The sequence below is a fragment of the Rhizobium sp. 01T417 genome, assembly GCF_056398905.1.
In genome coordinates this window covers 1-53446 of sequence record NZ_JBFTQH010000007.1, presented here as the reverse complement: position 1 = coordinate 53446, position 53446 = coordinate 1, and the positions used below count along the sequence as shown (strand labels likewise).

Genomic DNA, 53446 nt, shown 5'->3' with positions numbered 1-53446 from the left:
ATTTCTTCCTTGATCTCGCCCTTCGGGTTTACGTGGTACAGCGCGTGCGGCAAAAGCTTCTCGCTGTTGCCTTCCGAGGCCAGCCAGAACCAGCCCTTCTCGTCGACGGCGATACCCTCGATATCGAGCTTTTGGGCCGGCTGGCCATCGCGCTTGACGGTCAGCGATTCGGTGATGACGGCCGGTTTCTTGGTGGCGTCGATAGTGTAGATCGTCGGCTGCATGCCGAGAACGCTGTCGCTGACGGCAAACAGCTGGCCCGGCTTTTCCGGAACGGCGGCAAGACCCGAAAGTGCTGCAAAGCCGAGCGGATTGCCCTCCTTCTCCGCCGCAACGATCTGCGGATAGGCCATTTCGCCTTCCGCAAGTTGATAGATCATTACGTGGGATCGCGGTCCGCCATCCTTGCCGAGATCGACTTCGTTGGCGGTGGCAAACAGATTGCGCGACGGGACGGCCACGCCACCCTCGGGCGAGACGCCGGACGGAAGGATCTGGACGAGTTGCGGTTCCGCGCCGGTATCCTTGTAGACGCCGACGACCGAAGCGCGCTCCGAAAGCAGGAAGATGTATTTCTGGCCGCCGAAGGTCGCGACCTCCAAGCCTTCCGGCTCAACACCCTTGGCGGAAGAGCGCTTGTCCGGATAGTGGCCGATATTGGCGACAGCGCGTTCGAACGAGGCACCGGATTCGTAAAGTACCTTTCCGGTCTTGTCGAAAATCGTGAAGCCGCGCGAGCCGCCTTGATAGTCGCCTTCGTTCGCAACGACCAGACGGTCGTTGTCCAGCCACTTCACGGCGTCGGGCTCGCGCAACACGCCCTTGAGTTCGCCGGTGAACCTCAGCGCGCCGTCGCGCTTGGTATCGATACCCGCGAGATCGACGCTGCCCGCAGGGAAGTGCGCCTTTACCGTTGCGGTCGCCGCGTCGATAATGACGATCTCGTTGTTTTCCTGCAGGGTCAGGGCGATCTCGTTCTGGTCGTTGAAGGAGACGAATTCCGGCTCCGGATCTTCGGGTGCGATGCCCGCCAGTCCAGTCAGCATCACGTGCTTGATCGAACCGCAATCGACCGCGCCGTTCTTGACCTGGAACACGACAAGGTCGCCTGCCGGCATCTGCGGAATCTTGCCGTCGTTCACCTCTTCGTCACGCTCGTTTTCGATCGCGATCGCGCCGAGCGTCTTGTCCTTGTTGAGTGCGATCGAATCCGGCTGCCCCCCAAGGTCGCATGCGTTCTCGATCTTCTTGGTGGCAACGTCGACGATCGCGAGACGCCCAGAAGGCTTTGCCTTGCTCTTCGACGTATTGACGGCAACGAGCGCCTTTCCGGCGGTTGATGTCACGGATGTCGGCTCGCCGTCCATCATCAGCGCGCCCCCGGCCTTCGGAGCCTTGGCGTCTGAGATATCGACAAAACCAATCGCTCCGAGTGGGCTGTCGCTAAAGATCAGCGTCATGCCGTCGTCGGTAGCCGTGATGATTTCCGCCGAAGTGGCCGAGAGCTTGTCTTTCTCCTGTGGCAGGTTGGATGCCACCGGAAAGGTTGCGATACGATTGAAAACGGGCTCTGCGGCGGCCGGAAACGCGGCCGTCGCCAGGAGCGCCGCAACGAGCACTGTCTTGCGCGATACAGTTGTCATGAAATCCCCCATGAGTTCACACAAGGTTTTTCTGGGGGATGGGCATGACACCGGGATGACACCGATGTCATATTTTGAACGCGCTAGCGGGTCTCCCGCTCCTTCTTCATTTCGTTCCGCATGATGAAGAGCGATGCCCCAAGGATCAGCACCGCGCCCAACCACAGATAGCCGGTCGGCGCATAGCCGAAGACCAGCCAGCCGGCGAACACGTTGAGCGGCAGCTTGAGATCGTCGAATGGCTGAATGTAAGCGGCATCGGCTGCCGAATAGGCTAACGTCAGGAAAATACTGCGCCATCACGGTCAGGAGGCCCGCCGCAACGAAAAGCAGGAGCGTCAAGCCGGTCGGAATGTCGAAGCCAGCCGCTAGCGCCAATCCGCCGTTGATCGGCGTGAGGAGCGCGAGCAGCCAAACGGTGATGGTCTCCGGTCGCTCGACTCCGGTAAGGCTCTTGGTGATCAACGAAGAGGCGCCCCAGAGAAGGGCCGAGAGGATCGGCAGGAGCGCCGCCCAACTGAAGCTGTCCGACCAGGGCTGCAGGATGATCATCGCTCCCAGGAAACCGGTTGCGGTCGCGGCCCATCGCGCAGGGCCGATATACTCACCAAGGTAGATGCGTGCGCCCATGATGATGAAGAACGGAGACGTCATTACCAGCGCAATCGCCTGCCAGATGGGTACTTGCGCAAGCCCCGCGACCCAGGTCGTTACCCCCAAAGGCAGCCAAGGCGACTCGTACAACATGACGCCAGTGATAACGCGTTCTCATTGCCCCAAGACCGGCGCGCCAGAGAAAGGGCAGCGAGAACACCAGGGCAAAGGCATATTGCCAGAAGGCTGCCGAGGCCGAGAGGAAAGCGAGCTTCATCGTCAGCCATTGCGTGACGATATTGAGGATAGAGAAGGCGATGCCCGCGGCAATCATCCAGGCAGCACCGACCATTGCTCGCGAAGCGGAAAACGTAGGGGAAGTCTGATTCATGTCTTTCTTTCCGAAACCAACACAAATCAGGACGCATGAGCGCGATACCGCAGCGAGGGCAGAATCCACCCTCGCCCGCTCCGCTCATTCTCTTTCATCCGGACTGTAACCGTCGGCTCCGGAATTGCACCGGATCTGCTGACCCTCTCGGCACACGACCAAAAGGCGCTCGCGGGCGGGCCAAGGCCTTTACCGCCGGTAGGTACTTTCACCCCGCCCTGAGAACGGTCATTTCGTATGACATGCCGCGCGTGCCGACAAGGCCGCGAAAAGCAAAAAGGGTTCGGCCGTGGCCGAACCCTTCGAAACTTGTGCCGCCGGTCTCGTTGCCCGGCCGCCAAGTAAATTCATATCAGCCGTTGACGGCGTCCTTCAGGCCCTTGCCGGGCGTGAACTTCGGCACGTTGCGAGCCGGAATATCGACTTCTGCGCCGGTGGACGGGTTGCGGCCCTTCGTGGCTGCGCGATGGGAGACGGTGAAGCTACCAAAACCAGCGAGGCGAACGTCGCCCTTGCCCTTCAGTTCAGCCTGGACGACTTCGAAAACAGCATCAACCGCGGAAGCAGCGTCGGTCTTCGAGAGTCCTGCCTTTTCGGCAACTGCGGACACGAGTTCATTCTTGTTCATGTTTCCACCCCTTTCTAAATGGTTCGAAACGACTCAAATCTATAAGCCAGGCGCAGAATAGAGTTCATCAGGCCCGCCGCACCCCAAAGAGCCTGCAAATCAAGGAAATGCAAGCACCCGTGTGCCAATTTCACAAAAAAAGGCTGGCGAAAACGCCAGCCTTTTCAGGGTTTTTAAGCAATTGGGCACGAATGTGGCAAACAAAGCTCAGTGAGCTATGGTTGCACCCGTTTCGTCGAGCCCTTCGACCGTTGCGATGACGGGCGTTTCCACCGTGCCATCCCACTCGATTGCTTCCGGTCTGCGGACCAGCGCATGCTTGATCACCTCGCCCATGCGGGACACCGGGATGATCTCCATGTTGTTCTTCACGTTATCCGGAATCTCCGCCAGATCCTTGGCGTTTTCTTCCGGAATCAGCACCTTCTTGATGCCACCGCGAAGCGCTGCGAGCAGCTTTTCCTTGAGGCCGCCGATCGGCAGAACACGACCGCGAAGGGTGATTTCACCCGTCATCGCCACGTTCTTGTCGACCGGGATGCCGGTCATGATCGAGACGATCGCGGTTGCCATGGCAACACCGGCCGACGGACCATCCTTCGGCGTCGCACCTTCCGGTACGTGCACGTGGATGTCGCTCTTGTCGAAGCGCGGAGGCTCGATGCCGAAATCGACGGCGCGCGAGCGGACATAGGATGCCGCTGCGGAAATCGATTCCTTCATGACTTCCTTCAGGTTGCCGGTCACGGTCATGCGACCCTTGCCCGGCATCATGACGCCTTCGATCGTCAGCAGTTCGCCGCCGACTTCCGTCCAGGCCAGGCCCGTTACCACGCCGACCTGATCTTCGCGCTCTGCTTCGCCGTGGCGGAAGCGCGGAACGCCCAGGTAGTCGTCGATGTTTTCGGCCGTCACATGAACGGACTTCGTCTTGCCCTTGATGATCTCGGTGACCGCCTTGCGGGCGAGCTTCATCAATTCGCGTTCGAAGTTACGAACACCAGCTTCGCGGGTGTACTGCTGGCTGATCGCCATCAGGGCATCGTCGCTGACCGAGAATTCATTCGGCTGCAGCGCATGTTCCTTGATGGCCTTCGGCAGCAGGTGCCGCTTGGCGATTTCGCGCTTTTCGTCTTCGGTGTAACCGGCAATACGGATGACTTCCATGCGGTCCATCAAAGGTGCCGGAATGTTCAGCGTATTCGCCGTCGTGATGAACATCACGTCCGACAGGTCGTATTCGACTTCCAGGTAGTGATCCATGAAGGTCGAGTTCTGAGCCGGATCCAGCACCTCGAGCAGAGCCGACGACGGATCGCCACGGAAATCCTGGCCCATCTTGTCGATTTCATCGAGCAGGAAGAGCGGGTTGGACTTCTTCGCCTTCTTCATCGACTGGATGACCTTGCCGGGCATCGAACCGATGTAGGTGCGGCGGTGACCGCGAATTTCAGCTTCGTCACGAACGCCACCGAGAGCCATGCGGACATACTCACGGCCGGTCGCCTTGGCGATCGACTGGGCGAGCGAGGTCTTGCCCACGCCCGGAGGACCAACGAGGCACAGGATCGGACCCTTGATCTTGGTCGCGCGGGCCTGGACAGCCAGATACTCGACGATACGCTCCTTGACCTTATCGAGACCGAAGTGATCGGCTTCGAGGATCTTCTCGGCGTTGTTGAGATCCGACTTGATCTTCGACTTCTTGCCCCACGGAATTCCGAGCAGCCAGTCGAGATAGTTGCGGACAACAGTCGCCTCAGCCGACATCGGGCTCATCTGCCGCAGCTTCTTCAGCTCGGCGTCAGCCTTTTCCTTGGCTTCCTTCGAAAGCTTGGTCTTGGCGATGCGCTCTTCCAGTTCGGCCATCTCGTCGCGGCCTTCCTCGCCGTCGCCAAGCTCCTTCTGGATCGCCTTCATCTGTTCGTTCAGGTAGTACTCGCGCTGGGTCTTCTCCATCTGGCGCTTGACGCGCGAGCGGATGCGTTTTTCGACCTGAAGGACCGAGATCTCGCCTTCCATGAAGCCGAGCGCCTTTTCGAGGCGTGCCTTGACACTGGTGGTTTCCAGCATCTCCTGCTTCTCGGTGATCTTGATCGACAGGTGCGAGGCAACCGTATCGGCGAGCTTCGAATAGTCGTCGATCTGGCTGGCAGCGCCAACGACCTCGGGCGAGATCTTCTTGTTGAGCTTTACGTAGCTCTCGAACTCGGAAACGACCGAGCGGCTAAGCGCTTCAAGCTCGACCGGATCGTCATGCGGTTCTTCGAGAACGTGACCAAGGGCTTCGTAAAAGTCCTCACGATCCGTGTAAGCGTCGATCTCGGCGCGGGCGCGACCTTCGACCAGAACCTTGACGGTGCCATCAGGCAGCTTCAGCAGCTGCAATACGTTGGCGACAGTACCGACATTGTGAATGGCAGACGGTTCCGGATCGTCATCGCTCGCATTGATCTGCGTGACGAGCATGATCTGCTTGTCCGATCCCATGACCTCCTCAAGCGCACGGATCGATTTCTCTCGGCCGACAAACAAGGGCACGATCATATGCGGGAAGACGACGATGTCGCGCAGGGGCAAAACCGGATATGCTGTGCTCGCAACTGACGTTTTCTTCGTCATTTTATTTCCTTTCCATCGTCCCGTTTCCGGGCTCTTCTGGCGCGGCCACTAGAACCGGGCCGCACTCCACTTGAGACAACAAGTGGAGGTTCTGATTATGCTTTTCAAGCTGTGCCATGGCCGGTGTCCCCCTGGACATGACAGCTATGCTACAACGGAATACCTTCATTCTGGAGCGCCGTGCCAAGTCAGCGGCTACCACTTCCGAAGCGGCTAAAACACAAGACCGAAACACACCAACGGAATCATTCCATAATTGCCAAGGGCGGGGGAATCCGCAACGGCAACAGAAGTGGTTTCAGACCTCTTTAGCAAGATTTATCAGGGTCGTGCACTGATTTTGAAATAGAAAGGGGCCCGCCAACGGCAAGCCCCTCAAATTCACAGTTCGTATCGTAAAGATATCTCTAAGGTCACGCGGAAGCGTTGGCCTTCTCATCTTGACGATCGGCGTAGATGTAAAGCGGACGGGCGGAGCCGCGTGCCACTTCCTCGGAGATGACGACTTCGCGTACGCCTTCCAGCGCCGGCAGTTCGAACATCGTGTCGAGGAGGATCTTTTCCATAATCGAACGAAGGCCGCGGGCACCGGTCTTGCGAATGATCGCCTTGCGGGCGATCTCGCGGAGAGCGTCCTCGTGGAAGGTGAGTTCCACGTCTTCCATCTCGAACAGGCGCTGGTACTGCTTGATCAGTGCGTTCTTCGGCTCCGACAGGATCTGGATCAGTGCATCCTCATCGAGATCCTCGAGCGTCGCCAGGACAGGCAGACGGCCGATGAATTCCGGGATGAGGCCGAACTTGACCAGATCTTCCGGCTCCAGTTCGCGCAGGACTTCGCCGACACGACGGTCGTCCGGGGCCTTAACCGTTGCACCGAAGCCGATCGAGGTCTTCTCGCCGCGAGCCGAGATGATCTTGTCGAGACCGGCGAATGCGCCACCGCAGATGAACAGGATGTTCGTGGTGTCGACCTGCAGGAATTCCTGCTGCGGATGCTTGCGGCCGCCCTGCGGGGGCACCGAGGCAACCGTGCCTTCCATGATCTTCAGAAGCGCCTGCTGCACGCCCTCGCCCGATACGTCGCGGGTGATCGACGGGTTGTCGGACTTGCGGGAGATCTTGTCGACTTCGTCGATGTAGACGATGCCGCGCTGGGCGCGCTCGACATTGTAGTCGGCAGCCTGCAGCAGCTTCAGGATGATGTTTTCGACGTCTTCACCGACATAACCGGCTTCCGTCAGCGTCGTCGCATCGGCCATCGTGAACGGAACGTCGATGATGCGGGCGAGCGTCTGGGCAAGATAGGTCTTGCCGCAACCGGTCGGTCCGACCAGCATGATGTTCGACTTCGCCAACTCGACTTCGCCGTTCTTGGAGGCGTGTGCGAGGCGCTTGTAGTGGTTGTGAACGGCAACCGACAGGATCTTCTTCGCCTGGCGCTGGCCGATGACATATTCATCGAGGACCTTGATGATGTCCTGAGGCGTGGGAACGCCGTCACGGGACTTGACCATCGAGGATTTGTTTTCCTCGCGGATGATGTCCATGCACAATTCGACGCATTCATCGCAGATGAAAACGGTCGGTCCGGCGATAAGCTTCCGGACTTCGTGCTGGCTCTTTCCGCAGAACGAACAATAGAGGGTGTTTTTGGAGTCGCCGCCGTTGCTGCCGCTGACCTTGCTCATATCACTTTCCTTCCAGCACGCCGCATTTCAAGGTGAAATAACGGTCCACTCATTGGCCTGCTCCACGCTTGGAGCCCCAGCCGGCCAAGGCCGTTTAAGGGGTACGAACCGGTCCAAACTAAGCTGTCCTGGCGCCGGCGGCAACGAACTCCCCTTCGACTGCCGATGCTATGTCATAAAAATTCAACATAGCATTAATACTTGAGATTGCCGCACCCGCCACCGGGTTTCTTCCCTTGTTCGATCACAAATGAGATAGAACTGTGGCGGATACAACACCATTCCTACTTCTCACTAGGCGGCATCACCTTCCATCTCGACGCGAGATGTCAGGACCTTGTCGATGACACCCCAGGTCTGAGCCTCGTCCGCATCCATGAAGTGGTCGCGGTCAAGGGTCTTTTCAACTTCCTCGTAGGTGCGGCCTGTATGCTTGACGTAAACTTCGTTCAGGCGGCGCTTCATCTTGAGAATATCGCGGGCGTGACGCTCGATGTCAGATGCCTGACCCTGGAAGCCGCCTGATGGCTGATGCACCATGATGCGGGAATTCGGGGTGGCAAAGCGCATGTCCTTGTGGCCGGCAGCAAGCAGCAGCGAGCCCATGGACGCAGCCTGGCCGATGCAGAGCGTCGAGACGGCTGGCTTGATGAACTGCATCGTGTCGTAGATCGCCATGCCGGCAGTCACAACGCCGCCTGGAGAATTGATGTAGAGCGCAATTTCCTTCTTCGGGTTTTCGGCCTCGAGGAAGAGGAGCTGGGCGCAGACGAGCGTCGCCATGTGATCCTCGACAGGCCCGGTCAGGAAGATGATGCGTTCCTTGAGCAGGCGCGAATAGATGTCGTAGGAGCGTTCACCGCGATTGGTCTGTTCCACGACCATCGGCACGAGGGCCATAGCGGTATCGACTGGGTTTCTCATGTGCGTCCTTTGTCAACGTCTGCCGGCTATGGCCGGGAATCAAAGAAAATGCCTATCCCTACATAGAGCTTCCCTGCCCTCCTCTTCAAGACGCGCCGATGGATAACGTGAAGAGGGACCGGAGCAAGGCGAACAACTTTTCGCCCGATGTACGCTGATTCCGACGAAATAGATTCGAGGAACGGGCGACGATCGCGCTGTCGCACAGCTTTTGTCGGCATCAGGATAAACGAATTCTGAATCCGCCCGCAACTGCCCTTCATTCACAGAAAGGAAAGCCTAAAGACAACTCCGCACAAAAATGCAGTGGCGCGCAAGCACAATTAATGAAGTTGCCAGTTTTTTCCGAAAGGATACGCGCAATACAAGGGGTACTGCCGTGTTCAATGTTACGACTGGATTAGCCATTTGGTGCTCCGAAGCCATGACGCTCGCGCTGGTAGCGTTCATGGCCTGGCGCCACAATGTCCGAAACAAGGCCTATTTCTATTGGGGAACGGGCTTTCTCCTTAGCGGCGTGGGTTTCGCAATGGCGGCCCTGCGCGGGCAGATACCCGCCATCCTTTCCATCGAGATCGCCAACACGATCGCACTATCTGGGCAGAGCGCGTGGGTTGCCGGGTACCTCGCGCTTGATCGTCGCAAGCTCGAATGGTGGGCATTGCTGCCACCGCTCGTCTGGCTGGGCGGCGTCTTCCTGCCGTGGGTCAACGACGACTACACCAATCGCGTCATTCTCTACAATCTAGCCTCAGCCACCGGCGCGACGGCACTCGCGATGGCAGTCTGCATGGCAGGCAAGCGCAACGAGGGCTCGAGAGGCAAACTCGGCGCCATCTTCGTGGTCCAGGGCGTCCTGTGCTTCGGTACTGCGCTGGCAATGGCAATCCTCGGCCCCACTGATACGGAAGCTGTCAACTTCGCGGGCAGCGCCGCGATGGCAACGGGCTTCCTGCTCATCCTGGCGTGCGCTCTCACCTGCCTCGTCATCATGGAGCGCTCGGAGAAGCATCTTCGCATGCTCAGCCTCACCGATTCTCTGACTGGCGTCTTGAACCGACGCGGCCTCTTCGGACGCTTCGATGCCATCCGGGAACGTGCATTCAACAGTAACCGTCAGGTCGCCGTGTTGCTTTTCGACCTCGACCACTTCAAGCGCGTCAACGACCGGTTCGGCCATCAGGCCGGCGACGTCGTGCTGACAGTGTTTGCCCGATTGGCCAATCAATTCGTGCCGGATGGAGCTTTCGGCCGCATGGGGGGCGAGGAGTTTGCAGCCTTCACGACCGTCGCCGACCAGACAGAAGCTGAAGCGCTGGCAGAGACGATCCGGGCGGAGTTTTGCCGTGTGCCCGTGAGCACCGGCGACGCGATCGTCCCGGCAACATTCAGCACCGGCGTTGCCCTTGCCTCAGCCATCGAGGCAAACATGGACAAGCTCGTATCGGCAGCCGATCGGGCGCTCTATGCCGCAAAGGCAGCCGGCCGCAACTGCACCGTCATCTTCGGTGAAGCCGAAGCCGCGGCACCACTGCCTCCGCAGCCGGATCAAACAAGTGGCGAACTGGTTCCAACACTCGACGACCAAATCCACGCGCTCCGCCGCGTTGGATCGCTGTCGAGAGGCTGACCCTATCTTTTCGAGGCTTGGCAAATCCGCTAAGCCTCGAAGCATGATGATCCCACCATTTCTTTCCATCGATCCCGCCACACGCCACGTCTCGCTGGACGCAAGCAATCCTGCCTTTTACAGCGATCCGAACAGCGTCTACGCGGCTCTGCACGCGCATTGCCCCACATTCTATTGGGAGCAGCAGAAGCAGTGGTTCTTCACAGGCTATGACCATGTGAACGGCCTGCTGCGCGATCGCCGCTTCGGCCGCCAGATCCAGCACATCGCAAGCCGTGAAGAACTCGGCCTTCCCGAACCGGAACAGCACGTGGCGAATTTCGATCTCGCGGAACGATACTCGCTGCTTGAACTGGAGCCGCCTGAGCACACGCGTCTGCGAACGCTCGTCAACCGCGCCTTCGTGTCTCGTCACGTTGAGAAGATGAAGTCGGAAATCGCCGAGCTTGCCAACAAGCTCATCGACGGCTTCGGGAAAAACAACGAAGTCGAGCTGCTTTCGGCGTTTGCCGACATCATTCCGGTGACGATGATTGCCCGCATGATCGGCATTCCGGAGGAAATGGGACCGCAACTCCTGGAGTGGTCGCATGCCTACATCCGCATGTATCTCTTCGGCCGAACCCGCGAGGACGAGGATGGCGCCGAACGGGCCGCGAAGGCGTTCTCGGACTATGTAAAGACGGTCATTGCCGAGCGTCGCGCCAACCCGCGGGACGACCTTCTGACGCACATGATCCACACCGAACACAAGGGCCAGTATCTCACAGAGGACGAGCTCGTTTCGACGACGATCGTATTGCTCAATGCCGGTCACGAGGCGACGGTGCACCAGATCGGCAACTCGGTGCGCATCATTCTGGACAGCGGACGCGATCCGGCCGACCTTTTTAAGGACGAAGCCACCACCGAGCGAACCGTCGAAGAGTCCCTGCGTATTTGCGCACCGGTCCACATCTTCCAGCGCTGGGCGCTGGAGCCCGTCGAGATCGACGGCATTTCGTTCAAGCGCGGCGACAAGGTGAGCCTCATTCTGGCGGCAGCCAATCTCGACCCGACAAGATTCAGTGATCCGCTGACGTTCAAGCCTGACCGCAATGAGGCCGCCAACGTGTCCTTTGGCGCGGGTATCCACTTCTGCATCGGGGCGCCGTTGGCTCGGCTCGAACTGAACGTCGTCCTGCCAATTCTCTTCGAGAGACTACCTGGGCTCAGGCTTGCCCGTACACCTGTTGTGAAGGACGTCTATCACTTCCACGGATTGGATCGGCTGGATCTCGCCTGGTAGGCACCAATGGAAAGGGTCCGCGTTCCGGAGAACGCGGACCTCTCTGTCATGCTTCCAACACCTTACGGTTTGGCGTTATTCCGCGGCCTGCAGAGCCGGCACACCGTCGACCGGTTCCGGAGGCAACCTGCCGGCCATGGCCGCAGCAAACCTCGTCTGATCAAGTTCATTTTCCCAGCGGGCGACGACGACCGTCGCGACCGCGTTGCCGACAAAGTTGGTCAGCGCGCGGCATTCCGACATGAAGCGGTCGATACCGAGGATTAGCGCCATACCTGCCACTGGAACCGAGGGCACTACCGAGAGCGTTGCGGCAAGCGTAATGAAGCCGGCACCGGTGATGCCGGCAGCGCCCTTGGAGCTCAGCATCGCGACCAGCAGAAGCAGGATCTGGTCTGCCAGCGTCAGCGGGGTATCCGTCGCCTGAGCGATGAAGAGGGCTGCGAGCGTCATATAGATGTTCGTGCCGTCGAGGTTGAAGGAATAGCCGGTCGGAATGACGAGACCGACGACAGAGCGCTTGCAGCCTGCCTGTTCCATCTTGGCCATGAGGCCCGGAAGCGCGGCTTCCGAAGAAGACGTACCGAGCACCAGCAGCAGCTCCTCCTTGATGTAACGGATCAGCGCAAGGATCGAAAACCCGTTGTAGCGGGCAACCGCACCGAGAACGACCAGAACGAAGAGCAGCGATGTCAGATAGAAGGTACCGATCAGCATTGCCAGGTTTGCAATGGAGCCGATGCCGTATTTGCCGATGGTGAACGCCATGGCGCCGAAAGCGCCGATCGGAGCTGCCTTCATCAGGACCGCCACCAGCTTGAAGACCGGCACCGTCAGTGACTGCAGGAAGTCAGCGACCGGCCGACCGCGATCGCCGACCATGGCAAGCGCGATACCGAACAGGACGGAGAAGAACAGCACCTGAAGAATGTCGCCGTCGGCAAAAGCACCAACGATCGTGTTCGGGATAATGTTCATCAGGAAGCCCGTGACGGTCGAGTCATGAGCCTTTTCCGCGTAGCTTGCGACGGCCTTGGTATCCAGCGTCGCCGGATCGATATGCATGCCGGCGCCCGGCTGTATCACGTTGGCCACCAGCAGGCCGACAGCCAATGCCAGCGTCGAAAAGACGAGGAAGTACAGCATCGCCTTGCCGGCAACGCGTCCAACCTTCTGCAGGTCCGACATGCCGGCGATGCCGGTTGCAACGGTCAAGAAGATGACGGGGGCGATGATCATTTTGACGAGCTTGATGAAAGCGTCGCCGAGCGGCTTCAGAGCCGTGCCGATATCGGGATAGAAATGACCGAGCAGGATGCCAGCACAGATGGCGGCAAGAACCTGCACGTAGAGAAGCCGATAGAAGGGAACCTTGCCGCGCGGCTGCGCGACTGGAAGTGCTGCACCCATGATGTCCTCCATGTGCCCCAAAACCAACGGTGGCCTCCCGGGGCGATTGCGTTACCAATTCAACAGCCACGCGGCTGTTTGCGGAGGTTTTGCAACATGCGTGCCAAGTTGCGACGCCGCTATTAAGATATTGATTTCGCAACAGTCTATTGTTCGTCCGCGCCGTAAAGCAAAAGAGATGAGCGCATTTTCGCACAAATTGATTTGACGTGAGTGCGGAATTACGCACAGAGTGAACAATGCTTCAATCCTCTTCGAGATCGGATTTCGGTTCCTTCCACCGTGCCAGCCGGCGGGTACGGCGAACGTGGATCCTCTTTGCTTCGGTTTCGGCAGCGCTGATCCTTGCCACGCTGTTCGGCGCGACCGTCTATGGGCGTCGCGCCGCCATCGATACGATTGTGAGCCAGAGCCGGACCGATGCGAGCCTGAAGGTGGCGCTGCTCAACGCCGTTCTGGAGAGGCCACGCGCCCTGCCCCTGCTTCTTGCCGAGGACCAGCAGGTTCTCGATGGCCTCTCGTCCAAAAGCAGCGATGCAATCGACATCTTGAACCGGAAGCTGGAGCGACTTGTCACGGGAACGCAGGCCGCGGTGCTCTACGTCATTGGTCCCAACGGTATCGCTGTCTCCTCGAGCAACTGGCGGGAGCCCATCAGCTTCGTCGGCAACGACTACGCCTTCCGCGATTACTTCCGAAAGGCGATGGATGAAGGAACCGCCGAGCATTTTGCCCTAGGCAGTGTCAGCAAGCGCCCTGGCCTCTACATTTCGCGCCGCGTCGGCAGTGCGGCGGCGCCCCTTGGCGTCGTGGTCGTCAAGCTCGAGTTCGACCAGCTTGAGAGCGATTGGCGCGATACGCATCGTCCTGTTTATGTCACCGACAATCGCGGCGTTGTTCTGATCACCAGTATCCCCTCCTGGCGTTTTATGATCAACGGTCCGGTGCCTGAGGCTGAGCTTGCCGCCATCCGCAACAGCCAACAGTTCGGCGATGCGCCGTTAGCGAAATTGCCTATCATGCGGCCCCGGCCAATCGATGCCGAGGCCTCGCTTGTTTCCGCCGTTCTTCCCGGCAGTGGCGAAGGCGAATATTTGCGCCTAGCAACGCCAGTTCCCACCACCCCATGGCATCTCGAGTATCTGGTACCGACCGATGCCCCGGTCGCCGCGTCCGTTCGAGAAATGCGCCTACTGTCGCTTGCCGTCCTTCTGCCCATTCTCGCCATCGCAGCGTTTCTCCTATGGAGGCGCCAGGCGGCCGCGACCAAGATCGCGGAAGAACAAGCCATGCGCGAGGAGCTGGAGCGAAGGGTCGTCGAGCGAACCGACGATCTCAGCAGGGCGCGCGACCGTCTGCAGGCCGAAATCTCCGATCACAGGGAAACCGAAGCAAGGCTGCAGGTCGTGCAGCAGGAACTGGTGCAGGCGAACCGGCTCGCGATCCTCGGCCAGGTGGCGGCGGGCGTGGCCCACGAGATCAACCAGCCGGTCGCGACCATACGCGCCTATGCAGACAACGCCCGCGTCTTTCTGGAACGCCGGCAGACGAATCAGGTGGACGAAAACCTGGAGGCGATTGCCGGGCTCACCGAACGGATCGGAGCGATTACCGACGAGTTGAAGGCATTTGCGCGCAAGGGCCGCGTGGCGCCGGAGCCCGTGGAATTGCTGAGTGTTATTGATGGAGCGGTTGTTCTGCTGAAAAGCCGCTTTGCCGGACAACTGGAAGCACTCGATATTCGGCCGCCTCCAGCGAGGCTATGCGTACTCGGCAACCGGATCCGGCTTGAACAGATCCTGATCAACCTGTTCCAGAATGCTTTGGAGGCCCTTGACGGGCGAGCCGACGCGAAGGTCGACGTCTCGGTGACAGAGACAGGCGACGAAGTTGCAATCAAGGTCGCCGACAACGGCCCGGGGATTTCGCCTGACATCCTGAAGTCGCTCTTCACGCCGTTCAATACGTCCAAGGAAAGAGGTTTGGGTCTCGGCCTCGTCATTTCCAAGGACATCGTGGCCGACTATGGCGGCCGCATCGACGTGACGAGCGATGCGAACGGAACCTGCTTTACGGTGCACCTGCGGAAGGCCATGGCATGACCGATGTAACGCCGATTTTTCTCATCGATGACGACAAGGACCTGCTGCGGGCAACGAAGCAGACGCTTGAGCTCGCCGGCTTTTCCGTTTCGGCTTTTTCCGACGCGGGGGAAGCACTGGCGGCATTGAGCCCGGAATTCGCAGGCGTCGTAGTTTCCGATATCCGGATGCCTGGGATCGATGGCCTGCAGCTCTTCGGTCGCGTGCGACAACGGGACGAGGATCTGCCGGTCATCCTGGTTACAGGACATGGCGATATTCCGATGGCGGTGAAAGCCATGCAGGACGGAGTCTATGATTTCATCACCAAGCCGTTCGCGACAGACCGGCTCATCCAGAGCGTGCGGCGCGCCGCCGAAAAGCGTCGTCTCGTGATGGAAAACAGGTCTCTGCGCAAGGCGACCGAAGAGGCACGCGACGACCTTCCGCTGATCGGCCAGACGCCGGCGATGGAGCGGCTGCGCCACACCCTGCGACAGATTGCCGACACCGATGTCGACGTTCTCCTGATGGGAGAAACCGGCAGCGGCAAGGAGGTCGTGGCAAGCCTGCTCCACCGCTGGAGTCGACGCGCATCCGGCAATTTCGTCGCACTCAACTGCGGTGCGCTGCCGGAAAGCGTGGTTGAAAGCGAGCTGTTCGGTCATGAGCCCGGCGCCTTCACCGGCGCGCAGAAAAAGCGCATCGGTCGCATCGAGCATGCGAGCGGCGGAACGCTTTTTCTCGACGAGATCGAGAGCATGCCGCCGGCAACCCAGGTGCAGATGCTGCGTGTGCTCGAGATGCGCGAGGTTACGCCGCTTGGCACCAACGAGGTCCGACCGGTCGACCTGCGTGTTGTCGCCGCCTCCAAGATCGATCTCAGTGATCCCCGCCAGCGTGGCGACTTTCGTGAGGATCTTTATTATCGGCTCAATGTCGTGACGATCTCGATCCCGCCACTCAAGGAGCGAGGGGATGACGTTCCGCTGCTTTTCGGCTACTTCGCCGAGCGCGCCGCGAGCCGCTTCAAGCGAGACGTGCCCACGATCCCCTCGTCGATCCATCGCCACCTGCGGGAATACGACTGGCCGGGCAACGTGCGCGAACTGTCACATTTTGCCGAACGGTTCGTGCTCGGCGTCGGGCAGGTCTCGGATCGTGCTCCGGCAGCAGAACCGGAGACGGATGGAGCCTTGTCGCTTCCGGACCGGCTCGAACGCTACGAGGCCCACATCATTCGCGAAGCTCTGAACGCCAATGACGGCGACGTCCGCCGCACGATCGCGGACCTCGGCATTCCCAGGAAGACATTCTACGACAAGCTCCAGCGCCACGGCATCGTCCGCAGCGATTTCGCCTCTTCCGACAGAAGCTAGCCCCTGTGACCGCCGTGCCGATCGGTGACCAGACCTTCGCCTTCCGCCACGCAGTCAAAGGCGGACGACATAATCCTTGCGAGTCGTTTCAACCACTTCCCAGGTTCCCCTAAAGCCGGGCCTGAGGATCATCCGATCGCCTGCGCGAAGATGCACAGCGTCACCACCGTCCTCCGTGACAACAGAGTGGCCCGAAAGCACGTTGAAATATTCCCACTCGTCATAGGCGATCCGCCACTTGCCGGGCGTCGCCTCCCATATGCCGGAATAGAGGCCGCCATCGGCCTCCTCCAAGTTCCAGGTTTTGAACTGCGGGTCGCCGGCCAGTATGCGGTCGGCATCCGGGGCGCCGAACTCCGGTTCGACGCCGTTGATGTCAAAAGTCAGGTAGTTTGCCATTGCCTCAAATCTTCGCCAGCGATTGCTCGAGATCGGCGATGATATCCTTCACGTCCTCGATGCCAACCGAAAGGCGAACGACGTCGGGCCCGGCGCCGGCGGCGATCCTTTGCTCGTCCGTCAATTGCCGGTGCGTGGTCGATGCCGGATGGATCACGAGCGAGCGTGTGTCGCCAATGTTGGCGAGATGCGAGAACAGTTCCAACCCCTCGACCAGCGTCTTGCCGGCCTCGTAGCCGCCCTTGACACCAAAGGTGAAGACGGAGCCGGCGCCCTTCGGCGAATAGCGCTGCTGCAGCGTGTGGTTCGGGTCGTCCTCGAGGCCGGCATAATTCACCCAGGCGACCTTGCTGTGCGCCTTCAACCACCTTGCGACGGCTATCGCGTTATCGCTGTGGCGCTGCATGCGCAGCGGCAACGTCTCGATGCCGGTCAGGATCAGGAATGCATTGAAGGGAGAAATCGCCGGACCGAGATCGCGCAGGCCAAGCACGCGGCAGGCGATGGCAAATGCGAAATTGCCGAATGTCGAATGCAGGACCACGCCGTTATATTCCGGCCGCGGGCTAGACAGCATCGGATAGTTGCCGGACTTCGACCAATCGAAGGTCCCGCCATCGACGATCATGCCGCCCATGGAGTTGCCGTGACCGCCCAGGAACTTCGTCAGTGAATGCACGACGATATCGGCACCGTGTTCGATCGGCCGGATGAGATAGGGGCTCGCCATGGTGTTGTCGACAATCAGAGGCAGGCCATGCTTGTGCGCCACTGCCGCGATCGCAGCGATGTCGACGAAGGTACCGCCGGGGTTTGCGAGGCTCTCGATGAAGATTGCCCGCGTCTTGCCATCGATCTGGCTTTCGAAGCTCGCGGGATCCGCGGGATCCGCCCAGCGAACCTGCCAGCCGTAATTATCGAAGGCATGACCGAACTGGTTGATAGAGCCTCCGTACAGGCGCTTCGCGGCCACGAAATTCTCGCCGGGGCGCATCAGCGTGTGAAAGACAATCACTTGGGCCGCATGGCCGGACGCAACGGCAAGCGCGGCGGTGCCACCTTCGAGTGCCGCGACGCGCTCTTCGAGCACGGCCTGGGTCGGGTTCATGATCCGGGTGTAGATGTTGCCGAACTGCTGCAGACCGAAGAGGGCCGCCGCGTGATCCGAATCGTTAAAGACAAAAGCCGTCGTCTGGTAGATCGGTGTCGCGCGTGCGCCGGTCGTGGGGTCGGGCTGTGCCCCCGCATGAACTGCCAACGTATTGAAACCCGGACCGCTCTTGGCCATGAAATCCTCCCATTCAGCTTGATCGAATGGCGGCGAGCATAGCGAACAACCGCGAAAAGTTAATCGCGTTCTTTTTCAACCCAGGCACGTTATTTGGAAAATCCAACCACTCAGCCGATGAGGCGGGGATACTCAATTGCCGGGCAGCGATCCATGGCGACCTTGATGCCGGCAGCCTCGGCTCTTGCCGCTGCCGCATCGTCACGTACACCAAGCTGAGACCATATCACCTTCGGCCGCGGGCTCATTGCCAATGCCTCGTCGACAACACCCGACAGAAATTCCGAAGCCCGGAAGACCTCGACCATATCGACCAATACCGGGACATCGGCAAGCCGAGCGTAGACCGTCTGGCCATGGATCTGCTTACCTGCCTGACCGGGATTCACGGGGATAACGTTGTACCCCCGAGACAGCAGATAGCCCATCACGCCATTGCTCGGTCGCGCGGGGTTCGGTGACGCGCCCGTCAGGGCAATCGTCTTCACGGAACGCAGAATACCGAGGATGTAGTCATCCTCATACCTATCGTGATTCAAGGACTTCGCCTCCAATAACAATCGCGTTTACTTCGGGGTTGGTTGAAACCAGGCTGATCGTTTCAGCGTATATAGGAATTAGGACGCAGCAGGAGGATTTTCCCATGAAAAAATTGGTTGTCGCGATCGCCTTCGTCATGGCCGCCTCCCCGGCACTGGCCATTTCGAGATACAATGCGCTCAACATGAGCTGCCAGGCAGCGCGCGCGGCGATCCATAACGAGGGCGCCGTGATCCTTCGGTATCCGTCGAAACGAGTGAGCGGCATGACATTGTTCGACCGCTACATTCGCAACAGCAACTATTGCGACCCCAATCAATATGCTGAATGGACGACCATTCCTACGAAGGACAATCCGAGGTGTCGCGTGCTGAACTGCCAGAATATAGACAACTTAGACGGGATGTTTATCATTCCCGATTATTCGCTGTAAAAGCTTGTTTCTGCTGTCCCAAATCGCGACGCTATAGCCTCGCGGGCTCAAGCGCGCGCGTCACAAAATTTCGGCTAAGCGATGGATTCCGTGATGGCTTTTGTCACAGTTTTGTGAGAATCTGGGGTGGCAAATCCGTAGCCTCCGTCACCGTTCTATGTATATCCTGTATATGTTCACATATGTTCTTGCATATGTTAGCAACGCCTCATGGTTGAACAGGCGACCATCGAGCAAATACCTCTGGTGTACGTTCCTCTTTTATCGATTTGAGGGCCAGCATCCTCAGGTTGCTTGACGGGCGACCGGGAGCCAGTGTGGTCCGTCCTGTCATCGAACGGGATTGATTTTTACCAAGAGCGGCGTAACAACAATTCCACAATCGCTGTTTTCACACCGCCCGGTGGTCTTTTTGCCAATCCACGTCATTTTGCTCGTTCTATTTGGTGCCCTGTTGCACGCGACATGGAACGCCATGATCAAGGCGGGCACGGACAAATCGCTCGATGCCAGCCTCATTTCGGCAGGCGGTGCCGTGTGCGCTCTTCCCTTCCTGATGTTCCTGCCATTGCCGAACTCGGCCGCATGGCCATTCATCGGCGCTTCCGCTGTTCTCCAGTTCGCGTATTTTCAGCTCGTCGCAGGCGCATATCGCGCAGGCGACATCGGCCTTGTCTATCCGCTGATGCGCGGGTGCGCTCCGCTGCTGATTGCAGCCACCAGCGGTTTCATCCTGAACGAGACACTGTCGACCGGCTCGCTCCTCGGCACGATGACGATCTGCGCCGGTACCCTGACGCTGGCCTTCGAGGCGCGAAAAGGCAGCGGCCACGCGATCAGGCTGGCCCTCGCCAATGCCTGCGTGATTGCGACCTACACCTATGTCGACGGTGTCGGCGCCCGCGTCTCGGGCAATGCCGTCTCCTATACGCTATGGATGTCGCTGCTGCCGCCGGTATTGCTATTCACCTGGGCGATCTCTAAGCGCGGCGCCGTCGCAGTCGCCATGCATGTCCGCTACAACTGGTGGCGCGGCCTGATCGGTGGCGGCGGATCGATCGCGTCCTACGGCCTCGCCCTTTGGGCGATGACCAAGGCCCCGGTGGCAACTGTTGCGGCGCTGCGCGAGACGTCGATCCTCTTCGCCCTGCTGATCTCAGTCATCGTTTTGAAGGAAAAGGCCAGTCCCTGGCGCTATCTCGCCGGCGCAATCATCGCCGCAGGCGGGCTGATCCTGAAACTCGGCTAGCTATTCGCCGGTCCACTGCGGCATGCGCTTGGACAGGAAGGCCCCAATCCCCTCCTCGGCATCGGCGGTCAGCATATTGTCGACCATGACCTGAGCAGCATAGCCGTAGGCTTCCTCGACGGGCATTTCGAGCTGGCGGTAGAATGCCTCCTTGCCGATCTTCAGCGTCAACGGCGATTTGCTTGCAATGACGGACGCGTATTTGGTGACGACCTGCGTCAGATATTGCTTCGGCACGATGCGGTTCACCAGGCCGAAATGCTTCGCGGTCGAGGCGTCGATCGTCTCACCGGTGAGCAACATCTCCATCGCCTGCTTGCGATGCGCCGCGCGGGACACGGCCACCATGGGGGTCGAGCAGAACAGGCCGATATTGACGCCGGGCGTACAGAAGGTTGCCGTATCGGTGCAGATCGCAAGATCGCAGGAGGCGACAAGCTGGCAACCGGCAGCCGTTGCGAGGCCGTCGATCTCGGCGATGACAGGCTTTGGCAAGCGGGTGATTTCGAGCATGAGATCAGCGGCCAGCGCAAAGGTTTCTTCGAAGAATGCCTCGCCGCCGTCCTCATCGGCCCGATGCGCGGTCAATTCCTTGAGGTCGTGGCCGGCAGAGAAGACATTGCCGGTCGATGCGATGATGACCACGCGAACGGCAGCGTCCTCGGCGGCGCTCTGGAGCTCACCGATCAGGGTCTCCATGACGGCGATCGAGAGCGCATTTGCAGGCGGATTGCTGAGCGTCAGCCGCAGGATGCCATCGCTCAATTGCGGGATGACGAGCGCGCCCTCGCCCGCTTTGCTCGGGTCCTTCCGAAAGGATACGACTTCGGCCATGGTCTAACTCCCTGCATTGCTATTTCGTGCTAATTGTTCTGCCACAGGCGACAAGCAATTTCGAGGCAAACTCATGCAGCCGGTCATGACGATCGACGAGCTCCACCGTTTTCTGGATACGGACTTTCCGCAGATCCACACGGGTGGGCGCGTATTTGCGATCACCGAGATCACACCCGGCAGCGTCTCGATGCGGCTGGACCCGAGCGAGAGGCACTTGCGCCCCGGCGGCACCGTCTCCGGACCAGCCCTTTTCACCTTGGCGGATGTGACGGCCTATGCAGCAGTATTGGCGCATATCGGGCCGGTGGCGCTGGCGGTTACCGCCAATCTCAACATCAATTTCCTGCGCCTGCCGAAGCCTAGACCGACGACTTGCACCTGTCGGATTCTCAAGCTTGGCAAGCGGCTCGCCGTCATCGAGGCCTCGATTTTCCAGGAAAGTGCGGACGAGTTGATCGCTCATGCGACGGCGACTTACTCCATTCCGCCGCGCGAAATATGAGGTAACACAATACCACATATATAACATATTGATTTTACTGATACATTTTTGCTGCACGCCAATTCGTAAATATTGACCCCAGGCTGCTTTGCCTCTATAAACACCACCAGAAATGCAGCCTTTCCGGGCTGCTTTCTTTTTGGTGCGTCTTCGGACAGCCAAACCAAGCAACAAGAAACGCCCTCTCGCCTTCGGGCCGAGGGATCCAAAAGAGAGTAACAACTATGGCAACCTTCTCCCAGAAGCCTGCAGAGGTGGAGAAGAAGTGGGTCATCATCGACGCCGAAGGGCTCGTCGTTGGTCGTCTCGCTTCCATCATCGCTATGCGTCTGCGCGGCAAGCACAAGGCAACTTTCACGCCTCACGTTGACGACGGCGACAACGTTATCGTCATCAACGCCGACAAGGTCGTTTTCACCGGCAAGAAGTACTCCGACAAGGTTTACTACTGGCACACCGGTTATGCCGGCGGCATCAAGGAGCGTACCGCTCGCCAGCTCATCGAAGGCCGCTTCCCGGAGCGCGTTCTCGAGAAGGCTGTTGAGCGCATGGTTCCGCGCGGCCCGCTCGGCCGTCGTCAGATGAAGAACCTCCGCGTTTACGCTGGTTCCAATCATCCTCATGAAGCACAGCAGCCTGTCGTTCTCGACGTCGCCAAGCTGAACAAGAAGAACGTAAGGAGCGCCTAAGAATGGCTGACCTCTCCTCCCTGAAGGATCTCGGCACGTCCGAAGCAGCTGCTGCTCCGGCTCACGTCCGTAAGGTCGACTCGCTTGGCCGTTCCTACGCGACCGGCAAGCGCAAGAACGCTGTTGCCCGCGTTTGGGTCAAGCCGGGTTCCGGCAAGATCATCGTCAACGGCAAGGAATTCGCGGAATACTTCGCACGCCCGGTTCTGCAGATGATTCTGCGTCAGCCGATCGTCGCTGCTGCCCGTGACGGCCAGTTCGACATCGTTGCAACGGTTGCAGGCGGCGGTCTTTCCGGCCAGGCCGGCGCCGTTCGTCACGGTCTTTCCAAGGCCCTCACCTACTTCGAGCCGGGCCTGCGCTCGGTCCTGAAGAAGGGCGGCTTCCTGACCCGCGACAGCCGCGTTGTTGAACGTAAGAAGTACGGTAAGGCCAAGGCCCGCCGTTCGTTCCAGTTCTCCAAGCGTTAATCGCTGCGGAATATCGACTACGAAAGGCCGGGCGCTTCGCCCGGCCTTTTTGTTTGGTGGCTGCTTGAAGCGGCCCGTTCCCTTGCCAGTTCTACTGCATTCCAGGCGCTTCACGCGCATCCCAAGGGAGGCAGGAATGACCAAGCAAGCAATCTATGTCGAACTGAAAGCAAAATCCGGCAAGGAAGAAGAAGTGGCGACGTTCTTGAAGAGCGCGCAGGCGCTTGTCGAACAGGAGCCCGGTACCGTGACGTGGTTTGCCATTCGCTACGACCAGAGCACATTCGCCATCTTCGATACCTTTGACGATGAGGCAGGCCGGCAGGCGCATTTGAACGGCAAGGTGGCCGCGACGCTGATGGCACGAGCAGCTGAACTGCTTGCCGAAGCGCCGCAACTGAAGACACCCGAGGTGTTGGCCGACAAGCTGCCGGGGTAAAACCAGTTTGGCCGAGCGACCAGAACCGTTTTGGCCTTTCGGTTTGAGATTCGTTTCTGGTAGGCATAGCGACCAACACCCTCGAGGAGCATCTCTTGGCCAACAAGTCGATCGACCACGCATTCACGGCAACGAGCCTCACATCGGCCGCCAGCGACCCCACCTTCGCCGGGGCGCTGTCGTTCATGCGTCGCCGCTTCACCAAGGAACTGGCCGACGCGGATGCGGTCGTCTGGGGCATCCCTTTCGATGCCGCGACATCCAATCGGCCGGGCACGCGGTTCGGACCGCAAGCGATACGGCGTGCGTCGGCGATCTTCGACAACGACCCGCAATATCCATTCAACCGCGATCTCTTTGCCGAGATGGCCGTGATCGACTATGGCGACTGCTTGCTCGACTACGGCAACCACCACGAGACGCCCGCAGCAATCGAACGGCAGTCGAAGGCGATTGTCGACAGCGGTGCATTCATGCTGACCCTTGGCGGCGATCATTTTGTCACCTGGCCGATCCTCAAGGCGCATGCCGCCAAGCACGGACCGCTAGCACTCGTCCAATTCGATGCGCATCAGGACACCTGGTTCGACGACAACAGGCGGATCGATCATGGCTCGTTCGTGGCGCGGGCCGCGCGGGACGGCATCATCGATCCCGATCGGTCGATCCAGATCGGCATCCGCACCCACGCACCCGAGGATTTCGGCATTCATATTCTCTACGGCCATCAGCTTGAGGAGATGACTCCGAGCGATATCGCCTCGACGATCATCTCGCATACCCGCGGCGCGCCGGCCTACCTGACCTTCGATATCGATTGCCTCGATCCCGCCTATGCGCCCGGCACCGGTACGCCTGTGGCAGGTGGTCCCTCGAGCGCCAAGATTCTCTCGGTGCTGCAGCGTCTGCACCAGCTGGATATCCGCGGCGCCGACGTCGTCGAGGTCTCGCCGCCCTACGATCATGCGGACATCACCGCCATTGCGGGGGCGACGGTCGCGATGTATATGCTTGGCCTACATGCCGAGCGCCGCGCAAGCGCGTCACACGGCTGACTCATCCCTCTTACAAAATGATTCCGGACTTCTTTCTAACCTGTTGAAAGTGTGAGCGAGACAATGGCACCGAAGATCTTCATCGATGGCGAACATGGCACGACGGGCTTGCAGATCCGCACGCGCATGGCCGGCCGCCGCGATGTCGAGCTTCTGTCGATCCCGGAAGCGGAGCGTCGCAACGCCGCGATGCGCGAGGACATGCTGAACAGCGCCGATATCGCGATCCTCTGCCTGCCCGACGACGCTTCGAAGGAAGCGGTGCAGATGGTCTCGGGCAACAACAACGTGCGTGTCATCGACACCTCCACGGCGTTCCGTGTCAATCCTTCCTGGGCCTATGGCTTCGCGGAGATGGACAAGGAGCAGGCAGAGACGATCAAGGCGGCGCGTTTCGTCGCCAATCCGGGCTGCTACCCCACCGGCGCGATCGGCCTCATCCGGCCGATGCGCGCTGCCGGCATTCTGCCCGACGGCTATCCGGTCACGGTCAATGCGGTCTCCGGCTACACCGGCGGCGGCAAGCAGATGATCGCGCAGATCGAGGATCAGAGCCGGGAGGATGCGATCACCGCGCCGCACTTCCTCTACGGGTTGACGCTGGCACACAAGCACGTGCCCGAGATGAAGATCCACGGCCTGCTGGATCGCGCACCGATCTTCTCGCCGTCTGTCGGCAAGTTCCCGCAGGGCATGATCGTTCAGGTACCGCTGCATCTCGACGATCTTGCCGAGGGCACGACGCTCGAAAGCATCCACGCTGCTCTTGTCGCTCACTATGCGGGCCAGGACATCGTGACGGTGGTGCCGCTGGACGAGAGCCGCAAGCTCCCCCGTATCGATGCCGTCGAGCTTGCCGGCAAGGACACGATGAAGCTCTTCGTGTTCGGCACGCCGGGTGCGTCTCAGGTCAACCTCGTTGCGCTGCTCGACAACCTTGGCAAGGGTGCCTCGGGCGCCGCGGTTCAGAACATGGACCTGATGCTCGCCTCCTAATCCCGGAACCGATCATGTCGCTTGAGACGCTGCTGGCGAACACGAGCGCGTGGTTTGTTGCCGCCCTACCAGACCGCGGCATTTCATCGCTCGTCGCCATAGCCTTGATTGCGGGACTGGCACGCGGCTTCTCCGGATTCGGCGCGGCGCTGATCTTCGTTCCGCTTGGCGGCGCAATCATAGGTCCGAAGCTGATATCGCCCGTCCTGCTCGTCATCGATGGCCTGGCGACGCTTGGTATGATTCCCCCGGCTTGGCGCAGCGCAAACCGGCGTGAAGTCTTCACCATGGCAGCGGGCGCGGTGCTTGGCGTGCCTGCCGGGACGGCAGCGCTGGCGCTGGTGGATCCGCTGACGTTGCGCTGGGCGATCACCGCGATCGCCATTTGCCTGCTTGCGTTGCTGGTTTCCGGGTGGCGATACCATGGCGAGCCACTGGTATCGCTGACCTCCACGACAGGTCTCGTTGCCGGCCTCTTCAGCGGCGCTGCCCAGCTCGGTGGACCGCCGGTCGTTGCCTATTGGCTCGGCGGCAAGACCGATTTTGCCCGGGTGCGGGCAAACGTCATTCTCTATTTCGCGATCTCCACCTGCTTCAGCGTCGTCAGCTACTATTTTGGCGGGCTGTTCGTTGAGGCCGTGTTTGCCCTGACGATCGTTATCCTGCCGAGTTACACCATCGGTCTCTATGCCGGCTCGAAACTGTTCGGGCTCGCCAAGGAGAGCACGTTCCGAATGATCTGTTATCTGCTGATCGCAGCCTCCGCCATCATGGGAATGCCGCTGCTCGATGGGGTCCTCCGGTAGGGTCCAACACACCGCCGAATGGCGGAGCGCGAAGCCGCGCAACCGTCGTTGATCAATGGTCCACTGCCGCATAAAGTCGTGCCCGACCTTGGGGGAGCGCGCATGAGTGCAGTCGTCCTGTTCGGTGTTGCCTTTATCGGCGGTACGGTTCTCGTAACGCTGGTCTTCTATTTTGTGATGCGTCTGATCATGGGCGGCGATCCGACTGGCAAGGACAGAGAGCTAGCCGGCGCCATCGTCATGCGAATATCGTCGCTGCATGCGCTGATCCTGGCGCTCGTCTTCGCCCAGGAGATGATCGAGTACCAGCAACTGAAGTTCGAAAGCGTTACGGAAGCGAACGCAATCGCAGACGTGTATTTCGACGCTGATCGCTACGGCGTCAACGAGAAGGCGCCCATCCAGCAAGCGCTCTTCGAGTATGTGCAGATCGTCGTCGACGAGGAGTGGCGCATGCTTGGAGACACTGGGCAGCTATCGCCCACGGCGTGGAACAAGTGGGACAGCGTCTATCAGCGGGTGCTCGACCTGACGCCGACCAATGTGCGCCAGCAAAGCATTCGCGAACATATGCTTGGTGATGTGCACCGTATCGCGGAGGCGCGGGACAAGCGTGAAAACAGCGGCACCGATTCCATCAGCATCATCTTCTGGTTCGCGGCGATTTCGGGGCTCGTGTTCATGGCGCTCGGCTACTATCCCTACCCGCCGGATGCGCGAAACCTGCTGCTGCTTTCGGTGCTCGGCGCGTTCACCGGCATCATTCTTTTCTTCATCTACGCGTTCTCAGACCCCTACAACCCGCCGGCTACAATGAAGCCGACGGCGTTCGAGCGCCTGCTCGATGAATTGGCAAACCCTCCGCCCTCCGGATAGCTGACCTATCGAGCCATCAGCGGCGAGCGCGTCTTCAGGACCAACGCGTCCCCCGGTCCATGCACCGCCGCGTAGAGCAGGCCTGCGAGGAAGGTGAAGTGATCCACGAAGAAACCGAACTCCGCCTGATTCGCGCTCCAATGGCTTGGGCCATGGAAGGCGAAGGCCAGGAATATCACGTAGATGCCGGCCAGAACCGAGGCTTCCGAGAAGAAGGCTCCCGTCAGGAATGCCAGCGTCAGGGCAAGTTCGAAGAACGCCGCTATCCACGCCAGGAAGAGCGGGAAAGGAAAGCCCGCCGCGGCGATATAGCTCGCGGTGGCTTGTATATCCATGAACTTGAAACTCATGGCCATCGCGAAAATGGCGCCGAAGATCAGTCGCGCCAGCAGAATTGCGAACGTTTTGCTCATGCTATCTCTCCCTCGGCCCGAAGCCGTTCGTTGTCCAAATTTCCGGCTTTCTGCGTCCCGCGATTGCGGTTCCACTAACCTTCCCCCATAGGACGCAGCGGGACCTTCTCTCCCGACATCCAGCCGCCATTATTTTCGACAGCGCAATTCCGAGAGCGTCATGCCCACGCCAGGTAATCGGCCAGCACGTCTTCGATGACCTGCCAAGATCTCCTGACGTCTACGGGATTTGCGCCGGCCATGCCGGCGGCGACGATCAGGGCCTTCCATAGCGTCCATCCGCGGCCGCGTGCCCACGTCCCCGCGTCGAGCGGACGTGCCTTTCGAAACACCTGGCGGCTCTGTCCCTCGAACAGGTGCCAGGTGATTGCGAGATCACAGGCGGGGTCGCCGACGCCCGACGTCCCGAAATCGATCACGGCATCGAGGCGACCGTTCCTGACTAGAAGGTTGCCATAGGCGACGTCGCCATGAAACCACACAGGCGCGCCTTGCCACGAAGTCGAAAGCGCGGCTTCCCAGACGTCCGTCGCCAGTTGCGTGTCGATCCGACCATCCAAACGCACAAGCGCCTCGCGCGTTTGCGCGTCGTAGACATACAGCGATCCGCCGCGAAAAAAGTTGTGCGAGCCGGGCGGAGGTCCCCCTCTGGCGTCCACCGCCTGCAACGCATCGAGGAAACCGGCCAGGGCGGTGGCGAACTCACTGAGGTCGTCGATGCGTTCCGTCAGCGCCGTCTCACCGTCACGCCACTCATAAACCGACCACGGCCAGGGATAGCTCTCGTCCGCCCTCCCCATCGCCAGAGGCACGGGTATCGGCAGAGGCAGCTGCGGCGCAAGAACCGGCAGCCACTGCTGCTCCTTGGCGACCTGTTCGGCATAGTGAGCAGCGCTCGGCAACCGAACCGTCATCGCCGCGCCAAGGTGGAATGTCCTGTTGTCCCATCCGCCGAACTCGACGGGCCGGATCGCCAGATCAGCCCACTCCGGAAACTGCGTGGCAATCAGCCGACGCACGAGCGCGGTATCGATTACTGGGCCATCCATTGTTCTGGCAGTCCTCCCTGAAGGTGCCGGCATAATGTCGGCCTTTCCCAGCAGAGATCAATCCTAAGGTTGTCTTCGACCTTTCGACTTTGAATCAAGACCCTGAGAAGATGAATCCAGGCTCGCCGCTAATCGCCTGAAATTCATGGTATTTCTCCGGCGCCGCCGCCTTCGTCGGATCCGCGTCTTTATGCGATTTCTATATCACGCTGCTTGTACTCGAATGGAATTCCTACCGTGAATGGCGTTAGCCTTCCCATGAAATGCGAAGGTTGAAAGCCATGCGAGATTTCATGCTACCCAATGCCCCGATCCCCCGCTCGCGCCGCCCGGCACCGAAACGGCAGATGCGCGAGCGACGCACGGCCCAGGCGCTCATCCTGTTCGGCGTCGTGCTTGCCGCTGTTGAACTCTACGTCATTCTGGGCGGCCTTTGAGCGCAGCATGCCAGCTGACAGACCGTTGCGCCTCGGCGCCACCACGACCGCGCTCATCACGCCGTTTCGCGACGGAGCACTCGACCTTCCCGCACTGGAACGACTGGCGGAGCGACAGATCCGCGGCGGTGTCGACGGGCTTGCCGTCTGTACACTGACCGGAGAAGGACCGACCCTCACCAGAAGCGAGCGCGCCGCAGTCATCCGGACCTGTGTCCGCGTTGCCGGCGATCTTGTTCCCGTCATTGCCGCAACCGGCACGAACGTTACGGCAACGACGATCGCCTTTACGCTAGACGCCGAGGAGCTTGGCGCCAGTGCTGCCCTAGTGACGCTTCCGTACTATTCCAAGCCTGGACATAAGGGCATTGTCGGTCACTTCGCTCAGCTCGCGACCGCAACGAGCCTTCCCTTGATCGTCGAAAACAACCCGATGCGCACGGCAATCGATATGACCTTGCCGACACTCGCCGCGCTCGCCGATATCCCGTCAATCGTCGGCTTGGCCCTTGCGGAGGGCAACGCCGTCGCTAGGTGCCCGGTGCCCTTCTGGCGTCAACGCTTCCTGCTTCTTTCCGATCGCGACGCAACGGCCCTCTCCTTCCTCGGCAGCGGCGGCAACAGCATCATCTCGGCTGGCGCGAACGTGTACCCGCGTCTGTATGCCTCGCTGCAGCAGGCGGCGCGCGGCGGCAATCTCCCAGCTGCGCGCTTGCTCGATGACAGGCTGGCCCCACTGACAGGAGCGCTAGGCCCCGAGGCCGACCCCGCTGCAATCAAGAACGCGTTGCGGACAATGTTGCCGATCGATCCGGAAGTCCGAATGCCGCTTCTGGCCCTGGATGCCGATGGAGAACAGCTTATTTCGCAGGCGCTCTCGCGCGTTTCCGAGATTCAAGATGCCGCTTTATATATATGATATTTTTATATTTTCCTGATCACCGGCCAATGGAAGGCGAATGCGAGTACCACTACCTTCCTGAGCGTGGCACAGCGCTGCAATCCAGCGCAGAAGACAATTCGAAAGGAAATTCGATGCCCTCTCTTCAATCTGCGTCCGCAATCGAACCCCTCCAACGCCAGGGTTCTGCACGCTTCACCATCGGCCAAGACCGAAATGGCCGCTGGGTCGTGCAGGACCGCAAAGGGCTCGTTGGAGGCGTCTTCATCAGCGAACACGCAGCACGCCATTTCGCAGCCGATGAATGCGATCACAAGCCCGAGCAGATTTGCCGCGCCGCGGATGGCATCGTCCTGCAGTTCGGCGCGCTAGAGCGCGGCGAAAAGGAAATCCACTGATACATCGTGATTGGTGGCGGGCCAGCTGGCCCGTCGCCAATGGCAAACGCTTCCTTAACTGGAAGGGCCTATGGTGCTGGCGTAGAGAAGATGCCACGAGACCATGCCGAAACCAAACTTTCGCTTTACCCACTACGATCTGAAGGAACAGCGCGCCGGGACGATTATCGAGGTGACGTTGAACGCGGTGGCGAATGTGCGCCTGATGACTGCGCCGAACTATCAGCGCTTCACCGAAGTCCTCGACTTCAAATATGTCGGCGGCGTCGCGCGGAAGTCTCCCATCCGTCTGTCCATTCCCGACAGCGGACATTGGCATCTGGTGGTGGACATGGAAGGCCATCATGGCCTTGCGGAATCAGCGGTGAAGCTCGCCGCTCCCGCAGGGCAGATGCGAGCCTCCTGATCAGCGCTGATTGCGCTCCTTCCTGAGCTTTGCCCACCATTCAAGGCGTTTGCGGATATCCCGCTCGAAGCCGCGTTCTGGTGGATCATAAAAGGTCTGTCGACCCATTTTCTCCGGGAAGTAATCCTGGCCCGAAAAGGCGTCCGGCTCGTCGTGATCGTAACGATAGCCCTCGCCGTAACCCTCGCCCTTCATCAGCTTCGTCGGCGCATTCAGGATGTGCTTCGGCGGCAGAAGCGAACCATTCTGCTTGGCGGCCATGGTCGCGGCCTTGAAAGCCGTATAGACGGCGTTCGACTTCGGTGCGGTCGCGAGATAGACGCAGGCCTGCGCCAATGCCAGTTCGCCTTCGGGTGAGCCCAGGTAGTCGTAGGCGTCCTTCGCCGCGTTGCAGATCACCAGCGCCTGCGGGTCGGCAAGGCCGATGTCCTCGACAGCCATGCGAACGAGGCGCCTGCCTAGATAAAGGGGATCTTCGCCGGCGTCGAACATGCGCGCGAGATAGTAGAGCGCTGCATCGGGGTCGGAGCCACGGACGGACTTGTGAAGCGCGGAGATGAGGTTGTAGTGCCCATCCTGGGCCTTGTCGTAGACTGGGGCGCGGCGCTGCACGATGCGCGTGAGGCCCTCCGTATCAAAAGTCTCCTTCTCGCGCGCAGCACGCCATACTTCCTCGGCAAGCGTCAGAACGGCGCGTCCGTCACCGTCCGCCATTCTAAGCAGACTGACACGGGCGTCTTCCGTCAGCGGCAGCGCCTTGCCTTCGGCCGCCTCGGCACGCTTCATCAATTCTTCGAGGCTTTCATCGTCATGCGACTTGAAGGTCAGCACCCGTGCGCGGGACAGCAAAGCCGCATTGAGCTCGAATGAGGGATTCTCGGTGGTGGCGCCCACGAGGATGACGGTGCCGTCCTCCATCACCGGAAGGAAACTATCCTGCTGCGCCCTGTTGAAACGATGAATCTCATCGACGAAGAGCAGCGTCTGCCGGCCATCCATTCGACGCAGCCGTGCCGCCTCGAATGCCTTCTTGAGATCGGCCACGCCTGCAAAGATCGCGGAGATCTGTTCGAAGGCGAGACCCGCCTCGCCCGACAACAATCGGGCGACAGTCGTCTTGCCGGTGCCGGGCGGCCCCCAGAAAATCATCGAGCCGAGCGAACCGCTCTCGATCATGCGCCGCAACACGCCGTCTTCGCCGGTCAGATGCTCCTGGCCAGTGACTTCCGAAAGCGTGCGGGGCCGCAGGCGATCGGCAAGAGGCCGCCGGTTGGCGACCTCCTCGGGAATGCGCGGTGCAAAGAGATCGTCACTCATCGGAAAAACTGTCGGATTCGCTGGCCATCGCGCTCGATCTCGACGCGCCAGAAGCTGGGATCCTCGTCGGCGATCGCTGCGAGTTCCTTGGTATTCTTCACTTCCGTGCCATTGATCGAGATTATGATGTCTTTTGGCTCAAAGCCGAGGCGAGCGGCAAGGGAGTCTTCCTTCACCTCGGAAACAACGACGCCGGTCGATTCCGAAGGCATGCGCAGCTCGTCGGCAACACGCGGTGAGAGATTTTCGACAACAGCGCCCGTGAAGGGCGTGCGGCCACCGATCGTACGCTGGTCGCGTGGCGCCGTCTCGGGCGCTCTGTCGAGCGCTAGTGCGATCTGCTGCTCGCGGCCGTTCTCGACCACGGTCAATTTAACCGACTTGCCAAGCCCTACCGTGGTCAGGCGATAGAGCAGCGCATCCGGATGCTCGACCGGAATGCCATCGACGGCGGAGACGATCTGCCCGGCTTTCAATCCGGCCTTGGCCGCCGGGCCACCCTCGGTAACCTTGACGACAAGCGCACCGCGCGCCTTGTTGAGGCCGAGCGCTTCGGCAACCTCGGATGTCACCGCATCGAACGTGGCGCCAACATAGGGCCGCTCGAAGGACTTCACGCCGGCATCCGCAGACGCAAGGAACACCTTCACGAGATTGGCCGGGATCGCAAAGCCGATGCCGTTCGAACCGCCGCCGCGCGAGAAGATCGCCGTGTTGATCCCGATCAGCTCGCCATTCATGTTCATCAGCGCGCCGCCGGAGTTGCCGGGGTTGATCGACGCATCCGTCTGAATGAAGAAGCCAAACTCGTTCTTGACCACCTGATTACGTGCCAGCGCCGAAACGATACCGCTGGTGACCGTCTGGCCGACACCGAAGGGATTGCCGATCGCCAGGACGAGATCACCGACCTCGACGGCATCGGAATTGCCTAGCGCGAGGGTCGGGAAGGTCTCTTTGGTGTCGACCTTGAGGACGGCAAGGTCGACACGGTCATCTCGCAGGACAACCTTGCACGGAAACTCCCGCCCGTCCGAAAGCGCGACCTTGATGTCATCCGCGCCTTCCACGACGTGGTTGTTCGTTACGATCGTTCCGTTCGCCTCGACGATGACGCCCGATCCCAGCGACGACTGCTTCTCGCTTCGGTTCGGCATCTGCTGACCGAAGAACTCTTCAAAGAAGGGGTCGCCCCCGAAAGGCGACTGCCTGCGGACGGTCTTTTCGGCATAGACGTTCACAACGGCGCCTGCCGTCTGCTTGACGAGCGGCGCGAAGGAGAGCTGCATCTCCAGCTGGCTCTGCGGTACGGTCTTGGCGGTTTGAGCATTGGCGGAAACCGGCAGCGCAAGCACCAGAGCCACGAGAGGCAGGGCCGTGCGCTTCAACAGGTCATGCATGGGGGTTCCTTCTGAAATTCGCTCTTGAACACGTTGTAGCGCCGGACGCTAGAAAGGAAAGAGGGCGGAAGCATGGAAGAACAAGGCAGCTCACGGACTGCTGATCAAGCTTCGCAAACTGATTCAAAAACGAACTCTATGCGACTGATATCTAATGCCAAAGGCAAGCCGAAGTCACCCGAAGGAGACATCGCGCTCGAAGCATGTTGCACCTCTGCCCCATTCCTGGTGCCCAAGCTGTTGAAGCGCCGTTCGCCCACCGATTCCTTTAAGCCAAAGCAGGACCCGTCCTTGCCGCGTCGGCCAACTGCATCATGTTTGTCGCTGGACCCAATGAAACAGGAACTGATGCATGAGAGCTTTTCACCCCACGCTTTTTCCCGTCGCAGCATTCACCCTTTCAGCGCTCATGGCAGGCGCGTCCCATGCCGCGAGCTTTGATTGCGACGCAAAGGAACTGAAGCCGGATGAAACAGTGATCTGCGAAAACCGCGCGCTGAACGATGCCGATGTGAAGATGGTAACGACGTTCAACCTGCTGTCTGGGCTTATGGCGATGGGCTCGCGCGGCACCTTGCAGGACGAGCAAACGGCCTGGCTCAAGAAACGCCAGGAATGCGCCGCAGACGCGGCATGCATCAAGGCTGCCTATGACGCGCGCCTGAAACAGCTCGATGAAACCTACAAAAAAATAAACCGGCCGCTTTAGCGACCGGTCCATTTCACATTCTCTTGACAAGAAGCTCAGCGGCTGCCGAGATCGCGAACGGCTCCCCGATCGGCGCTGGTTGCGAAGGCGGCATAAGCCTTCAGCGCCGTCGTGACGTTGCGCTTGCGCTGCTCGGCCGGATGCCAGCCCCTCTCCTCCTGCTCGGCACGACGGTTCGCCAGCTCCTTGTCGTCGACGCGCAGGCTGATGATGCGGTTCGGGATGTCGATGTCGATCATGTCACCTTCGCGAACCAGACCGATCGTACCGCCGTTTGCCGCTTCCGGCGAGACGTGGCCGATGGAAAGCCCGGAGGTACCGCCGGAGAAGCGGCCGTCGGTGATCAGCGCACAAGCCTTCCCGAGGCCCTTCGATTTCAGGTAGCTCGTCGGATAGAGCATTTCCTGCATGCCGGGGCCACCCTTCGGGCCCTCGTAGCGGATGACGACGACATCGCCGGCAACGACCTGGTTCGACAGGATGGCCTTCACGGCCGCGTCCTGGCTTTCGTAGACCTTGGCCGGGCCGGAGAACTTCAGGATGGATTCGTCAACGCCTGCCGTCTTCACAATGCAGCCGTCAAGCGCCAGGTTGCCCTTCAGAACAGCAAGACCGCCGTCCTTCGAGAACGGATGCTCCACGGAGCGGATAACGCCCTTTTCGCGGTCCGTGTCGAGATCGTCCCAACGCGCTTCCTGACTAAAGGCGACTTGGGTGGGGATGCCGCCGGGCGCGGCGCGGTAGAAGTTACGGACCGTCTCGCTGTTGGTGCGGGTAATGTCCCAGCGGTCGATCGCGTCGCCGAGCGTTTCGGCATGGACCGTCGAGCATTCGCGGTTCAGCAGGCCGCCCTTGTCCAGCTCGCCGAGGATCGACATGATGCCGCCGGCGCGGTGAACATCTTCCATATGGACATCACTCTTTGCCGGTGCGACCTTGGAGAGGCAGGGAACGCGGCGCGACAAGGCGTCGATGTCGGCCATCGTGAAATCGATCTCGCCTTCGTGAGCAGCCGCGAGGATGTGCAGGACGGTATTCGTCGAACCACCCATGGCGATATCGAGGGCCATAGCGTTCTCGAACGCCTTCTTGGACGCGATCGTGCGCGGCAGAGCCTTGACGTCGTCCTGCTCGTAGTAACGGCGCGCGAGATCGACGATCAGGTGACCAGCTTCGACGAACAGGCGCTTGCGATCGGCATGCGTTGCGAGCGTCGAGCCGTTGCCGGGCAGCGACAGGCCGAGCGCTTCGGTCAGGCAGTTCATGGAGTTGGCGGTAAACATGCCCGAGCACGAACCGCAGGTCGGACAGGCAGACCGTTCGATGACCTTGACGTCCTCATCACTGATCTTGTCGTCGGCGGCGGCAACCATGGCGTCGACGAGGTCGAGCGCGTGGGTCTTGCCATGCAGGACGACCTTGCCGGCTTCCATTGGGCCACCGGAGACGAAGACGGTCGGGATGTTGAGGCGGAGTGAGGCCATCAGCATGCCGGGCGTGATCTTGTCACAGTTGGAGATGCAGACCATCGCGTCGGCGCAGTGGGCGTTGACCATGTATTCGACGCTGTCGGCAATCAGTTCGCGCGACGGCAGCGAATAGAGCATGCCGTCATGGCCCATCGCGATGCCGTCGTCGACGGCGATCGTGTTGAATTCCTTGGCGACGCCACCAGCAGCTTCGATTTCGCGGGCCACGAGTTGACCAAGGTCCTTGAGATGGACGTGGCCAGGCACGAACTGGGTGAAGGAGTTCACCACCGCAATAATCGGCTTGCCGAAATCCGAATCCTTCATGCCCGTGGCGCGCCAAAGGCCGCGCGCACCCGCCATGTTGCGGCCGTGGGTCGTGGTTCTGGAACGGTAGGCTGGCATTTGGCGTATTCCTTACGTGTCGGAAATCGTCGGCGATTGCGGGTCGCAGGCTTCAAGCGGCCGGGTTGTCGCCGTTTTTTGGAATTGTCCTAATCCAAACGGTGTGGGCTGTCACTACCGGGAAGGCCGAAACCGGTACGCTTCGGCTCCTGGGCACATCGAGCTTATACGGTCACGGCAGTCGTTTCGTTACAGACTATTGCATCAAGCAGCGAACACAAAAAGTTGGCTTTTCGCAGCCGTGCCTGTGGGCATAAACAATGATCTAAAGATGTGTTTAATGCGTTGAAGGTTTATACCGAGCTTACTTGCTCAGGAGGTTTCCGATGCCAGCCTATCGCCCCCCCAAGATCGCATCCTCGGAGATTACGCCGCAACAACTCTATCTGCGCCGCCGCGAATTCCTCGGCGCTGCGACGCTGGGCGCCATGGCGCTGTACGGAGCCGGCAAGGCCAGTGCAGCGGCACTGTCGGTCGTCGAAAGCAAATATACGGTCGATGAGAAGACGACACCCCTGAAGGACGTCACGACCTACAACAATTTCTACGAATTCGGCCTGGATAAGGGCGATCCCGCTGCGCTCTCCGGCGACTTTAAACCGCTGCCTTGGGCCATTAAGGTTGACGGCATGGTCAACAAGCCCGGCACGTTCGATGTCGAAGCGCTGATCAAGGAATTCCCGATCGAGAGCCGCACCTACCGCATGCGTTGTGTCGAGGCGTGGTCGATGGTCATTCCGTGGGACGGCTTTCCGCTTGCTTCCCTGCTCAACAAAGTCGAGCCGCTCGGAAGCGCAAAGTACGTCGCCTTCGAAACGGTCGTGCGGCCAGAAGAGATGCCGGGACAGAAAGGCATCTTCCAATCGCTCGACTGGCCCTATGTCGAAGGCCTGCGGCTCGACGAAGCGCGTCACCCACTCGCCCTGCTCGCCGTCGGTCTTTATGGTCAGACCTTGCCGAACCAGAACGGCGCGCCGATCCGGCTGGTCGTGCCGTGGAAGTATGGCTTCAAGGGCATCAAGTCGATCGTCCGGATCACCCTGACGGATAAGGAGCCGAAGAACACCTGGCAGGTGACCAATCCCCAGGAGTATGGCTTTTTTGCCAACGTCAATCCGGAGGTCGATCACCCACGCTGGAGCCAGGCGACGGAACGGCGCATCGGCGAAAGCGGCTTTTTTGGCGCCAGCCGCCACCCCACCCTGCCGTTCAACGGCTATGCCGACGAGGTCGCCAGCCTCTATAGCGGCATGGATCTTCGGAAGAACTTCTGATGCCGGGATTTTCGCTCAGCCTTGCGAAGCGGTGGCAATCGTCCTCTGTCTGGGCGCTCTATGCCATCGGCCTGTTGCCCGCCGCATGGACCTTCTATCTCGGCGCGACCGATCAGCTCGGCGCCGATCCGGTAAAGACCTTCGAACTGTTCCTCGGCCTTTGGGCGATCCGCTTCCTTATCCTGACGCTCGCCGTCAGCCCTGCCCGCGATCTGTTCGGTTGGAACTATCTGCGCTATCGCCGCGCGCTTGGGCTCCTCTGTTTCTATTACGTGGCGATGCATTTGACTGTTTACATGGTGCTGGACCAGGCACTTGATCTCTCAGCTGTGCTCAACGACGTGCTGAAGCGGCCCTTCATCATGTTCGGCATGGCCGGGTTCGTCATGCTCGTTCCGCTTGCCGTGACGTCGAACAATCTTTCGATCCGCCGCCTCGGACCGAACTGGGTCCGGCTGCATCGCCTCGTCTACATCATCGCCGCTGCCGGCGCCGTACACTTTGCGCTATCGACGAAGGTCATCGACCTCGAGCAATACGTCTATGTCACGGTGATCATCCTGCTGATCCTCTACCGCTCATGGCGGCCGATCGCGCGGAGCAGGAAACGCGGCCAGGGCCGCCAGCGCACACGGGCTGCAGCGACCGCCTCATGATTTGCGCACGCTCCTTCGACTATCGGCTAGCGACCAATCACGATTCTGTCGCTGGCTGATTGATCATGGCTTCGATGTTGTAGCCATCGGGATCGAGAACGAAGGAGGCGTAATAGCCTGATGCATATTGTGGGCGTGGGCCGGGGGCGCCATTGTCCTTCGCGCCAGCATCAAGCGCGGCGTGATAAAACGCATCAACTTCGGCCTTGCCTCGAGTGCGAAAGGCGACGTGCACACTCGTCAAAGGGGGCTGGCTGTCGACCTGCTGGATCTCGAAAAGGCACCCATTGCCGATATCGAAGGCCCAGAACACGCTCTCCTTTCCGAAGGAAAGTTTGTATCCTAGCGGTGCAAGCGCCTTCTCATAGAAGAGCTTGCTCTTTGCCAAGTCACTCACAGCAACGGTTATATGGTCTATCAAGCGCCCACTCCTTGAGACGTTGGCGGGAACACCAAGCTAGCTCCGATCTCAAGACTGCTCAACATGCCAAGCGGCAGCACGATACAGCATTGGCCTGCGGCTGCATCCAAGGGCAGCGATCCGCTCCTGAATACGCCTTGTCTTGGTGGAAACACGACGACCCCGTCCACGACCGCCGTCTCCCGTGCCCAGCAAGGGCTACAAACGAAAACAGCCGGGCTTTGCAGCCCGGCTGTTTTGCTTCCGGCAAACCGGAAAGGATTAAGCGGCTTCAGCTGCAGCAGCTTCGGCTTCAACGCGAGCCTTGTCGGCTGCGCCCTTGGCGTAGGTGTCGCGGTCAACGAACTCGATGACGGCGAGAGCGGCGTTGTCGCCCTGGCGGAAGCCAGCCTTCATGATACGCAGGTAACCGCCGTTGCGGGTTGCGTAGCGCGAAGCGATCGTGTCGAAGAGCTTCGAAACAACAGCGGCGTCGCGGATCTGCGAGATCGCCTGACGACGAGCATGCAGGTCGCCCCGCTTGCCGAGGGTGACGAGCTTTTCAACGATCGGACGGATTTCCTTTGCCTTCGGCAGGGTCGTCACGATCTGCTCATGGGTGATGAGCGAAGCCGCCATGTTGGCAAACATTGCCTTGCGGTGGCTAGCGGTTCTGTTCAGCTTGCGGCCGGATTTACCGTGGCGCATTGCTATTCTCCTTCACATGCAGGCATCTCGCCCGCCGTTTGATGGTTAGTATTGGTCTTCGTAGCGCTTGGCGAGATCTTCGATGTTCTCAGGCGGCCATGCCGGCACTTCCATGCCGAGGTGCAGGCCCATGGAAGCGAGAACTTCCTTGATTTCGTTCAGCGACTTGCGACCAAAATTCGGCGTGCGGAGCATTTCTGCTTCGGTCTTCTGAATGAGGTCGCCGATGTAGACGATGTTGTCGTTCTTCAGGCAGTTTGCCGAGCGAACGGACAGTTCGAGTTCGTCCACCTTCTTGAGGAGCGCCGGGTTGAAAGCGAGTTCGGTGACGGCTTCTTCTTCGGCTTCCTTCTGCGGCTCGTCGAAGTTGACGAACACGCCAAGCTGATCCTGGAGGATGCGAGCCGCGAAAGCGACGGCATCTTCGCCGGAGATCGAACCATCGGTTTCGATCGTCATGTTCAGCTTGTCGTAGTCGAGAACCTGTCCTTCGCGGGTGTTTTCAACCTTGTAGGACACCTTCTTGACCGGCGAATAAAGGCTGTCGACCGGGATGAGACCGATCGGAGCATCTTCCGCACGATTGCGGTCGGCCGGAACGTAGCCCTTGCCGTTGTTGACGGTGAATTCCATGCGGATTTCGGCGCCCTCGTCGAGCGTGCAGATGACATGCTCGGGGTTGAGGATTTCGATATCGCCGACCGTCTGGATGTCGCCAGCCGTTACAACGCCCGGGCCCTGCTTACGCACGACCATGCGCTTTGCGTCATCACCATCCATCTTGATGGCGATTTCCTTGATGTTGAGGACGATGTCCGTGACGTCTTCGCGGACGCCCGGGATCGACGAGAACTCATGCAGCACGCCATCGATCTGCACAGCCGTCACTGCGGCACCGCGCAGCGAAGACAGCAGAACGCGGCGAAGCGCGTTGCCGAGGGTGAGGCCGAAACCGCGCTCCAGCGGCTCTGCTACGAGCGTCGCCTTGGTGCGCGAGCTCGAAGAGAACTCGACCTTGTTCGGCTTGATCAATTCCTGCCAGTTTTTCTGAATCATATTTTTGCCTTCCGTTCGTTACCACCATCCAATCGTGGCAACCGAGCTTGAGAAGCACCGGGAGCGAAAACCCGCTCACCGGTGTTGTGAATGGCGATGATCAGACGCGGCGCTTCTTGCGCGGGCGGCAACCATTGTGCGGGATCGGCGTCACGTCACGGATGGACGTGATCATGAAACCAGCAGCCTGGAGCGCGCGCAGAGCGGATTCACGACCCGAACCCGGGCCGCAAACTTCGACTTCCAGCGACTTCATGCCATGTTCCTGAGCCTTCTTGGCGCAGTCTTCAGCAGCGATCTGAGCAGCGAACGGGGTCGACTTGCGCGAGCCCTTGAAGCCCTTGGCGCCAGCAGACGACCAGGCAATGGCGTTGCCCTGAGCGTCGGTGATGGTGATCATCGTGTTGTTGAAGGTCGAGTTGACGTGGGCAACACCCGACGAAATGTTTTTACGTTCGCGACGACGAACGCGTACGGCTTCCTTGGCCATTTAAATCCCTTTCTTGGATCTCTGCACCGCCGTAATACCAGCGGCTACACCGGAACGAGACCTTACGGCCCTGCCCCAAACTCAAAAGAGGCCGGCGCAGACCGCCAGCCCCCTCACCTCCGGTTTCCCGGAAATTACTTCTTCTTACCAGCGATGGCCTTTGCCGGACCCTTGCGGGTGCGGGCATTGGTGTGCGTGCGCTGGCCGCGGACCGGAAGGCCGCGACGATGACGCAGGCCACGGTAGCAGCCGAGGTCCATCAGACGCTTGATGTTCATCGAGGTTTCGCGACGCAGATCGCCTTCGACCTGATAGTCACGGTCGATGGTTTCACGGATCTGCAGAACCTCGGAGTCCGTCAGCTGATGGACGCGCTTGTCAGCCGACAGGCCAACCTTCTCCATGATTTCCTGCGCGAATTTTGGACCGATCCCGTGAATGTAGGTCAGCGCGATAACGACGCGCTTCGCAGTCGGGATGTTGACGCCAGCGATACGTGCCACGCCTATTCTCCTTGCGTTCCCGTTGCCATCCGGCAAGAGGCTTTTCGTTATGCAGCCGAACCGGCCGCTCGTTCAGATTTGGGTTCGTACATGTCAAAACGACCGAACCCGGACTTCTCTGGAAATCCGCGCCGATCGCATAAATGTCGCGAGTTGGCGCGGTGTTTAGCGGAATCAGTGCTGAAAAGCAACCGCTTCCGCCAAGTTTATTTTCAAAGACTAAAGCTTCGAAAGTATCTTATCGATCTCGCTGGTGACCTGATCGATATCCGCCATGCCATCAACCGACTTCAGCTTGCCCTTGGCATAGAAGTAGCCGATCAATGGAGATGTTTCCTTGTAGTAGGCCTGCAGGCGCGTGACGACCGTTTCGCGGTTGTCATCCGGGCGCCGCTTGAAGTGAGTCGAACCGCAGCGGTCGCAAACGCCTTCAATCTTCGGCTTGACGTTGGTGTCGTGATAGCCTGCACCGCAGTTGGCGCAGGTATAGCGTCCCGAGACACGGTCAGCGAGGACGTTGTCGTCAACCTGGATCTCGATCACGGTCGAGAGCTCAAGACCTTTGCTTTTCAGAATGGCTTCCGTTGCGTCGGCCTGAACCAGCGTGCGCGGGTAACCGTCGAGAATGAAACCCTTGGTGCAGTCCGGTGCATCCAGACGCTCGGAGACGATGGCATTGACAATCTCATCGGAAACAAGCTTGCCAGCATCCATGACGGCCTTTGCACGCTTGCCCACCTCCGTGCCAGCCGCAACGGCAGCACGCAGCATGTCACCCGTGGAAAGTTGCGGAATTCCGTACTTCTCCACGATCCGCTGAGCCTGGGTCCCCTTACCCGCGCCCGGCGGCCCTAACAGTATGAGTCTCATCGCCCCCTCTTTCCTCCGCGCAACTTCGATTTCTTGATCAGGCCTTCATACTGCTGTGCGATCAGATGACCCTGAATCTGCGCCACCGTATCGAGAGTTACGCTAACCACGATCAAGAGCGAAGTGCCACCCAAGGACAAAGGAATGCCCGTCTGAGACACAAGAATTTCAGGCAGAATGCACACGAAGACGAGGTAGATCGCGCCAATCACCGTAATGCGGGTCAGCACGTAGTCGATATACTCAGCAGTCCGCTCGCCCGGGCGAATACCCGGGATGAAGCCGCCATGCTTCTTCAGATTGTCGGCGGTGTCCTTCGGATTGAAGACGATAGCGGTATAGAAGAAGGCGAAGAAAGCGATCAGCAGGCCGTAGAGCAGCATATAGAGCGGCTGGCCGTGGCCGAGCGCGGCGACGATCGAGGTCGCCCAGGCCGGCAGTGCGGTCGTGTTGGCAAAGCCTGCAACGGTCGCCGGCAGCAGCAGCAGCGAAGACGCGAAGATCGCCGGGATAACGCCCGAGGTGTTGAGCTTCAGCGGCAGGTGGGACGTGTCGCCCTGGAACATGCGGTTGCCGACCTGGCGCTTCGGATACTGGATCAGCAGGCGGCGCTGCGCACGCTCGACGAAAACGATGATCGCGATAACGGCGATCGCAATGACGATGACGGCGAGAATCAGCGTCGTCGACAGGGCGCCGGTGCGGCCAAGTTCGAGGGTGCCGGCAAGAGCCTGCGGAAGGCCTGCGGCGATACCGGCGAAGATGATCAGCGAGATGCCGTTGCCGATGCCGCGCGAGGTGATCTGCTCGCCGAGCCACATCAGGAACATCGTGCCGCCGAGCAGGGTCACGACCGTCGAAATGCGGAAGAAGATGCCAGGATCGACAACAAGGCCGTTGCCGCTCTCAAGACCGACGGAAATGCCGTAAGCCTGAAGCGCACCGAGGAGTACCGTGCCGTAGCGCGTATACTGGTTGATGATCTTGCGACCCTGTTCGCCTTCCTTCTTCAGGTTTTCGAGCGCCGGAACGACCGAAGTCATCAGCTGCACGATGATCGAAGCGGAAATGTAAGGCATGATGCCGAGCGCAAAGATTGCCATGCGCTGCACGGCGCCGCCCGAGAACATGTTGAAGAGGCCGAGAATGCCGCCTGCCTGGCCACGGAAGGCCTGGGCATAAGCTTCTGGATTGAGGCCGGGGAGCGGAATGTGGGTACCGAGCCGGTACACGAGGAGAGCTGCCAGTGTGAACCACAGGCGCTTCTTGAGATCCTCGGCTTTGGCGAAGGTCGAGAAATTGAGGTTAGAAGCCAACTGTTCCGCTGCAGACGCCATGCGATTCTCCGCGCTACCAATTCCGGGCTCTAGCCAAGCGAGGTGCAGGACCCGGTATCAGCATTCTGAATTATTCAAAAGCGGGTTTCGGACGGATTGCGAACGCAACCTATGCCTCACCCTTGTGTTCGTTCCTACCGTCCATGACGCACGTGCGTCCAGCCGGTTTTTGTGAGGCTCACATATGGGAGCAAAACCGCCCGGTGTGAAGCACCCCGGGCGACTTATCATAAGATTAATTATTCTGCAGCTGCGGCAGAAAGAAGCGTGACGGAACCGCCAGCTTTTTCGATCTTTTCGACAGCCGGCTTGGAAGCGCCAGCAACTTCGAACTTGACCTTTGCCTTCAGCTCGCCGTCGGCGAGAACGCGAACGCCGTCCTTGACGCGACGGATAACGCCGGCAGCCTTGAGAGCTGCTGCATCAACCGTGGACTTGGCGTCGAGCTTGCCAGCGTCGATCGCAGCCTGAACACGCTCAAGCGACACGACGACGAAGTCGGCCTTGAAAATGTTGTTGAAGCCGCGCTTCGGCAGGCGACGGTAGATTGGCATCTGACCGCCTTCGAAACCGTTGATAGCGACGCCGGAACGGGACTTCTGACCCTTCACACCGCGACCACCGGTCTTGCCCGAGCCCGAACCAATACCGCGGCCGAGGCGCTTGCGGCTGTGGGTCGAACCTTCGTTGTCTTTAATTTCATTGAGTTTCATAGCGAATCTCCCGGCTTACTTCTCGTCGACGACGCGAACGAGATGCTGGACAGCACGGATCATGCCACGAACGGAAGGAGTATCTTCCAGCGTGCGGCGACGGTGCATCTTGTTGAGTCCGAGGCCGATCAGCGTGCGCTGCTGGACGTCCGGACGACGAATCGGGCTGCCGATCTGTTCGACAATAACCGTCTTCGCTTCAGTCTTCTTGGTAGCCTTAGCCATCTGTCAGACTCCTCTTATTCTTCAGAGGCATTGCCAGAAGCGGCACGGCGAGCCTGGAGCGTTGCATACTTGATGCCGCGCTGAGCTGCGATGTCCTTCGGGTGAACCTGGTGCTTCAGAGCGTCGAAGGTAGCGCGAACCATGTTGTATGGGTTCGAGGAACCGGTCGACTTGGCGACAACGTCGTGAACGCCGAGCGTTTCGAAAACAGCGCGCATCGGACCACCGGCGATGATACCGGTACCGACCTTGGCCGAACGAAGCAGAACCTTGCCGGCGCCATGGCGGCCATGAACGTCGTGATGCAGCGTACGGCCGTCACGCAGCGGTACGAAGATCAGTTCGCGCTTGGCAGCTTCAGTCGCCTTGCGGATTGCTTCCGGCACTTCGCGTGCCTTGCCGTGACCGAAGCCAACGCGGCCCTTCTGGTCACCAACGACGACGAGAGCGGCGAAACCGAAACGGCGGCCACCCTTAACAACCTTGGCAACGCGGTTAATCGCGACCAGCTTGTCGACGAATTCGCTATCGCGCTCTTCACGGGCCTGGCGGTCTTCCCGCTGCGGCCTTCTTTCCTGTGCCATTGTCCTCTTCCTTTTTCTTTTCCGGGTGCAATCGGCAAACAAAACGAGGACCGCATCGGCCTCCCCTTTTCGGGACGCCTGCGGTCCGGTGATATCCGGCCGGTACCCTAAGGCTGCCGGCCGGAAACTTTATTAGAAGGACAGACCGCCTTCGCGGGCTGCTTCTGCCAGGGCCTTGATGCGGCCGTGGTAGATGAAGGCGCCACGGTCGAATACGACGTCCTTGACGCCTGCCTTCGAGGCGCGCTCAGCAACGAGCTTGCCTACGAGGGCAGCTGCTGCCGTGTCAGCACCGGTCTTCAGAGAACCGCGCAGGTCCTTGTCGAGGGTCGAGGCAGACGCAAGCGTCTTACCAGCGACATCGTCAATGACTTGAGCATAGATGTTCTTCGACGAGCGATGAACCGACAGGCGCGGACGGCCGTTGGCCACCGACTTGAGGTGACGACGCACGCGGTTGGCACGACGTGCAAGTGCTTCTTTCCTGCTAGCCATTTCGCGTGATCCTTACTTCTTCTTGCCTTCTTTGCGGACGATCCGCTCTTCGGCATACTTGACGCCCTTGCCCTTGTAAGGCTCAGGACCGCGGTATTCGCGGATTTCAGCGGCAACCTGGCCGACCTGCTGCTTGTTGATGCCGGTGACGACGATTTCCGTCGGCTTCGGCACAGTGATCGTGATGCCCTGCGGCGGCTCATACACAACGTCATGGCTGAAGCCGAGTGCCAGCTGCAGGTTCTTGCCCTGAAGCGACGCGCGGTAACCGACGCCGTTGATTTCGAGCTTGCGCTCAAAGCCGTCCTTAACGCCCTTGAAGATGTTCTCGATCATCGTGCGGGACATGCCCCACTTTGCACGAGCATTCTTCGTCTGGCTGAGCGGCGTCACGACGACCGCATTATTTTCGAGCTTCACGCCGACTTCGTCGTTTGCGACGAAGAACAGCTCGCCCTTCGGGCCCTTAGCGGTAACCTTCTGGCCATCGACCGTAGCCGTGATCCCAGCAGGCACCTGAACGGGCTTTTTACCGATACGAGACATTTTTATATCCTGTCTGTTCGCTATGGAGATCCCTGCTCAGCCTTAGAAGACCGAGCAAAGAACCTCGCCACCAACGTTCTGTTCGCGAGCCTGGTGATCGGCCATCACGCCCTTCGGGGTCGAAAGGATAGTGATGCCGAGGCCGTTCGCGACCTGCGGAATGGACTTGACCGAGACATAAACCCGGCGGCCCGGCTTGGACACACGGCCGATCTCACGGATCACCGATGCGCCTTCATAGTACTTGAGTTCGATGTTGAGCTCAGACTTGCCATTGCCGAAATCGACAACGGAGTAGCCACGGATGTAGCCTTCAGACTGCAGAACATCGAGAACACGTGCACGGAGCTTCGAAGCAGGCGTCGAGACCGACGACTTGCGGCGAGAAGCGCCGTTACGGATGCGAGTGAGCATATCGCCCAACGGATCAGTCATTGTCATCTAACCTGCTCCTTACCAGCTCGACTTGACGATGCCCGGCACCTTGCCGAGATTGCCGAGTTCACGCAGCGCGATACGCGACATGCGCAGTTTGCGGTAGTATGCGCGCGGACGGCCCGATACTTCGCAACGGTTGCGAATGCGGGTCTTGGATCCATCGCGCGGCAGGGATGCCAGCTTGATCGAGGCCTTGAACCGCTCTTCGATCGGAAGAGCCTGGTTCATGATGATCGCCTTCAGAGCTGCGCGCTTGGCAGCCTGGTTAGCGACCGTAGTACGGCGGCGCTTGTTCTTTTCAACTGCGCTTGTCTTCGCCATGTGCGGTTCCTTTTCTACGCTCGTCGTTACGGTTACTGACGGAACGGGAAGTTGAACTCTGTCAGGAGAGCCCGCGCTTCGTCGTCCTTCGTTGCCGTCGTGCAAACGATGATGTCCATGCCCCACATCTGATCAACCTTGTCGTAGTTGATCTCAGGGAACACAATGTGCTCCTTGATGCCCATGGCGAAGTTGCCACGGCCGTCAAAGCTTTTCGGGTTCAGGCCGCGGAAGTCGCGAACGCGCGGAAGCGCGATGTTCACGAGACGGTCCAGGAACTCGTACATGCGAGCGCCGCGCAGGGTGACCTTTGCGCCGATCGGCATCTGCTCGCGGACCTTGAAGCCAGCGATGGAGTTGCGTGCACGGGTGATGACCGGCTTCTGGCCGGCAATAGCGGCCAGGTCGGCTGCAGCAACAGTCGGCTTCTTCGAATCAGCCGTTGCTTCACCAACACCCATGTTGATTACGATCTTGTCGAGCTTCGGAATCATCATCTCGTTGGCGTAGGAGAACTTCTCCTGCATCGCCGCACGAATGCGCTCGACATATTCCTTCTTGAGCCGTGGCTCGTACTTTGCGTCAGCCATCAGATCACCTCACCGGAACGCTTGGCCACACGGACCTTCTTGCCGTCAACAACCTTGAAGCCAACGCGGGTCGGCTTGCCGTCCTTGTCGACGATTGCGACGTTGGACAGGTGAACCGAAGCTTCCTTGCTGATGATGCCGGCTTCCTGGCTCTGCGTCTGGCGCTGGTGGCGCTTTACGACGTTGACGCCACGAACAACGGCGCGATCTTCCTTGGGCAGAACCTGAAGGACTTCGCCGGTACGGCCCTTGTCCTTGCCTGCGAGCATGACGACCTTGTCGCCCTTACGAATCTTTTGCATCCTTCGCGCTCCTTACAGTACTTCGGGAGCCAGCGAGATGATCTTCATGTGGTTCTTAGCGCGAAGTTCGCGCGGAACCGGTCCGAAGATACGGGTGCCGATCGGCTCTTTCTTGTTGTCGATGAGGACTGCTGCATTCGTGTCGAAGCGGATGATGCTGCCATCAACGCGACGGATTTCCTTGGCGGTACGAACAACCACCGCCTTCATCACGTCACCCTTCTTCACGCGGCCGCGCGGGATCGCTTCCTTGATCGAAACGACAATAATGTCGCCGATCCCGGCATACTTGCGCTTCGAGCCGCCCAGCACCTTGATGCACATGACACGACGTGCGCCGGAATTATCCGCCACGTCGAGGTTTGTTTGCATCTGAATCATATCAGGTCGCCTTTTTGGTTTACCGGAATGGTTGGGCTTTCGCCCCCTACCCCGGCTTATGAAAATTGTCAGCCGGCCGCTTGCCACAAGGACAGGCGAAAACACGGCAATAGCTTGAATAGCGCGGGATCGATCGTGCCAGGGTGGTTTCCCGTCGGGACCTTCCGTGCGCTCAAAGCAAAAGAACGCTCGACGAACGAGCGTTCTGACGCTGCTTCATACAGATATTTCCGCGAGACGCAAGGCCTCGCGCAAAAATCTTACTTGGCCTGGGCGGAAACGACCGTCCAGCGCTTGTCCTTGGAAATCGGCGCGCATTCCTCGATGGATACGGTATCGCCGATCTTGTACTGGTTGTTTTCGTCGTGGGCCTTGTACTTCTTGGAACGACGAACGGTCTTCTGGAGCAGCGGGTGAGCGAAACGACGCTCAACGCGAACTACGACAGTCTTCTCGTTCTTGTCGCCAACGACAACGCCCTGCAGAATGCGCTTCGGCATGATGTTTTCCTTTACGCCTTTGCTTCTGCCGCCTTCTGGCGGGCAATGGTTTTCACGCGGGCGATGTCCTTACGGACTTCGTTGATGCGCGAGGACTTTTCCAGCTGACCGGTTGCCTTCTGGAAGCGCAGGTTGAACTGCTCCTTCTTCAGGTCGGCGAGCTTGTCCTTGAGCTGATCGGCCGTGAGGCCGCGTACTTCTTCGGCTTTCATGTGCCTTGCTCCTTACTCTGCAATACGCTGAACGAAGCGCGTCTTGACCGAGAGCTTGGCAGAGCCGAGGCGAAGCGCTTCACGAGCGATTTCTTCGCTGACGCCGTCGATTTCGAACATCATACGGCCTGGCTTGACCTTGCATGCCCAGTATTCGACAGAGCCCTTGCCCTTACCCATACGGACTTCGGTCGGCTTTGCGGTTACCGGAACATCCGGGAACACGCGGATCCATACACGGCCGGCGCGCTTCATGTAACGCGTGATCGCGCGGCGGGCCGCTTCGATCTCGCGTGCATTCACGCGGTTCGGCTCTTGAGCCTTAAGGCCGAATTCGCCGAAGGCCAGGTCAGAACCACCCTTGGCGACGCCCTTGATGCGGCCCTTGAATTGCTTGCGGTACTTGGTACGCTTTGGCTGCAACATTTTCTTATTCTCCGAACTTATCCACCAACGCTATTAAGCGTTGTCGCGGCGACGATCGCGATCACGGCTTGCCGGACCCTGAGCGTCACCCTCGAGTGCGCGGCGCTCGGAGGCCATCGGATCGTGCTCAAGGATTTCGCCCTTGAAGATCCAAACCTTGATGCCGCAGATGCCAAAAGCGGTTTCCGCTTCAGCTGTGCCGTAGTCGATGTCAGCGCGCAGCGTGTGCAGCGGAACGCGACCTTCGCGGTACCATTCCGTACGAGCGATTTCAGCACCGCCGAGGCGGCCTGCGCAGGTGATCTTGATGCCTTCGGCGCCAAGACGCATTGCAGACTGAACGGCACGCTTCATGGCGCGACGGAAAGCAACACGACGCTCGAGCTGCTGAGCGATCGACTGTGCGACGAGCGTAGCGTCGACTTCCGGCTTGCGAACTTCAACGATGTTGAGGTGCGTTTCGGAATTCGTCATGTCCGACAGCTTCTTGCGGAGCTTGTCGATGTCTGCGCCCTTCTTGCCGATGATCAGGCCCGGACGAGCCGAGTGGATCGTGACACGGCACTTCTTGTGCGGACGCTCGATGACCACCTTGGCGATACCAGCCTGCTTCAGTTCGCTCATCACGAACTTGCGCATCTTCAGGTCTTCGTGCAGCAGCTGACCGTACTCGGCATTGTCCGCAAACCAGCGGCTATCCCAGGTACGGTTGATGCCAAGACGGAAACCGATTGGATTAATTTTCTGACCCATTATGCGGCCTCCTCTTGTGCCTGCACTTCGCGGACAACGATCGTCAGGTGCGCAAACGGCCTCTCGATGCGAGAAGCGCGGCCGCGGCCACGAGCGTGGAAACGCTTCATGACGATCGACTTGCCGACATAGGCTTCGGCGACGACCAGGGAGTCGACGTCGAGGTCGTGGTTGTTCTCGGCGTTGGCGATCGCAGACTCGAGCGTCTTCTTGACGGCGCCTGCGATACGCTTGCGGGAGAATTCCAGCTCAGCGAGTGCACGATCGACCTTCTTGCCGCGGATAACCGCAGCAACGAGGTTGAGCTTCTGTGGGCTGACGCGGAGCGTGCGGGCGACTGCTTGCGCCTCGTTGTCCTTCAGCCGGCGTTCGGCTTTTGCCTTGCCCATTGTTACTTCCTCTTTGCCTTCTTGTCCGCACCGTGACCGTAGTAGGTCCGGGTCGGAGAGAATTCACCGAATTTGTGACCGACCATGTCTTCATTGACGCTGACCGGAACATGCTTGCTGCCGTTGTAGACGCCGAAGGTGAGACCGACGAACTGCGGCAGGATCGTGGAGCGACGGCTCCAGATCTTGATTACTTCTGCACGTCCGCCTTCACGAACCTTCTCAGCCTTCTTGAGAAGATAGCCGTCAACGAACGGACCTTTCCATACTGAACGAGCCATTGGAGACTTCCTCTCTTACTTCTTACGCTGATGACGCGAGCGCATGATCATCTTGTCGGTCGACTTGTTCGACCGGGTGCGCTTGCCCTTGGTCGGCTTGCCCCACGGAGTAACCGGGTGACGACCACCAGAGGTGCGGCCTTCACCACCGCCGTGCGGGTGGTCGACAGGGTTCATGACGACACCGCGGTTATGCGGACGCTTGCCGCGCCAAACAGTACGACCGGCCTTGCCGTCGTTGATGTTGGCGTGATCCGGATTCGAAACCGCACCGATCGAAGCAAGGCAGGTGCCGTGCACGAGGCGCTGTTCGCCAGAGTTCAGGCGAAGGATCGCCATGCCCTGGTCGCGACCGACGAGCTGTGCGTAGGAACCGGCGGAGCGAGCGATCTGACCACCCTTGCCCGGCTTCATTTCCACGTTGTGGATGATGGAGCCGACCGGGATGAACTGCAGCGGCATCGTGTTGCCGGGCTTTACGTCGACAGCCTTCTCGGAAGCGATGACCTTGTCGCCGGCAGCGAGGCGCTGCGGAGCGAGGATGTAGGCCTTTTCGCCGTCAGCATAGGTCACCAGCGCAATGAAAGCCGTGCGGTTCGGATCGTATTCGATACGATCGACGGTGCCTTCAACGTCGAACTTGCGACGCTTGAAGTCGACCAGACGGTAGGTGCGCTTGTGACCGCCGCCGATGAAGCGGGCGGTGATGCGGCCGAGGTTGTTACGACCGCCGCTCTTGGTCAGACCTTCCGTCAGCGCCTTGACCGGCTTGCCCTTGTAGAGCGAGGAGCGGTCGACGATGACCAGCTGACGCTGGCTCGGGGTCGTAGGATTGAATGTTTTCAATGCCATTTTATTATTCCTCAGAGACCGGTGGAGACGTCGATCGTCTGGCCTTCAGCCAGCGTCACAACTGCCTTCTTCACGTCCTGCTGCTTGCCGACAAAACCTTTGAAACGCTTGGTCTTGCCCTTGCGGAGCAGAGTGTTGACGGCCGTGACCTTGACGCCGAACAGCGCCTCGACTGCAGCCTTGATTTCAGGCTTCGACGCCTTCTTGGCGACGTTGAAAACAACCTGGTTGTTTTCCGATACCAGCGTGGACTTTTCGGTGATCGCCGGCGAGACGATCACATCATAGTGGCGAAGGTCGGTCACTTGAAACGCTCCTCTAGAGCTTCGACGGCAGCCTTGGAAAGCACGAGCTTGCCGCGGCGCACGATGTCGTAAACGTTGATGCCCTGGATCGGCAGAACATCGATGTTCGGGATGTTCTGAGCTGCGAGCTTGAAGTTGCCATCAAGTTCAGCGCCGCCGATGAAGAGCGCGTTGGTCAGGCCGAGCGTCTCGAAAGCCGATGCCAGCGCCTTGGTCTTTGCTTCTGCAGCAACCAGGCTGTCGATGATGATGACATCGTCGGACTTCAGCTTGGCCGAGAGGGCGTGACGCAGACCGAGAGCGCGAACCTTCTTCGGAAGGTCGTGTTCGTGGCTGCGAGCGACCGGGCCGTGGGCCTTACCACCGCCGCGAAACTGCGGAGCGCGAGCCGAATGGTGACGAGCGCGGCCCGTACCCTTCTGCTTGTACATCTTGGCGCCGGTGCGCGAGACGTCCGCGCGGCCCTTTGCCTGGTGCGTGCCCTGCTGCTTCTTGGCAAGCTGCCAGCGGATGACGCGGGCGAGAATGTCTTCGCGGGGCTCGAGACCGAAAATCGCGTCAGAAAGAGAAACCTTCCCTGCGTCTTTTCCCTCGAGGGTCTTGACGTTGAATTCCATTGGTCCGGCTCCCTTACTTCGCTGCCGATTTGACGGCATCGCGCACGATGATCCAGGCACCCTTGGAACCGGGTACTGCACCCTTGATCAGGATCAGACCACGATCTTCGTCGGTCGAAACCACTTCCAGGTTCTGAGTCGTTACGCGCGTCTGGCCCATGTGACCAGCCATCTTCTTGTTCTTGAATACCTTACCGGGATCCTGGCGCTGACCGGTCGAACCGTGCGAGCGGTGCGAAACCGAGTTACCATGCGTAGCACGGCCACCACTAAAATTGTGGCGCTTCATGACGCCGGCAAAGCCCTTACCGATCGTCGTGCCCGTCACATCGACGAGCTGACCAGCTGCGAAGTGACCAGCCTTGAGCTCGGTGCCAACCTCGAGGAGATTGTCTTCCGTGACGCGGAATTCCGTAAGCTTGGCCTTCGGCTCGACGTTGGCAACAGCAAAGTTACCGCGCATCGCCTTCGACGTATTCTTGACCTTCGCCGTGCCAGCACCGAGCTGGACTGCGGCATAGCCGTTCTTGTCAACAGTGCGCTGGGCCACAACCTGGCAGCCATCCAGACGCAGTACTGTTACCGGGACATGTTCACCAGCGTCGTTGTAGACGCGGGTCATACCCACCTTCTGTGCAATCACACCTGAACGCATCGGTTCAATCCTTCCAAATCCGCTCGAGCAAGGCTCAGAGCTTGATCTCAACATCGACACCGGCGGCGAGATCGAGCTTCATCAGCGCGTCTACCGTCTGCGGGGTCGGATCTACGATGTCGAGGAGGCGCTTATGCGTGCGCATCTCGAACTGCTCGCGGCTCTTCTTGTCGATGTGTGGGGACCGGTTGACCGTAAACTTCTCGATGCGAGTCGGAAGCGGAACGGGGCCCCGGACGCTTGCGCCGGTGCGCTTCGCCGTCGACACGATCTCGCGCGTCGAAGCGTCGAGAATGCGGTGATCGAACGCCTTCAGGCGAATGCGGATATTTTGGCCGTTCATTCGACGTTATCCTTGTGTTTGTTTCCCACGTGCCTGTTAGGCAGACACGGGTTGTTCTTTTTTCCTAAGGCGGACCACCGGTTTCAAAGATCGAGAGGGGCACCGGAATGCGGCATCCCTATCCAGTCTTCAGGCCTTACGACCACCTTATTGCTTGTTGTAGTCACCCGCTCCAATGAACGAAGCAGGGCGCAAATCGCGCTCGCGCGCCATTTGCAACATTTCTCTGTAATAAGCAAGCGGCTAGCGCCGCTTGCATCATAATAATGTCATCGATTCGGCCGCTTCAGGCGAAACGGCCGGTCTTTCGATTACTCGACGATCGAGGCGACGATGCCGGCGCCGACGGTACGGCCGCCTTCGCGGATAGCGAAGCGCAGCTTTTCTTCCATCGCGATCGGAACGATCAGCTCGACGTCTACAGTGACGTTGTCGCCAGGCATAACCATTTCCGTGCCTT

At 59.6% G+C, this 53446-nt stretch carries 65 protein-coding genes, 1 pseudogene and 1 riboswitch (1 of these 67 cut by a window edge); of the genes and pseudogenes, 21 read left to right on the top strand and 45 right to left on the bottom strand.

Annotated elements, in window-relative coordinates:
* From AC1DPR_RS09840 to clpP, 6 genes and pseudogenes are all read right to left on the bottom strand, one after another.
* Nucleotides 1-1655: the 5' portion of an esterase-like activity of phytase family protein gene (locus tag AC1DPR_RS09840; protein ID WP_018857064.1), read on the bottom strand. 556 nt of this gene lie to the left of the window's left edge; the window shows 1655 of its 2211 coding nt (coding positions 1-1655); its start codon is at nt 1653-1655; its stop codon lies beyond the left edge, outside the window.
* A gap of 71 nt (nt 1656-1726) precedes the next feature.
* Nucleotides 1727-2628 (bottom strand): annotated as a pseudogene (locus AC1DPR_RS09835) (DMT family transporter).
* A gap of 82 nt (nt 2629-2710) precedes the next feature.
* A riboswitch (FMN riboswitch) is annotated at nt 2711-2858 on the bottom strand.
* A 122-nt stretch (nt 2859-2980) separates the two neighbouring features.
* The gene (gene hupB / locus AC1DPR_RS09830; RefSeq protein WP_007531759.1) at nt 2981-3256 is read right to left on the bottom strand and encodes a DNA-binding protein HupB; all 276 of its coding nucleotides are present in this window, start codon (nt 3254-3256) and stop codon (nt 2981-2983) included.
* Nucleotides 3257-3463: 207 nt separating this feature from the next.
* Nucleotides 3464-5878, bottom strand: a complete 2415-nt coding sequence (gene lon / locus AC1DPR_RS09825) for an endopeptidase La (RefSeq protein ID WP_018857066.1) — start codon at nt 5876-5878, stop codon at nt 3464-3466.
* 413 nt (nt 5879-6291) lie between these two features.
* Complete coding sequence (gene clpX / locus AC1DPR_RS09820) at nt 6292-7569, bottom strand: ATP-dependent Clp protease ATP-binding subunit ClpX (protein WP_018857068.1); 1278 nt, start codon at nt 7567-7569, stop codon at nt 6292-6294.
* 294 nt (nt 7570-7863) lie between these two features.
* Entirely contained in the window at nt 7864-8493 is a 630-nt protein-coding gene (clpP, locus tag AC1DPR_RS09815) for an ATP-dependent Clp endopeptidase proteolytic subunit ClpP (RefSeq protein ID WP_007792131.1), read from the bottom strand.
* Nucleotides 8494-8917: 424 nt separating this feature from the next.
* Here clpP and AC1DPR_RS09810 point away from each other — a divergent pair, with 424 nt between their 5' ends.
* Together AC1DPR_RS09810 and AC1DPR_RS09805 are read left to right on the top strand one after the other, a co-directional pair.
* Nucleotides 8918-10123 carry a GGDEF domain-containing protein gene (locus tag AC1DPR_RS09810; RefSeq protein WP_018857070.1) on the top strand — a complete coding sequence of 402 codons (1206 nt, stop codon included), beginning with the start codon at nt 8918-8920 and terminating at the stop codon, nt 10121-10123.
* Between the two features lie 43 nt (nt 10124-10166).
* Nucleotides 10167-11411 carry a cytochrome P450 gene (locus tag AC1DPR_RS09805; protein ID WP_018857071.1) on the top strand — a complete coding sequence of 415 codons (1245 nt, stop codon included), beginning with the start codon at nt 10167-10169 and terminating at the stop codon, nt 11409-11411.
* A gap of 75 nt (nt 11412-11486) precedes the next feature.
* Here the strand turns inward: AC1DPR_RS09805 and AC1DPR_RS09800 are convergent, their stop codons facing one another.
* Complete coding sequence (locus AC1DPR_RS09800) at nt 11487-12821, bottom strand: dicarboxylate/amino acid:cation symporter (RefSeq protein WP_026371773.1); 1335 nt, start codon at nt 12819-12821, stop codon at nt 11487-11489.
* Nucleotides 12822-13060: 239 nt separating this feature from the next.
* On the opposite strand from AC1DPR_RS09800, the gene AC1DPR_RS09795 reads away from it, so the two are divergent.
* Nucleotides 13061-14923 (top strand): sensor histidine kinase, encoded by a 1863-nt coding sequence (locus tag AC1DPR_RS09795; RefSeq protein WP_018857073.1) that lies wholly within the window; start codon nt 13061-13063, stop codon nt 14921-14923.
* The gene (locus AC1DPR_RS09790; protein ID WP_477816234.1) at nt 14920-16281 is read left to right on the top strand and encodes a sigma-54-dependent transcriptional regulator; all 1362 of its coding nucleotides are present in this window, start codon (nt 14920-14922) and stop codon (nt 16279-16281) included. The genes AC1DPR_RS09795 and AC1DPR_RS09790 overlap by 4 nt, the downstream gene beginning before the upstream one ends.
* A 54-nt stretch (nt 16282-16335) precedes the next feature.
* On the opposite strand, the gene AC1DPR_RS09785 is transcribed toward AC1DPR_RS09790, so the two are convergent.
* The 3 genes from AC1DPR_RS09785 to AC1DPR_RS09775 all read right to left on the bottom strand — a co-directional run bounded on the left by AC1DPR_RS09785 (nt 16336) and on the right by AC1DPR_RS09775 (nt 18507).
* Nucleotides 16336-16680 carry a cupin domain-containing protein gene (locus tag AC1DPR_RS09785; protein ID WP_113470087.1) on the bottom strand — a complete coding sequence of 115 codons (345 nt, stop codon included), beginning with the start codon at nt 16678-16680 and terminating at the stop codon, nt 16336-16338.
* 4 nt (nt 16681-16684) lie between these two features.
* The gene (locus AC1DPR_RS09780) at nt 16685-17968 is read right to left on the bottom strand and encodes an O-acetylhomoserine aminocarboxypropyltransferase (protein WP_192304835.1); all 1284 of its coding nucleotides are present in this window, start codon (nt 17966-17968) and stop codon (nt 16685-16687) included.
* 110 nt (nt 17969-18078) lie between these two features.
* Nucleotides 18079-18507, bottom strand: a complete 429-nt coding sequence (locus tag AC1DPR_RS09775; protein ID WP_113470086.1) for a CoA-binding protein — start codon at nt 18505-18507, stop codon at nt 18079-18081.
* Nucleotides 18508-18611: 104 nt separating this feature from the next.
* Here AC1DPR_RS09775 and AC1DPR_RS09770 point away from each other — a divergent pair, with 104 nt between their 5' ends.
* Complete coding sequence (locus AC1DPR_RS09770; RefSeq protein ID WP_113470085.1) at nt 18612-18941, top strand: hypothetical protein; 330 nt, start codon at nt 18612-18614, stop codon at nt 18939-18941.
* 412 nt (nt 18942-19353) lie between these two features.
* Nucleotides 19354-20190, top strand: a complete 837-nt coding sequence (locus tag AC1DPR_RS09765; protein WP_113470178.1) for a DMT family transporter — start codon at nt 19354-19356, stop codon at nt 20188-20190.
* Here AC1DPR_RS09765 and AC1DPR_RS09760 read toward each other — a convergent pair whose 3' ends face one another.
* Nucleotides 20191-21024, bottom strand: a complete 834-nt coding sequence (locus AC1DPR_RS09760) for an enoyl-CoA hydratase (protein ID WP_477816233.1) — start codon at nt 21022-21024, stop codon at nt 20191-20193. It abuts the gene before it with no gap.
* Between the two features lie 73 nt (nt 21025-21097).
* Between AC1DPR_RS09760 and AC1DPR_RS09755 the strand changes: the two genes are divergently transcribed.
* The 8 genes from AC1DPR_RS09755 (at nt 21098) to AC1DPR_RS09720 (ending at nt 26860) form a co-directional block, all read left to right on the top strand.
* The gene (locus AC1DPR_RS09755) at nt 21098-21529 is read left to right on the top strand and encodes a PaaI family thioesterase (RefSeq protein WP_018857081.1); all 432 of its coding nucleotides are present in this window, start codon (nt 21098-21100) and stop codon (nt 21527-21529) included.
* Between the two features lie 224 nt (nt 21530-21753).
* Nucleotides 21754-22218 carry a 50S ribosomal protein L13 gene (rplM, locus tag AC1DPR_RS09750; RefSeq protein ID WP_018857082.1) on the top strand — a complete coding sequence of 155 codons (465 nt, stop codon included), beginning with the start codon at nt 21754-21756 and terminating at the stop codon, nt 22216-22218.
* A 2-nt stretch (nt 22219-22220) separates the two neighbouring features.
* Nucleotides 22221-22688 carry a 30S ribosomal protein S9 gene (gene rpsI, locus AC1DPR_RS09745; protein ID WP_018857083.1) on the top strand — a complete coding sequence of 156 codons (468 nt, stop codon included), beginning with the start codon at nt 22221-22223 and terminating at the stop codon, nt 22686-22688.
* Nucleotides 22689-22824: 136 nt separating this feature from the next.
* Complete coding sequence (locus tag AC1DPR_RS09740; RefSeq protein WP_018857084.1) at nt 22825-23127, top strand: putative quinol monooxygenase; 303 nt, start codon at nt 22825-22827, stop codon at nt 23125-23127.
* 95 nt (nt 23128-23222) lie between these two features.
* Nucleotides 23223-24182 carry an agmatinase gene (speB, locus tag AC1DPR_RS09735; protein ID WP_113470084.1) on the top strand — a complete coding sequence of 320 codons (960 nt, stop codon included), beginning with the start codon at nt 23223-23225 and terminating at the stop codon, nt 24180-24182.
* A 63-nt stretch (nt 24183-24245) separates the two neighbouring features.
* On the top strand, nt 24246-25178 hold the full coding sequence (gene argC / locus AC1DPR_RS09730) for an N-acetyl-gamma-glutamyl-phosphate reductase (protein ID WP_113470083.1): 933 nt from the start codon (nt 24246-24248) through the stop codon (nt 25176-25178).
* A gap of 14 nt (nt 25179-25192) precedes the next feature.
* The gene (locus AC1DPR_RS09725; RefSeq protein WP_113470082.1) at nt 25193-25984 is read left to right on the top strand and encodes a sulfite exporter TauE/SafE family protein; all 792 of its coding nucleotides are present in this window, start codon (nt 25193-25195) and stop codon (nt 25982-25984) included.
* Nucleotides 25985-26086: 102 nt separating this feature from the next.
* Nucleotides 26087-26860 (top strand): bestrophin-like domain, encoded by a 774-nt coding sequence (locus tag AC1DPR_RS09720; RefSeq protein WP_018857088.1) that lies wholly within the window; start codon nt 26087-26089, stop codon nt 26858-26860.
* Between the two features lie 5 nt (nt 26861-26865).
* Here AC1DPR_RS09720 and AC1DPR_RS09715 read toward each other — a convergent pair whose 3' ends face one another.
* Together AC1DPR_RS09715 and AC1DPR_RS09710 are read right to left on the bottom strand one after the other, a co-directional pair.
* Entirely contained in the window at nt 26866-27273 is a 408-nt protein-coding gene (locus AC1DPR_RS09715; protein ID WP_018857089.1) for a DoxX family protein, read from the bottom strand.
* Between the two features lie 158 nt (nt 27274-27431).
* Nucleotides 27432-28322, bottom strand: a complete 891-nt coding sequence (locus tag AC1DPR_RS09710) for an aminoglycoside phosphotransferase family protein (protein ID WP_113470081.1) — start codon at nt 28320-28322, stop codon at nt 27432-27434.
* A gap of 293 nt (nt 28323-28615) precedes the next feature.
* On the opposite strand from AC1DPR_RS09710, the gene AC1DPR_RS09705 reads away from it, so the two are divergent.
* From AC1DPR_RS09705 to AC1DPR_RS09690, 4 genes are all read left to right on the top strand, one after another.
* A complete protein-coding gene (locus AC1DPR_RS09705) occupies nt 28616-28759 on the top strand; it encodes a hypothetical protein (protein WP_477816232.1) in 144 nt (47 codons plus the stop codon).
* Nucleotides 28760-28766: 7 nt separating this feature from the next.
* A complete protein-coding gene (locus tag AC1DPR_RS09700; RefSeq protein ID WP_113470080.1) occupies nt 28767-29678 on the top strand; it encodes a dihydrodipicolinate synthase family protein in 912 nt (303 codons plus the stop codon).
* A gap of 116 nt (nt 29679-29794) precedes the next feature.
* Nucleotides 29795-30058 (top strand): hypothetical protein, encoded by a 264-nt coding sequence (locus AC1DPR_RS09695; protein ID WP_051085589.1) that lies wholly within the window; start codon nt 29795-29797, stop codon nt 30056-30058.
* A gap of 103 nt (nt 30059-30161) precedes the next feature.
* A complete protein-coding gene (locus AC1DPR_RS09690; RefSeq protein WP_113470079.1) occupies nt 30162-30464 on the top strand; it encodes a DUF1883 domain-containing protein in 303 nt (100 codons plus the stop codon).
* Here AC1DPR_RS09690 and AC1DPR_RS09685 read toward each other — a convergent pair whose 3' ends face one another.
* Nucleotides 30465-31781, bottom strand: a complete 1317-nt coding sequence (locus tag AC1DPR_RS09685) for a replication-associated recombination protein A (RefSeq protein ID WP_113470078.1) — start codon at nt 31779-31781, stop codon at nt 30465-30467.
* Nucleotides 31778-33181 (bottom strand): DegQ family serine endoprotease, encoded by a 1404-nt coding sequence (locus AC1DPR_RS09680; RefSeq protein ID WP_018857096.1) that lies wholly within the window; start codon nt 33179-33181, stop codon nt 31778-31780. Before AC1DPR_RS09680 ends, AC1DPR_RS09685 begins: the two co-directional genes overlap by 4 nt.
* Nucleotides 33182-33590: 409 nt before the next feature.
* Between AC1DPR_RS09680 and AC1DPR_RS09675 the strand changes: the two genes are divergently transcribed.
* On the top strand, nt 33591-33890 hold the full coding sequence (locus AC1DPR_RS09675) for a lysozyme inhibitor LprI family protein (protein ID WP_477816250.1): 300 nt from the start codon (nt 33591-33593) through the stop codon (nt 33888-33890).
* A 35-nt stretch (nt 33891-33925) separates the two neighbouring features.
* Here AC1DPR_RS09675 and ilvD read toward each other — a convergent pair whose 3' ends face one another.
* On the bottom strand, nt 33926-35764 hold the full coding sequence (gene ilvD / locus AC1DPR_RS09670; RefSeq protein ID WP_113470076.1) for a dihydroxy-acid dehydratase: 1839 nt from the start codon (nt 35762-35764) through the stop codon (nt 33926-33928).
* Nucleotides 35765-36090: 326 nt separating this feature from the next.
* Between ilvD and msrP the strand changes: the two genes are divergently transcribed.
* Together msrP and msrQ are read left to right on the top strand one after the other, a co-directional pair.
* Nucleotides 36091-37038, top strand: a complete 948-nt coding sequence (gene msrP / locus AC1DPR_RS09665; RefSeq protein ID WP_113470075.1) for a protein-methionine-sulfoxide reductase catalytic subunit MsrP — start codon at nt 36091-36093, stop codon at nt 37036-37038.
* Entirely contained in the window at nt 37038-37694 is a 657-nt protein-coding gene (gene msrQ, locus AC1DPR_RS09660) for a protein-methionine-sulfoxide reductase heme-binding subunit MsrQ (protein ID WP_113470074.1), read from the top strand. The genes msrP and msrQ overlap by 1 nt, the downstream gene beginning before the upstream one ends.
* A 37-nt stretch (nt 37695-37731) precedes the next feature.
* Here the strand turns inward: msrQ and AC1DPR_RS09655 are convergent, their stop codons facing one another.
* The 29 genes from AC1DPR_RS09655 to AC1DPR_RS09515 all read right to left on the bottom strand — a co-directional run.
* Nucleotides 37732-38115: a VOC family protein gene (locus AC1DPR_RS09655; RefSeq protein WP_026371776.1), complete on the bottom strand. Its 384-nt coding sequence runs from the start codon at nt 38113-38115 to the stop codon at nt 37732-37734.
* A 261-nt stretch (nt 38116-38376) separates the two neighbouring features.
* Nucleotides 38377-38802: a 50S ribosomal protein L17 gene (gene rplQ, locus AC1DPR_RS09650; protein WP_018857102.1), complete on the bottom strand. Its 426-nt coding sequence runs from the start codon at nt 38800-38802 to the stop codon at nt 38377-38379.
* A gap of 45 nt (nt 38803-38847) precedes the next feature.
* On the bottom strand, nt 38848-39858 hold the full coding sequence (locus AC1DPR_RS09645; RefSeq protein WP_007531694.1) for a DNA-directed RNA polymerase subunit alpha: 1011 nt from the start codon (nt 39856-39858) through the stop codon (nt 38848-38850).
* Between the two features lie 100 nt (nt 39859-39958).
* Nucleotides 39959-40348, bottom strand: coding sequence for a 30S ribosomal protein S11 (gene rpsK, locus AC1DPR_RS09640; RefSeq protein ID WP_003547577.1), 390 nt, complete (start codon nt 40346-40348; stop codon nt 39959-39961).
* 134 nt (nt 40349-40482) lie between these two features.
* Nucleotides 40483-40851, bottom strand: a complete 369-nt coding sequence (gene rpsM / locus AC1DPR_RS09635) for a 30S ribosomal protein S13 (RefSeq protein ID WP_016553566.1) — start codon at nt 40849-40851, stop codon at nt 40483-40485.
* Between the two features lie 219 nt (nt 40852-41070).
* Complete coding sequence (locus tag AC1DPR_RS09630; protein WP_113470073.1) at nt 41071-41721, bottom strand: adenylate kinase; 651 nt, start codon at nt 41719-41721, stop codon at nt 41071-41073.
* Nucleotides 41718-43058, bottom strand: coding sequence for a preprotein translocase subunit SecY (gene secY, locus AC1DPR_RS09625; protein WP_018857104.1), 1341 nt, complete (start codon nt 43056-43058; stop codon nt 41718-41720). The genes AC1DPR_RS09630 and secY overlap by 4 nt, the downstream gene beginning before the upstream one ends.
* A 239-nt stretch (nt 43059-43297) precedes the next feature.
* Nucleotides 43298-43771 carry a 50S ribosomal protein L15 gene (gene rplO, locus AC1DPR_RS09620; RefSeq protein WP_016553563.1) on the bottom strand — a complete coding sequence of 158 codons (474 nt, stop codon included), beginning with the start codon at nt 43769-43771 and terminating at the stop codon, nt 43298-43300.
* Nucleotides 43772-43786: 15 nt separating this feature from the next.
* Nucleotides 43787-43996 carry a 50S ribosomal protein L30 gene (rpmD, locus tag AC1DPR_RS09615; RefSeq protein WP_018857105.1) on the bottom strand — a complete coding sequence of 70 codons (210 nt, stop codon included), beginning with the start codon at nt 43994-43996 and terminating at the stop codon, nt 43787-43789.
* Between the two features lie 14 nt (nt 43997-44010).
* Nucleotides 44011-44580 carry a 30S ribosomal protein S5 gene (gene rpsE / locus AC1DPR_RS09610; RefSeq protein ID WP_007531680.1) on the bottom strand — a complete coding sequence of 190 codons (570 nt, stop codon included), beginning with the start codon at nt 44578-44580 and terminating at the stop codon, nt 44011-44013.
* Between the two features lie 132 nt (nt 44581-44712).
* Nucleotides 44713-45075 carry a 50S ribosomal protein L18 gene (gene rplR, locus AC1DPR_RS09605; protein WP_018857106.1) on the bottom strand — a complete coding sequence of 121 codons (363 nt, stop codon included), beginning with the start codon at nt 45073-45075 and terminating at the stop codon, nt 44713-44715.
* A 12-nt stretch (nt 45076-45087) separates the two neighbouring features.
* Entirely contained in the window at nt 45088-45621 is a 534-nt protein-coding gene (rplF, locus tag AC1DPR_RS09600) for a 50S ribosomal protein L6 (protein WP_018857107.1), read from the bottom strand.
* Nucleotides 45622-45663: 42 nt separating this feature from the next.
* Nucleotides 45664-46062: a 30S ribosomal protein S8 gene (gene rpsH, locus AC1DPR_RS09595; RefSeq protein WP_004674934.1), complete on the bottom strand. Its 399-nt coding sequence runs from the start codon at nt 46060-46062 to the stop codon at nt 45664-45666.
* A 12-nt stretch (nt 46063-46074) separates the two neighbouring features.
* Nucleotides 46075-46380 carry a 30S ribosomal protein S14 gene (rpsN, locus tag AC1DPR_RS09590; protein ID WP_003573787.1) on the bottom strand — a complete coding sequence of 102 codons (306 nt, stop codon included), beginning with the start codon at nt 46378-46380 and terminating at the stop codon, nt 46075-46077.
* 32 nt (nt 46381-46412) lie between these two features.
* Nucleotides 46413-46970, bottom strand: a complete 558-nt coding sequence (gene rplE / locus AC1DPR_RS09585) for a 50S ribosomal protein L5 (protein WP_016553557.1) — start codon at nt 46968-46970, stop codon at nt 46413-46415.
* On the bottom strand, nt 46970-47272 hold the full coding sequence (gene rplX / locus AC1DPR_RS09580; protein WP_007531676.1) for a 50S ribosomal protein L24: 303 nt from the start codon (nt 47270-47272) through the stop codon (nt 46970-46972). The genes rplE and rplX overlap by 1 nt, the downstream gene beginning before the upstream one ends.
* A gap of 12 nt (nt 47273-47284) precedes the next feature.
* Nucleotides 47285-47653: a 50S ribosomal protein L14 gene (rplN, locus tag AC1DPR_RS09575; RefSeq protein ID WP_018857108.1), complete on the bottom strand. Its 369-nt coding sequence runs from the start codon at nt 47651-47653 to the stop codon at nt 47285-47287.
* A gap of 260 nt (nt 47654-47913) precedes the next feature.
* Nucleotides 47914-48153 (bottom strand): 30S ribosomal protein S17, encoded by a 240-nt coding sequence (gene rpsQ, locus AC1DPR_RS09570; protein ID WP_007787739.1) that lies wholly within the window; start codon nt 48151-48153, stop codon nt 47914-47916.
* Between the two features lie 11 nt (nt 48154-48164).
* Nucleotides 48165-48365: a 50S ribosomal protein L29 gene (gene rpmC, locus AC1DPR_RS09565; RefSeq protein ID WP_007531673.1), complete on the bottom strand. Its 201-nt coding sequence runs from the start codon at nt 48363-48365 to the stop codon at nt 48165-48167.
* Nucleotides 48366-48377: 12 nt separating this feature from the next.
* Entirely contained in the window at nt 48378-48791 is a 414-nt protein-coding gene (gene rplP, locus AC1DPR_RS09560; protein WP_003573792.1) for a 50S ribosomal protein L16, read from the bottom strand.
* Nucleotides 48792-48824: 33 nt separating this feature from the next.
* Nucleotides 48825-49544, bottom strand: coding sequence for a 30S ribosomal protein S3 (gene rpsC / locus AC1DPR_RS09555; protein ID WP_018857109.1), 720 nt, complete (start codon nt 49542-49544; stop codon nt 48825-48827).
* Nucleotides 49544-49933, bottom strand: coding sequence for a 50S ribosomal protein L22 (gene rplV / locus AC1DPR_RS09550; protein WP_018857110.1), 390 nt, complete (start codon nt 49931-49933; stop codon nt 49544-49546). Before rplV ends, rpsC begins: the two co-directional genes overlap by 1 nt.
* Nucleotides 49934-49935: 2 nt before the next feature.
* The gene (gene rpsS / locus AC1DPR_RS09545; RefSeq protein WP_007531666.1) at nt 49936-50214 is read right to left on the bottom strand and encodes a 30S ribosomal protein S19; all 279 of its coding nucleotides are present in this window, start codon (nt 50212-50214) and stop codon (nt 49936-49938) included.
* Between the two features lie 15 nt (nt 50215-50229).
* Nucleotides 50230-51066, bottom strand: coding sequence for a 50S ribosomal protein L2 (gene rplB / locus AC1DPR_RS09540; RefSeq protein WP_018857111.1), 837 nt, complete (start codon nt 51064-51066; stop codon nt 50230-50232).
* Nucleotides 51067-51077: 11 nt separating this feature from the next.
* Nucleotides 51078-51371 carry a 50S ribosomal protein L23 gene (locus AC1DPR_RS09535; protein ID WP_016553551.1) on the bottom strand — a complete coding sequence of 98 codons (294 nt, stop codon included), beginning with the start codon at nt 51369-51371 and terminating at the stop codon, nt 51078-51080.
* A complete protein-coding gene (gene rplD / locus AC1DPR_RS09530) occupies nt 51368-51988 on the bottom strand; it encodes a 50S ribosomal protein L4 (protein ID WP_007531661.1) in 621 nt (206 codons plus the stop codon). Before rplD ends, AC1DPR_RS09535 begins: the two co-directional genes overlap by 4 nt.
* A 13-nt stretch (nt 51989-52001) precedes the next feature.
* Complete coding sequence (rplC, locus tag AC1DPR_RS09525; RefSeq protein WP_018857112.1) at nt 52002-52643, bottom strand: 50S ribosomal protein L3; 642 nt, start codon at nt 52641-52643, stop codon at nt 52002-52004.
* Nucleotides 52644-52677: 34 nt separating this feature from the next.
* Entirely contained in the window at nt 52678-52986 is a 309-nt protein-coding gene (gene rpsJ, locus AC1DPR_RS09520; protein ID WP_003547547.1) for a 30S ribosomal protein S10, read from the bottom strand.
* Between the two features lie 311 nt (nt 52987-53297).
* A partial coding sequence (locus tag AC1DPR_RS09515; RefSeq protein ID WP_477816249.1) for an EF-Tu C-terminal domain-related protein occupies nt 53298-53446 on the bottom strand: 149 nt, incomplete at its 5' end.

What these genes read in the sequence shown, in the direction of transcription:
- rplF (WP_018857107.1), bottom strand. Translation starts at nt 45,621, where the DNA reads ATGTCTCGTATCGGTAAAAAGCCCGTTCAGGTGCCTGCTGGGATCACG.
- rpsN (WP_003573787.1), bottom strand. Translation starts at nt 46,380, where the DNA reads ATGGCGAAGACAAGCGCAGTTGAAAAGAACAAGCGCCGCCGTACTACG.
- AC1DPR_RS09760 (WP_477816233.1), bottom strand. Translation starts at nt 21,024, where the DNA reads ATGGCCGAAGTCGTATCCTTTCGGAAGGACCCGAGCAAAGCGGGCGAG.
- AC1DPR_RS09805 (WP_018857071.1), top strand. Translation starts at nt 10,167, where the DNA reads ATGATGATCCCACCATTTCTTTCCATCGATCCCGCCACACGCCACGTC.
- rpmC (WP_007531673.1), bottom strand. Translation starts at nt 48,365, where the DNA reads ATGAAAGCCGAAGAAGTACGCGGCCTCACGGCCGATCAGCTCAAGGAC.
- rplD (WP_007531661.1), bottom strand. Translation starts at nt 51,988, where the DNA reads ATGGAATTCAACGTCAAGACCCTCGAGGGAAAAGACGCAGGGAAGGTT.
- rplB (WP_018857111.1), bottom strand. Translation starts at nt 51,066, where the DNA reads ATGGCATTGAAAACATTCAATCCTACGACCCCGAGCCAGCGTCAGCTG.
- AC1DPR_RS09740 (WP_018857084.1), top strand. Translation starts at nt 22,825, where the DNA reads ATGACCAAGCAAGCAATCTATGTCGAACTGAAAGCAAAATCCGGCAAG.
- AC1DPR_RS09770 (WP_113470085.1), top strand. Translation starts at nt 18,612, where the DNA reads ATGAAAAAATTGGTTGTCGCGATCGCCTTCGTCATGGCCGCCTCCCCG.
- secY (WP_018857104.1), bottom strand. Translation starts at nt 43,058, where the DNA reads ATGGCGTCTGCAGCGGAACAGTTGGCTTCTAACCTCAATTTCTCGACC.
- clpX (WP_018857068.1), bottom strand. Translation starts at nt 7,569, where the DNA reads ATGAGCAAGGTCAGCGGCAGCAACGGCGGCGACTCCAAAAACACCCTC.
- rplO (WP_016553563.1), bottom strand. Translation starts at nt 43,771, where the DNA reads ATGAAACTCAATGAAATTAAAGACAACGAAGGTTCGACCCACAGCCGC.
- AC1DPR_RS09675 (WP_477816250.1), top strand. Translation starts at nt 33,591, where the DNA reads ATGGCAGGCGCGTCCCATGCCGCGAGCTTTGATTGCGACGCAAAGGAA.
- rplE (WP_016553557.1), bottom strand. Translation starts at nt 46,970, where the DNA reads ATGGCTGACGCAAAGTACGAGCCACGGCTCAAGAAGGAATATGTCGAG.
- AC1DPR_RS09810 (WP_018857070.1), top strand. Translation starts at nt 8,918, where the DNA reads ATGACGCTCGCGCTGGTAGCGTTCATGGCCTGGCGCCACAATGTCCGA.
- rplC (WP_018857112.1), bottom strand. Translation starts at nt 52,643, where the DNA reads ATGCGTTCAGGTGTGATTGCACAGAAGGTGGGTATGACCCGCGTCTAC.
- AC1DPR_RS09710 (WP_113470081.1), bottom strand. Translation starts at nt 28,322, where the DNA reads ATGGATGGCCCAGTAATCGATACCGCGCTCGTGCGTCGGCTGATTGCC.
- AC1DPR_RS09785 (WP_113470087.1), bottom strand. Translation starts at nt 16,680, where the DNA reads ATGGCAAACTACCTGACTTTTGACATCAACGGCGTCGAACCGGAGTTC.
- AC1DPR_RS09795 (WP_018857073.1), top strand. Translation starts at nt 13,061, where the DNA reads ATGCTTCAATCCTCTTCGAGATCGGATTTCGGTTCCTTCCACCGTGCC.
- rpsI (WP_018857083.1), top strand. Translation starts at nt 22,221, where the DNA reads ATGGCTGACCTCTCCTCCCTGAAGGATCTCGGCACGTCCGAAGCAGCT.
- msrP (WP_113470075.1), top strand. Translation starts at nt 36,091, where the DNA reads ATGCCAGCCTATCGCCCCCCCAAGATCGCATCCTCGGAGATTACGCCG.
- rplV (WP_018857110.1), bottom strand. Translation starts at nt 49,933, where the DNA reads ATGGGCAAGGCAAAAGCCGAACGCCGGCTGAAGGACAACGAGGCGCAA.
- AC1DPR_RS09695 (WP_051085589.1), top strand. Translation starts at nt 29,795, where the DNA reads ATGCCCTCTCTTCAATCTGCGTCCGCAATCGAACCCCTCCAACGCCAG.
- rplP (WP_003573792.1), bottom strand. Translation starts at nt 48,791, where the DNA reads ATGTTGCAGCCAAAGCGTACCAAGTACCGCAAGCAATTCAAGGGCCGC.
- AC1DPR_RS09685 (WP_113470078.1), bottom strand. Translation starts at nt 31,781, where the DNA reads ATGAGTGACGATCTCTTTGCACCGCGCATTCCCGAGGAGGTCGCCAAC.
- rpsQ (WP_007787739.1), bottom strand. Translation starts at nt 48,153, where the DNA reads ATGCCGAAGCGCATTCTGCAGGGCGTTGTCGTTGGCGACAAGAACGAG.
- AC1DPR_RS09790 (WP_477816234.1), top strand. Translation starts at nt 14,920, where the DNA reads ATGACCGATGTAACGCCGATTTTTCTCATCGATGACGACAAGGACCTG.
- AC1DPR_RS09690 (WP_113470079.1), top strand. Translation starts at nt 30,162, where the DNA reads ATGCCGAAACCAAACTTTCGCTTTACCCACTACGATCTGAAGGAACAG.
- AC1DPR_RS09755 (WP_018857081.1), top strand. Translation starts at nt 21,098, where the DNA reads ATGCAGCCGGTCATGACGATCGACGAGCTCCACCGTTTTCTGGATACG.
- AC1DPR_RS09630 (WP_113470073.1), bottom strand. Translation starts at nt 41,721, where the DNA reads ATGAGACTCATACTGTTAGGGCCGCCGGGCGCGGGTAAGGGGACCCAG.
- AC1DPR_RS09715 (WP_018857089.1), bottom strand. Translation starts at nt 27,273, where the DNA reads ATGAGCAAAACGTTCGCAATTCTGCTGGCGCGACTGATCTTCGGCGCC.
- hupB (WP_007531759.1), bottom strand. Translation starts at nt 3,256, where the DNA reads ATGAACAAGAATGAACTCGTGTCCGCAGTTGCCGAAAAGGCAGGACTC.
- AC1DPR_RS09780 (WP_192304835.1), bottom strand. Translation starts at nt 17,968, where the DNA reads ATGGCCAAGAGCGGTCCGGGTTTCAATACGTTGGCAGTTCATGCGGGG.
- rpsH (WP_004674934.1), bottom strand. Translation starts at nt 46,062, where the DNA reads ATGACAATGACTGATCCGTTGGGCGATATGCTCACTCGCATCCGTAAC.
- clpP (WP_007792131.1), bottom strand. Translation starts at nt 8,493, where the DNA reads ATGAGAAACCCAGTCGATACCGCTATGGCCCTCGTGCCGATGGTCGTG.
- rpsS (WP_007531666.1), bottom strand. Translation starts at nt 50,214, where the DNA reads ATGGCTCGTTCAGTATGGAAAGGTCCGTTCGTTGACGGCTATCTTCTC.
- rpsK (WP_003547577.1), bottom strand. Translation starts at nt 40,348, where the DNA reads ATGGCCAAGGAAGCCGTACGCGTTCGTCGTCGCGAACGTAAAAACATT.
- ilvD (WP_113470076.1), bottom strand. Translation starts at nt 35,764, where the DNA reads ATGCCAGCCTACCGTTCCAGAACCACGACCCACGGCCGCAACATGGCG.
- AC1DPR_RS09645 (WP_007531694.1), bottom strand. Translation starts at nt 39,858, where the DNA reads ATGATTCAGAAAAACTGGCAGGAATTGATCAAGCCGAACAAGGTCGAG.
- rplQ (WP_018857102.1), bottom strand. Translation starts at nt 38,802, where the DNA reads ATGCGCCACGGTAAATCCGGCCGCAAGCTGAACAGAACCGCTAGCCAC.
- AC1DPR_RS09700 (WP_113470080.1), top strand. Translation starts at nt 28,767, where the DNA reads ATGCCAGCTGACAGACCGTTGCGCCTCGGCGCCACCACGACCGCGCTC.
- AC1DPR_RS09725 (WP_113470082.1), top strand. Translation starts at nt 25,193, where the DNA reads ATGTCGCTTGAGACGCTGCTGGCGAACACGAGCGCGTGGTTTGTTGCC.
- rpsE (WP_007531680.1), bottom strand. Translation starts at nt 44,580, where the DNA reads ATGGCACAGGAAAGAAGGCCGCAGCGGGAAGACCGCCAGGCCCGTGAA.
- AC1DPR_RS09680 (WP_018857096.1), bottom strand. Translation starts at nt 33,181, where the DNA reads ATGCATGACCTGTTGAAGCGCACGGCCCTGCCTCTCGTGGCTCTGGTG.
- AC1DPR_RS09800 (WP_026371773.1), bottom strand. Translation starts at nt 12,821, where the DNA reads ATGGGTGCAGCACTTCCAGTCGCGCAGCCGCGCGGCAAGGTTCCCTTC.
- AC1DPR_RS09720 (WP_018857088.1), top strand. Translation starts at nt 26,087, where the DNA reads ATGAGTGCAGTCGTCCTGTTCGGTGTTGCCTTTATCGGCGGTACGGTT.
- msrQ (WP_113470074.1), top strand. Translation starts at nt 37,038, where the DNA reads ATGCCGGGATTTTCGCTCAGCCTTGCGAAGCGGTGGCAATCGTCCTCT.
- rplX (WP_007531676.1), bottom strand. Translation starts at nt 47,272, where the DNA reads ATGCAAAAGATTCGTAAGGGCGACAAGGTCGTCATGCTCGCAGGCAAG.
- rplR (WP_018857106.1), bottom strand. Translation starts at nt 45,075, where the DNA reads ATGGCTAGCAGGAAAGAAGCACTTGCACGTCGTGCCAACCGCGTGCGT.
- rplM (WP_018857082.1), top strand. Translation starts at nt 21,754, where the DNA reads ATGGCAACCTTCTCCCAGAAGCCTGCAGAGGTGGAGAAGAAGTGGGTC.
- lon (WP_018857066.1), bottom strand. Translation starts at nt 5,878, where the DNA reads ATGACGAAGAAAACGTCAGTTGCGAGCACAGCATATCCGGTTTTGCCC.
- rpmD (WP_018857105.1), bottom strand. Translation starts at nt 43,996, where the DNA reads ATGGCTAAGGCTACCAAGAAGACTGAAGCGAAGACGGTTATTGTCGAA.
- rpsC (WP_018857109.1), bottom strand. Translation starts at nt 49,544, where the DNA reads ATGGGTCAGAAAATTAATCCAATCGGTTTCCGTCTTGGCATCAACCGT.
- rpsJ (WP_003547547.1), bottom strand. Translation starts at nt 52,986, where the DNA reads ATGAACGGCCAAAATATCCGCATTCGCCTGAAGGCGTTCGATCACCGC.
- argC (WP_113470083.1), top strand. Translation starts at nt 24,246, where the DNA reads ATGGCACCGAAGATCTTCATCGATGGCGAACATGGCACGACGGGCTTG.
- rplN (WP_018857108.1), bottom strand. Translation starts at nt 47,653, where the DNA reads ATGATTCAGATGCAAACAAACCTCGACGTGGCGGATAATTCCGGCGCA.
- AC1DPR_RS09705 (WP_477816232.1), top strand. Translation starts at nt 28,616, where the DNA reads ATGCTACCCAATGCCCCGATCCCCCGCTCGCGCCGCCCGGCACCGAAA.